This is a genomic window from Bacillus sp. T-10(2022), assembly GCF_056502895.1.
Genome location: NZ_CP113518.1, coordinates 170,001 through 227,671 on the forward strand (window position 1 = coordinate 170,001; position 57,671 = coordinate 227,671).

The 57,671-nt window shown below is 41.6% G+C and carries 50 protein-coding genes, 9 tRNA genes and 2 rRNA genes (2 of these 61 cut by a window edge); 47 read left to right on the forward strand and 14 right to left on the reverse strand.

Annotation, left to right across the window (positions count from 1 at the left end):
- The 12 genes from OSJ91_RS00935 to rocF all read left to right on the forward strand — a co-directional run.
- Positions 1–1,417: ribosomal RNA gene (locus OSJ91_RS00935) — 23S ribosomal RNA — on the forward strand; it begins 1,516 nt to the left of the window's first position.
- A gap of 74 nt (positions 1,418–1,491) precedes the next feature.
- A 5S ribosomal RNA gene (gene rrf / locus OSJ91_RS00940) occupies positions 1,492–1,607 on the forward strand.
- A gap of 45 nt (positions 1,608–1,652) precedes the next feature.
- Positions 1,653–1,727: transfer RNA gene (locus tag OSJ91_RS00945), tRNA-Asn, on the forward strand.
- A gap of 3 nt (positions 1,728–1,730) precedes the next feature.
- Positions 1,731–1,803, forward strand: a tRNA-Thr gene (locus OSJ91_RS00950).
- Between the two features lie 31 nt (positions 1,804–1,834).
- Positions 1,835–1,909, forward strand: a tRNA-Glu gene (locus OSJ91_RS00955).
- Between the two features lie 17 nt (positions 1,910–1,926).
- A tRNA-Val gene (locus OSJ91_RS00960) sits at positions 1,927–2,002 on the forward strand.
- A gap of 15 nt (positions 2,003–2,017) precedes the next feature.
- Positions 2,018–2,093, forward strand: a tRNA-Thr gene (locus OSJ91_RS00965).
- Between the two features lie 18 nt (positions 2,094–2,111).
- Positions 2,112–2,195: transfer RNA gene (locus OSJ91_RS00970), tRNA-Tyr, on the forward strand.
- A gap of 104 nt (positions 2,196–2,299) precedes the next feature.
- Positions 2,300–2,374: transfer RNA gene (locus OSJ91_RS00975), tRNA-Gln, on the forward strand.
- A 3-nt stretch (positions 2,375–2,377) separates the two neighbouring features.
- Positions 2,378–2,449: transfer RNA gene (locus OSJ91_RS00980), tRNA-Gly, on the forward strand.
- Between the two features lie 24 nt (positions 2,450–2,473).
- Positions 2,474–2,549, forward strand: a tRNA-Ala gene (locus OSJ91_RS00985).
- Between the two features lie 208 nt (positions 2,550–2,757).
- Positions 2,758–3,660, forward strand: coding sequence for an arginase (gene rocF / locus OSJ91_RS00990; protein ID WP_485890828.1), 903 nt, complete (start codon positions 2,758–2,760; stop codon positions 3,658–3,660).
- Between the two features lie 138 nt (positions 3,661–3,798).
- Here the strand turns inward: rocF and OSJ91_RS00995 are convergent, their stop codons facing one another.
- Positions 3,799–3,984, reverse strand: a complete 186-nt coding sequence (locus OSJ91_RS00995) for a Spo0E family sporulation regulatory protein-aspartic acid phosphatase (protein ID WP_350300884.1) — start codon at positions 3,982–3,984, stop codon at positions 3,799–3,801.
- Positions 3,985–4,156: 172 nt separating this feature from the next.
- Between OSJ91_RS00995 and sigW the strand changes: the two genes are divergently transcribed.
- The 10 genes from sigW to OSJ91_RS01045 all read left to right on the forward strand — a co-directional run bounded on the left by sigW (position 4,157) and on the right by OSJ91_RS01045 (position 14,699).
- Positions 4,157–4,720, forward strand: coding sequence for an RNA polymerase sigma factor SigW (gene sigW, locus OSJ91_RS01000; protein WP_048685727.1), 564 nt, complete (start codon positions 4,157–4,159; stop codon positions 4,718–4,720).
- A 16-nt stretch (positions 4,721–4,736) separates the two neighbouring features.
- Positions 4,737–5,360 (forward strand): anti-sigma factor family protein, encoded by a 624-nt coding sequence (locus tag OSJ91_RS01005; RefSeq protein WP_350300885.1) that lies wholly within the window; start codon positions 4,737–4,739, stop codon positions 5,358–5,360.
- Positions 5,361–5,579: 219 nt separating this feature from the next.
- Entirely contained in the window at positions 5,580–6,404 is an 825-nt protein-coding gene (gene cdaA, locus OSJ91_RS01010) for a diadenylate cyclase CdaA (RefSeq protein ID WP_137020543.1), read from the forward strand.
- A complete protein-coding gene (locus OSJ91_RS01015; RefSeq protein WP_350300886.1) occupies positions 6,397–7,761 on the forward strand; it encodes a CdaR family protein in 1,365 nt (454 codons plus the stop codon). The genes cdaA and OSJ91_RS01015 overlap by 8 nt, the downstream gene beginning before the upstream one ends.
- A gap of 56 nt (positions 7,762–7,817) precedes the next feature.
- Positions 7,818–9,167, forward strand: a complete 1,350-nt coding sequence (gene glmM / locus OSJ91_RS01020; RefSeq protein ID WP_413243076.1) for a phosphoglucosamine mutase — start codon at positions 7,818–7,820, stop codon at positions 9,165–9,167.
- A gap of 466 nt (positions 9,168–9,633) precedes the next feature.
- Positions 9,634–11,436, forward strand: a complete 1,803-nt coding sequence (gene glmS / locus OSJ91_RS01025) for a glutamine--fructose-6-phosphate transaminase (isomerizing) (RefSeq protein ID WP_350300888.1) — start codon at positions 9,634–9,636, stop codon at positions 11,434–11,436.
- Positions 11,437–12,034: 598 nt separating this feature from the next.
- Positions 12,035–12,484 (forward strand): hypothetical protein, encoded by a 450-nt coding sequence (locus OSJ91_RS01030; RefSeq protein WP_485890829.1) that lies wholly within the window; start codon positions 12,035–12,037, stop codon positions 12,482–12,484.
- A gap of 362 nt (positions 12,485–12,846) precedes the next feature.
- Positions 12,847–13,218, forward strand: a complete 372-nt coding sequence (locus OSJ91_RS01035; protein WP_485890830.1) for an iron chaperone — start codon at positions 12,847–12,849, stop codon at positions 13,216–13,218.
- Between the two features lie 267 nt (positions 13,219–13,485).
- Positions 13,486–14,376, forward strand: a complete 891-nt coding sequence (locus tag OSJ91_RS01040; RefSeq protein WP_485890831.1) for a CPBP family intramembrane glutamic endopeptidase — start codon at positions 13,486–13,488, stop codon at positions 14,374–14,376.
- A gap of 143 nt (positions 14,377–14,519) precedes the next feature.
- Positions 14,520–14,699 (forward strand): hypothetical protein, encoded by a 180-nt coding sequence (locus OSJ91_RS01045; RefSeq protein WP_485890832.1) that lies wholly within the window; start codon positions 14,520–14,522, stop codon positions 14,697–14,699.
- A gap of 206 nt (positions 14,700–14,905) precedes the next feature.
- Here the strand turns inward: OSJ91_RS01045 and OSJ91_RS01050 are convergent, their stop codons facing one another.
- From OSJ91_RS01050 to OSJ91_RS01060, 3 genes are read right to left on the reverse strand one after another with little or no spacing between them, the layout of a single operon-like run.
- Entirely contained in the window at positions 14,906–15,940 is a 1,035-nt protein-coding gene (locus OSJ91_RS01050; RefSeq protein ID WP_485890833.1) for a sensor histidine kinase, read from the reverse strand.
- Complete coding sequence (locus tag OSJ91_RS01055; RefSeq protein WP_485890834.1) at positions 15,937–16,611, reverse strand: response regulator; 675 nt, start codon at positions 16,609–16,611, stop codon at positions 15,937–15,939. Before OSJ91_RS01055 ends, OSJ91_RS01050 begins: the two co-directional genes overlap by 4 nt.
- A gap of 23 nt (positions 16,612–16,634) precedes the next feature.
- Entirely contained in the window at positions 16,635–18,392 is a 1,758-nt protein-coding gene (locus tag OSJ91_RS01060; protein ID WP_485890835.1) for an ABC transporter ATP-binding protein, read from the reverse strand.
- A gap of 365 nt (positions 18,393–18,757) precedes the next feature.
- Between OSJ91_RS01060 and OSJ91_RS01065 the strand changes: the two genes are divergently transcribed.
- The 12 genes from OSJ91_RS01065 (at position 18,758) to OSJ91_RS01120 (ending at position 35,034) form a co-directional block, all read left to right on the forward strand.
- Entirely contained in the window at positions 18,758–19,927 is a 1,170-nt protein-coding gene (locus OSJ91_RS01065) for an ATP-grasp domain-containing protein (RefSeq protein WP_485890836.1), read from the forward strand.
- 13 nt (positions 19,928–19,940) lie between these two features.
- Entirely contained in the window at positions 19,941–21,635 is a 1,695-nt protein-coding gene (locus OSJ91_RS01070) for a methyl-accepting chemotaxis protein (RefSeq protein ID WP_485890837.1), read from the forward strand.
- A gap of 321 nt (positions 21,636–21,956) precedes the next feature.
- Positions 21,957–22,157: a cold-shock protein gene (locus tag OSJ91_RS01075; RefSeq protein WP_034304915.1), complete on the forward strand. Its 201-nt coding sequence runs from the start codon at positions 21,957–21,959 to the stop codon at positions 22,155–22,157.
- 486 nt (positions 22,158–22,643) lie between these two features.
- The gene (locus OSJ91_RS01080; RefSeq protein WP_101225672.1) at positions 22,644–23,015 is read left to right on the forward strand and encodes an ArsR/SmtB family transcription factor; all 372 of its coding nucleotides are present in this window, start codon (positions 22,644–22,646) and stop codon (positions 23,013–23,015) included.
- Entirely contained in the window at positions 23,008–25,131 is a 2,124-nt protein-coding gene (locus OSJ91_RS01085) for a heavy metal translocating P-type ATPase (protein ID WP_485890838.1), read from the forward strand. Before OSJ91_RS01080 ends, OSJ91_RS01085 begins: the two co-directional genes overlap by 8 nt.
- 275 nt (positions 25,132–25,406) lie before the next feature.
- Positions 25,407–26,672 carry a GTPase HflX gene (gene hflX, locus OSJ91_RS01090; RefSeq protein ID WP_350300899.1) on the forward strand — a complete coding sequence of 422 codons (1,266 nt, stop codon included), beginning with the start codon at positions 25,407–25,409 and terminating at the stop codon, positions 26,670–26,672.
- A gap of 700 nt (positions 26,673–27,372) precedes the next feature.
- Complete coding sequence (locus OSJ91_RS01095; RefSeq protein WP_413020443.1) at positions 27,373–28,731, forward strand: NAD(P)-dependent oxidoreductase; 1,359 nt, start codon at positions 27,373–27,375, stop codon at positions 28,729–28,731.
- Positions 28,732–28,757: 26 nt separating this feature from the next.
- The gene (preA, locus tag OSJ91_RS01100) at positions 28,758–30,044 is read left to right on the forward strand and encodes an NAD-dependent dihydropyrimidine dehydrogenase subunit PreA (protein WP_350300901.1); all 1,287 of its coding nucleotides are present in this window, start codon (positions 28,758–28,760) and stop codon (positions 30,042–30,044) included.
- 14 nt (positions 30,045–30,058) lie between these two features.
- Entirely contained in the window at positions 30,059–31,477 is a 1,419-nt protein-coding gene (hydA, locus tag OSJ91_RS01105; RefSeq protein ID WP_485890839.1) for a dihydropyrimidinase, read from the forward strand.
- 41 nt (positions 31,478–31,518) lie between these two features.
- Complete coding sequence (locus OSJ91_RS01110) at positions 31,519–33,006, forward strand: NCS1 family transporter (RefSeq protein WP_485890840.1); 1,488 nt, start codon at positions 31,519–31,521, stop codon at positions 33,004–33,006.
- Between the two features lie 17 nt (positions 33,007–33,023).
- The gene (locus OSJ91_RS01115) at positions 33,024–33,242 is read left to right on the forward strand and encodes a hypothetical protein (RefSeq protein ID WP_034304894.1); all 219 of its coding nucleotides are present in this window, start codon (positions 33,024–33,026) and stop codon (positions 33,240–33,242) included.
- Between the two features lie 157 nt (positions 33,243–33,399).
- Positions 33,400–35,034 (forward strand): PucR family transcriptional regulator, encoded by a 1,635-nt coding sequence (locus tag OSJ91_RS01120; protein WP_413020166.1) that lies wholly within the window; start codon positions 33,400–33,402, stop codon positions 35,032–35,034.
- Between the two features lie 126 nt (positions 35,035–35,160).
- Here the strand turns inward: OSJ91_RS01120 and yhfH (OSJ91_RS01125) are convergent, their stop codons facing one another.
- The 5 genes from yhfH (OSJ91_RS01125) to yhfH (OSJ91_RS01145) are packed head-to-tail and all read right to left on the reverse strand — an operon-like array spanning position 35,161 to position 35,979.
- Positions 35,161–35,301, reverse strand: a complete 141-nt coding sequence (gene yhfH / locus OSJ91_RS01125) for a protein YhfH (RefSeq protein ID WP_072274044.1) — start codon at positions 35,299–35,301, stop codon at positions 35,161–35,163.
- Between the two features lie 28 nt (positions 35,302–35,329).
- Positions 35,330–35,467 carry a protein YhfH gene (yhfH, locus tag OSJ91_RS01130; RefSeq protein WP_101225681.1) on the reverse strand — a complete coding sequence of 46 codons (138 nt, stop codon included), beginning with the start codon at positions 35,465–35,467 and terminating at the stop codon, positions 35,330–35,332.
- 29 nt (positions 35,468–35,496) lie between these two features.
- On the reverse strand, positions 35,497–35,634 hold the full coding sequence (gene yhfH, locus OSJ91_RS01135) for a protein YhfH (protein WP_096340823.1): 138 nt from the start codon (positions 35,632–35,634) through the stop codon (positions 35,497–35,499).
- Between the two features lie 29 nt (positions 35,635–35,663).
- The gene (gene yhfH / locus OSJ91_RS01140; protein ID WP_350300905.1) at positions 35,664–35,801 is read right to left on the reverse strand and encodes a protein YhfH; all 138 of its coding nucleotides are present in this window, start codon (positions 35,799–35,801) and stop codon (positions 35,664–35,666) included.
- 43 nt (positions 35,802–35,844) lie between these two features.
- Positions 35,845–35,979 (reverse strand): protein YhfH, encoded by a 135-nt coding sequence (gene yhfH, locus OSJ91_RS01145; protein WP_137017534.1) that lies wholly within the window; start codon positions 35,977–35,979, stop codon positions 35,845–35,847.
- 481 nt (positions 35,980–36,460) lie between these two features.
- On the opposite strand from yhfH (OSJ91_RS01145), the gene OSJ91_RS01150 reads away from it, so the two are divergent.
- The 10 genes from OSJ91_RS01150 (at position 36,461) to OSJ91_RS01195 (ending at position 47,722) form a co-directional block, all read left to right on the forward strand.
- On the forward strand, positions 36,461–37,351 hold the full coding sequence (locus OSJ91_RS01150; protein ID WP_350300906.1) for a diacylglycerol/lipid kinase family protein: 891 nt from the start codon (positions 36,461–36,463) through the stop codon (positions 37,349–37,351).
- Positions 37,352–37,619: 268 nt separating this feature from the next.
- Complete coding sequence (locus tag OSJ91_RS01155) at positions 37,620–39,653, forward strand: Na+/H+ antiporter (protein WP_485890841.1); 2,034 nt, start codon at positions 37,620–37,622, stop codon at positions 39,651–39,653.
- A gap of 119 nt (positions 39,654–39,772) precedes the next feature.
- Positions 39,773–40,285: a GNAT family N-acetyltransferase gene (locus OSJ91_RS01160; RefSeq protein ID WP_485890842.1), complete on the forward strand. Its 513-nt coding sequence runs from the start codon at positions 39,773–39,775 to the stop codon at positions 40,283–40,285.
- 182 nt (positions 40,286–40,467) lie between these two features.
- A complete protein-coding gene (locus OSJ91_RS01165; RefSeq protein ID WP_485890843.1) occupies positions 40,468–41,853 on the forward strand; it encodes a protoporphyrinogen oxidase in 1,386 nt (461 codons plus the stop codon).
- Positions 41,854–42,023: 170 nt separating this feature from the next.
- Complete coding sequence (locus tag OSJ91_RS01170) at positions 42,024–42,566, forward strand: helix-turn-helix domain-containing protein (protein WP_137017539.1); 543 nt, start codon at positions 42,024–42,026, stop codon at positions 42,564–42,566.
- 66 nt (positions 42,567–42,632) lie between these two features.
- Positions 42,633–43,742 carry an ABC transporter ATP-binding protein gene (locus OSJ91_RS01175; RefSeq protein WP_137017540.1) on the forward strand — a complete coding sequence of 370 codons (1,110 nt, stop codon included), beginning with the start codon at positions 42,633–42,635 and terminating at the stop codon, positions 43,740–43,742.
- Entirely contained in the window at positions 43,732–44,535 is an 804-nt protein-coding gene (locus OSJ91_RS01180; protein ID WP_063236153.1) for an ABC transporter permease, read from the forward strand. Before OSJ91_RS01175 ends, OSJ91_RS01180 begins: the two co-directional genes overlap by 11 nt.
- A gap of 1 nt (position 44,536) precedes the next feature.
- On the forward strand, positions 44,537–45,340 hold the full coding sequence (locus tag OSJ91_RS01185; RefSeq protein WP_350300910.1) for an ABC transporter permease: 804 nt from the start codon (positions 44,537–44,539) through the stop codon (positions 45,338–45,340).
- The gene (locus OSJ91_RS01190) at positions 45,337–46,410 is read left to right on the forward strand and encodes an ABC transporter substrate-binding protein (RefSeq protein ID WP_485890844.1); all 1,074 of its coding nucleotides are present in this window, start codon (positions 45,337–45,339) and stop codon (positions 46,408–46,410) included. Before OSJ91_RS01185 ends, OSJ91_RS01190 begins: the two co-directional genes overlap by 4 nt.
- Positions 46,411–46,831: 421 nt before the next feature.
- A complete protein-coding gene (locus tag OSJ91_RS01195) occupies positions 46,832–47,722 on the forward strand; it encodes a peptidylprolyl isomerase (RefSeq protein ID WP_485890845.1) in 891 nt (296 codons plus the stop codon).
- Between the two features lie 327 nt (positions 47,723–48,049).
- Here the strand turns inward: OSJ91_RS01195 and OSJ91_RS01200 are convergent, their stop codons facing one another.
- A complete protein-coding gene (locus OSJ91_RS01200) occupies positions 48,050–48,574 on the reverse strand; it encodes a YtxH domain-containing protein (protein WP_350300913.1) in 525 nt (174 codons plus the stop codon).
- 169 nt (positions 48,575–48,743) lie between these two features.
- Here OSJ91_RS01200 and OSJ91_RS01205 point away from each other — a divergent pair, with 169 nt between their 5' ends.
- Positions 48,744–49,208 carry a MarR family winged helix-turn-helix transcriptional regulator gene (locus OSJ91_RS01205; protein WP_350300914.1) on the forward strand — a complete coding sequence of 155 codons (465 nt, stop codon included), beginning with the start codon at positions 48,744–48,746 and terminating at the stop codon, positions 49,206–49,208.
- Positions 49,208–52,324, forward strand: coding sequence for an MMPL family transporter (locus OSJ91_RS01210; protein ID WP_485890846.1), 3,117 nt, complete (start codon positions 49,208–49,210; stop codon positions 52,322–52,324). The genes OSJ91_RS01205 and OSJ91_RS01210 overlap by 1 nt, the downstream gene beginning before the upstream one ends.
- 499 nt (positions 52,325–52,823) lie before the next feature.
- Here the strand turns inward: OSJ91_RS01210 and OSJ91_RS01215 are convergent, their stop codons facing one another.
- The 4 genes from OSJ91_RS01215 to nagA are packed head-to-tail and all read right to left on the reverse strand — an operon-like array spanning position 52,824 to position 56,230.
- Entirely contained in the window at positions 52,824–53,546 is a 723-nt protein-coding gene (locus OSJ91_RS01215; protein ID WP_485890847.1) for an SIS domain-containing protein, read from the reverse strand.
- A 34-nt stretch (positions 53,547–53,580) separates the two neighbouring features.
- Positions 53,581–54,303, reverse strand: coding sequence for a GntR family transcriptional regulator (locus OSJ91_RS01220; protein WP_350300917.1), 723 nt, complete (start codon positions 54,301–54,303; stop codon positions 53,581–53,583).
- Between the two features lie 14 nt (positions 54,304–54,317).
- On the reverse strand, positions 54,318–55,052 hold the full coding sequence (gene nagB, locus OSJ91_RS01225) for a glucosamine-6-phosphate deaminase (RefSeq protein ID WP_413020180.1): 735 nt from the start codon (positions 55,050–55,052) through the stop codon (positions 54,318–54,320).
- Positions 55,052–56,230, reverse strand: a complete 1,179-nt coding sequence (gene nagA, locus OSJ91_RS01230) for an N-acetylglucosamine-6-phosphate deacetylase (protein ID WP_350300919.1) — start codon at positions 56,228–56,230, stop codon at positions 55,052–55,054. Before nagA ends, nagB begins: the two co-directional genes overlap by 1 nt.
- Positions 56,231–56,530: 300 nt before the next feature.
- Here nagA and nagE point away from each other — a divergent pair, with 300 nt between their 5' ends.
- Positions 56,531–57,671, forward strand: the 5' portion of a protein-coding gene (nagE, locus tag OSJ91_RS01235) for an N-acetylglucosamine-specific PTS transporter subunit IIBC (RefSeq protein WP_485890848.1). It continues 770 nt past the right edge of the window; 1,141 of the gene's 1,911 nt are visible here — the first part of the coding sequence; its start codon is at positions 56,531–56,533; the stop codon falls past the right edge of the window.

Consider the following 57,671-nt stretch of genomic DNA (forward strand, 5'->3'; position numbering starts at 1 on the left):
TCCAAGCAGTTAGGCCGGAAACGAGGCAAATCCCGTTTCCATTAAGGCGGAGCTGTGATGGCGAGGGAAATATAGTACCGAAGTTCCTGATTCCACGCTGCCAAGAAAAGCCTCTAGTGAGATGTAAGGTGCCCGTACCGCAAACCGACACAGGTAGGCGAGGAGAGAATCCTAAGGTGTGCGAGAGAACTCTCGTTAAGGAACTCGGCAAAATGACCCCGTAACTTCGGGAGAAGGGGTGCTTTTTAGGGTGAATAGCCCAGAAAAGCCGCAGTGAATAGGCCCAGGCGACTGTTTAGCAAAAACACAGGTCTCTGCGAAGCCGCAAGGCGAAGTATAGGGGCTGACACCTGCCCGGTGCTGGAAGGTTAAGGGGAGAGGTTAGCGCAAGCGAAGCTTTGAACCGAAGCCCCAGTAAACGGCGGCCGTAACTATAACGGTCCTAAGGTAGCGAAATTCCTTGTCGGGTAAGTTCCGACCCGCACGAAAGGTGTAACGATCTGGGCACTGTCTCAACGAGAGACTCGGTGAAATTATAGTACCTGTGAAGATGCAGGTTACCCGCGACAGGACGGAAAGACCCCGTGGAGCTTTACTGCAGCCTGATATTGAATTTTGGTACAGCTTGTACAGGATAGGTAGGAGCCTGAGAAGCCGGAGCGCCAGCTTCGGTGGAGGCGTTGGTGGGATACTACCCTGGCTGTATTGAAATTCTAACCCGCGCCCCTTATCGGGGTGGGAGACAGTGTCAGGTGGGCAGTTTGACTGGGGCGGTCGCCTCCTAAAGAGTAACGGAGGCGCCCAAAGGTTCCCTCAGAATGGTTGGAAATCATTCGTAGAGTGTAAAGGCACAAGGGAGCTTGACTGCGAGACCTACAAGTCGAGCAGGGACGAAAGTCGGGCTTAGTGATCCGGTGGTTCCGCATGGAAGGGCCATCGCTCAACGGATAAAAGCTACCCCGGGGATAACAGGCTTATCTCCCCCAAGAGTCCACATCGACGGGGAGGTTTGGCACCTCGATGTCGGCTCATCGCATCCTGGGGCTGTAGTCGGTCCCAAGGGTTGGGCTGTTCGCCCATTAAAGCGGTACGCGAGCTGGGTTCAGAACGTCGTGAGACAGTTCGGTCCCTATCCGTCGCGGGCGCAGGAAATTTGAGAGGAGCTGTCCTTAGTACGAGAGGACCGGGATGGACGCACCGCTGGTGTACCAGTTGTCTTGCCAAAGGCATAGCTGGGTAGCTACGTGCGGACGGGATAAGTGCTGAAAGCATCTAAGCATGAAGCCCCCCTCAAGATGAGATTTCCCATGGCGCAAGCTAGTAAGATCCCTGAAAGATGATCAGGTTGATAGGTCAGAGGTGGAAGCATGGTGACATGTGGAGCTGACTGATACTAATAGATCGAGGACTTAACCAACGCTTTTTAAAAAATGAAATACCTTCTTATTATCTAGTTTTGAAGGAATGAAAATTCTTCAAAAATGAATATAGTCTGGCAATGATGGCGAAGAGGTCACACCCGTACCCATTCCGAACACGGAAGTTAAGTTCTTCAGCGCCGATGGTAGTTGGGGGTTTCCCCCTGTGAGAGTAGGATGTTGCCAGGCTGTTCATTTAAATCTTTAAATGGGTTTTAGGAAACATTATATTATTCCGCAGTAGCTCAGTGGTAGAGCATTCGGCTGTTAACCGAACGGTCGTAGGTTCGAGTCCTACCTGCGGAGCCATATGCTTCCATAGCTCAGTAGGTAGAGCACTTCCATGGTAAGGAAGAGGTCAGCGGTTCGAATCCGCTTGGGAGCTTCCCAATCTATCTATGAACACAAAACAGTTCGGCCCGTTGGTCAAGCGGTTAAGACACCGCCCTTTCACGGCGGTAACACGGGTTCGAATCCCGTACGGGTCACCATTTTAAATCATTAATCCGGAGGATTAGCTCAGCTGGGAGAGCATCTGCCTTACAAGCAGAGGGTCGGCGGTTCGATCCCGTCATCCTCCACCATTTTATTCTTTACTTGCCGGTGTAGCTCAACTGGTAGAGCAACTGACTTGTAATCAGTAGGTTGGGGGTTCAAGTCCTCTTGCCGGCACCATCTACAACCATATATTGCGGAGGGGTAGCGAAGTGGCTAAACGCGGCGGACTGTAAATCCGCTCCTTTGGGTTCGGCAGTTCGAATCTGCCCCCCTCCACCATTTTAATAAAATCCTGTGGATCAGTTATATATTCTCTTTATTGGGGAATTATATGATTACCACCTTTTTATTTTGTTGAATATTAATCATTGCATATCATATATTGGGCTATAGCCAAGCGGTAAGGCAACGGATTTTGATTCCGTCATGCGAAGGTTCGATCCCTTCTAGCCCAGCCATTTGCGGAAGTAGTTCAGTGGTAGAATACAACCTTGCCAAGGTTGGGGTCGCGGGTTCGAATCCCGTCTTCCGCTTAATATATTTCATCATATCCCTTAGGGGCCTTAGCTCAGCTGGGAGAGCGCCTGCCTTGCACGCAGGAGGTCAGCGGTTCGATCCCGCTAGGCTCCACCATCAACTACATACACCAAAACTTACGTCTTAAGCCAAAAATGGTTTAAGACTTTTTTTTGTTTAAGGCATAGTTGGGTATACTATTCGCAAGAAAGATCTTTTTTCACCAAAAACATATGTGATAGGAAAACGTGCATCTTTATACATGGAAATGTCGAGTTGAACCAATCGGCATATACGATATAAAATGGTGGAAAGGGGGAATTGTATGTCTATTCAGAAAATTTCCGTCATCGGGTTGCCTATGGACCTTGGTCAAGCAAGGCGGGGGGTTGATATGGGACCTAGTGCCATTCGCTGCGCAGAGATTGTCGAGCGGCTTGAAAGGTTGAAAATAGAAGTAGAGGATTTAGGGGATATAATTGTGGGGCGTCCTGAAAATGCAGATGAGCCTGGGACAAATCTAAAAAACTTACAGCTTGTAGCAAAGGGTAACACCCTGCTTGCCACAAAGGTTGATGAAATAATAGAAGGAGGCTCCTTTCCACTTATATTGGGAGGAGACCATTCGATAGCCATAGGTACATTGGCAGGAGTCGCAAAGCACTATGAAAAATTAGGTGTGATTTGGTACGACGCACACGGGGATTTAAATACGGAAGATACTTCACCATCCGGGAATATACACGGTATGCCCCTGGCTGTCAGTATCGGGCTTGGACATCCGGACCTAATCAATATCCATGGTTTTGCTCCAAAAGTGAAACCGGAAAACATCGTAATAATTGGGGCAAGGTCATTGGATGAAGGGGAAAAAGAACTTATTCGTGAGAAAGGGATTAAGGTATTCACGATGCATGAGATTGACCGTTTGGGAATGACACGGGTCATGGAAGAATGCATTGATTACCTAAGGGAAAGAACGGATGGCGTCCACCTTTCATTGGATTTGGATGGAGTTGACCCAGCAGATGCACCCGGAGTGGGGACACCGGTGATTGGTGGTATAAGCTATCGGGAAAGTCATTTGGCCATGGAAATGCTTGCGGAATCCAACTTGATTACATCAGCTGAATTCGTAGAGGTGAATCCCATTTTAGATGAGCGAAATAAGACGGCGATCGTTGCCGTGGCCCTAATGGGTTCGCTATTTGGAGAAAAATTATTATAACTGGAAAAATAAAAGAAACAGTAACCGGCTTGTAATGGGTTACTGTTTTTTATATGCTAGAAGACGTAGGTTTATTTTCCAGGGTGTATGTAACAGGAACAGAGTTATAGATAGATGGTTGCAATCGTATATCCGTATTCACTTGAGAGCACGTCTGTCTGTGAGATCTCCATTTTTAGTTAAATGGATGTATTGGATGATTAAAGAATCCAGTTTGCTGCTAACTTCAACAACCTCATTATCCACCATCGAAGAATGGGAAGCCAAAAACATCATCTTCTGTCTGTATTGTTCAATATGGTCTAAAATTTGTTCAGCAGTCATATAGAGAATCACTCCCTTGGATTTTACAATTTCTTACTATATAGCCCTGTTTTTTTTTTCTTAAACATAAAATGTAAAACTTTGTTAAAATTAATGTATTAAATTTTTGAAACCTTTTAGCTTACGATTCGTAGTAATCGTATAGCCGCATGAGCGGGGGTAATACCGGAAAATGGATGCACTCATTAAAGAGAGAATTAATCAAGTATTAAAGGGAGACCATAATGCATTTGGGGAAATTGTCGAAATTTACAAGGACAAAGTTTTCCAAATATGTTTCAGGATGCTCGGAAACAGGCAAGAAGCAGAAGATTTGGCACAAGAGGCCTTTGTAAGGGCCTACGTGAATATTCGGAGTTTCAATATAACTATGAAATTTTCTACATGGTTATATCGGATTGCGACCAATCTTTGTATTGACCGGCTTCGCAAGAAAAAACCGGACTACTATCTGGATGCAGAGGTGGCAGGAACAGAGGGATTGAATATGTATTCCCAAATTGCATCGGATATGGCGAAACCCGAGGAAGAAGTGGAATCTTTAGAACTGCAGGAAACGATTCAAGTGGAAATAATGAAATTGCCCGAGAAATACCGATCGGTAATCGTATTGAAGTATATTGAAGAGTTATCATTAAAGGAAATCAGTGAAATACTCGATTTGCCGGTCGGTACGGTTAAGACGAGGATACATCGCGGTCGGGAAGCCTTGCGTAAACAACTGCGCCATTTATAAAAAGAAGGTGAGAAAAATGAACTGCCATGAGGAAATCATTGAATATATGCATGATTATTTAGATGAGGACATCAAACCGGAGCATAAAGAAGTTTTACGGGAGCACTTGCATGACTGTGCTGAATGCCGGGATTACTTTCATGAAATGAAAAAGGCGGTCGCTCTTGTACAAAGCACTTCCCATATAAAGGCCCCGGATGACTTTACAGCAAAGGTTATGGCTCAATTGCCAAAGGAAACGAAAACAACAGGTGCCAAACGTTGGTTCAAAAGCCATCCTTTCATGACAGCGGCAGCGATGTTCATCATATTGATGACAGGATCTGTTTTTTCCACTTATAATCAGGACGAACATTTTTCAGTATCAAAGCAGCCTAACTTAGTGGTCGATGGTGAAACGGTGATTGTGCCTGAGGGTGAGACAATCAAGGGAAATGTGGTAGTTCAAAATGGTAACATTCAAATAGATGGTGAAGTAGAGGGAGATGTAACAGTCATAAATGGGCATAAATATATGTCTAAAGCAGGGAATGTGACTGGGAGCATCCATGTTATTGACCAAGCTTTTGAGTGGATGTGGTATAAAGTAAAGGACACTGCAACCTCGTTGGTTCCTGCTAAAGAGGAGAAAAAGGAATAAGGAATAGAAGCTGGGAGGGGGCACCGTTTTTCATTTACGGTGACTTCGCTCAGCTTTATTTTTTAAAGAAAAGGGGAACCATTTTTCATGATTCGTTTTTCCTATGTAAATTTCTCACACTAGTTTTTAGATGTATCATTTAAAAGATGGTATACTATTAAGGTTATTGTATAAAGATTGTAATTGGTATTTGGAGTAATACTGACTGGAGGAAACAACATGTCTTTAACCAATTTGACTGTTTGGGACTATGTAGTAAATTTCATTGATATTCTCCTTGTATGGTTTGTGATATATAAATTGTTAACTATTATTCGAGGCACGAAGGCTATTCAGCTGCTAAAAGGAATTTTTGTAATTGTCATTGTAAAAAGCTTAAGCAACCTGTTTGGTTTCAATACACTCGGATGGTTAATGGCACAAGTCATGAATTGGGGAGTATTGGCGATTCTCGTCATTTTTCAACCTGAACTGAGAAGGGCACTTGAACAATTAGGACGCGGGAAGCTCTTTGCAAGGGGCACCGTTCCAGAAGAGAATCAGCAAGAGCGTTTAGTTGAAGAAATCCTAAAGGCGTCCACCTATATGGCAAAAAGGCGTATTGGAGCCTTGATTACGATAGAAAAAGGTACGGAGCTTGGGGATTATGTTGAAACGGGGATACCCCTAAAATCATATATTTCTTCAGAATTGCTCATTAATATCTTCATCCCTAATACGCCGCTCCATGATGGCGCAGTTATTTTACAAAATAACCAGGTGGCGGCTGCAGCATGCTATTTGCCATTATCAGAGAGTCCATTTATTTCAAAGGAGCTTGGCACACGGCATAGGGCAGCCATAGGCATGAGTGAAGTTACGGATAGTCTTACGATTGTCGTTTCAGAAGAAACGGGAGGGATATCCGTCACTAAAAACGGGGAACTTTACCGGGATTTGAATCAAGAATCATTTAAGGCCATGCTTACAAGTGAACTGGTAGTGGAAAACATCAAATCAACTTCCTCAAGCATCTTTAACTGGAGGGGGAAAAAGAATGGATAAATTCACCAATAGCGCTTGGTTTATGAGAATCGTAGCTTTTGCATTGGCAGCACTTTTGTTCATTTCCATTAACTTTGAGATGGAGTCGGATAAAAAATCGCTTGGTTTATCGACAGCGCCTGAAATCAGTACGGAGACCATCGAAAATGTACCGGTTGAAGTTTACTATGACCGTGAAAATCTAGTGGTGAGCGGAGTGCCTGAGACGGTTGATGTTACGCTTAAGGGAGCAAAAAGCCTCTTGATAAATGCGAAAAACCAAAGGGACTTTAAAGTGTATGTAGACCTTTCTGATCCTGCAATCTCAATGGGGGACAGAACTGTCACATTTAAAATAAGTGAGTTGAATGAAAAGTTAGTGGCGACGATCGATCCGGAATATGCCGAAGTCAACGTTCAGGAACGGGTGACGAAGGAATTCTCCGTTGAAGCCGAGTATAATAGCTCATTACTTGAAGAGGGATATACTGCTGGTCAGCCAACAGTCAGCCCGAAAACTGTCAAAATAACGGGTGCTAAAGGTGCGATTGAACAAATTTCGTATGTAAAGGCAAACCTTGAAATAAGTAAGGGACTTAGCGAAACGGTGAACGCCAAGGCAACCGTTAAAGCCCTGGACAGGGACTTGAATAAGCTGGATGTCACGATCGAGCCATCTTCAGTTGCCGTTTCTTTAAAAGTGAGCATTCCTTCCAAGACGGTTTCGATAGAACCGAAGCAAACTGGCAAGGCAAAGGATGGCATCAGGATCACAAGTATGAGTGTCGACCCAGAAGAGGTCACCTTATTCGGTTCGGAATCGGACCTGGAGAAAATAGACGAAATAAATCTTCCTGTAAATATCTCGAAAATCGATGGTGATACAGAACTGGAACTCGATCTTAATAAACCGGAAAGTGTACAAAAAATGTCCTTGGGTAAGGCAAAGGTCAAGATTCGCACCGAGAAAGTTGATGTGGATGAAGAGAGTGCAGAGCCAGTCGTAGAAGAGGAAGAACCTGATACTGAACAAAAACAAGAAGAGCAAGTAGTCGAAGAAGAAGCAGAAAAAGAAAAAGATGAAACGGCTGCCATTGAGTCTAAAACTTTCAACAATATACAAATTGTGCCTGTGGGCATACAGGATGACCAAGATGCCGAATTGGAATCCGATGTAACTAGCATCACTTTGCTTGGTGAGGCGGATGATTTGAAGAAAATAACTAAAGACGACATTAATCTTACAGTAGATGTGAGTAATTTAGATGAAGGTACGCATGATGTGGATTTGGCGGTATCAGTGCCTAAGGGAATGGAATGGGAACTGGATTCTGAAACGATTTCGGTCACCATCACACAAAAAGACGAAGAGACATGACCTTGCTTTAACATCATCATTTAATTCAGTAACGATTTGAAGAAGGAGCGATAAAGATGGGTAAATATTTTGGAACAGACGGAGTAAGGGGTATAGCGAATAGCGAATTAACACCGGAGTTGGCATTTAAACTAGGCCGTTTTGGTGGTTATGTCCTTACTAGAAATACAGAAAAACCCAAAGTGCTGATAGGGCGCGATACTCGTATTTCAGGTGAAATGCTGGAAGGTGCGCTTGTTGCCGGTCTTTTATCCATTGGGGCTGAAGTGATGCGCCTTGGGGTCATTTCGACACCGGGAGTTGCCTATTTAACAAAGGCCTTAAGTGCTGAAGCAGGTGTCATGATTTCCGCTTCGCATAATCCGGTAGCGGATAATGGCATTAAATTCTTTGGACCGGATGGGTTTAAGTTATCCGATGATCAAGAAGCGGAAATTGAAGCACTATTAGATATGGAAAAGGATGAACTTCCACGCCCGGTTGGCGGAGATTTAGGCCATTTGAACGATTATTTCGAAGGAGGGCAAAAGTATCTCCAGTACTTGAAACAATCAGTGGATGAAGACTTTACAGGCATTCATGTTGCTCTTGATTGTGCACATGGGGCGACATCTGCCTTGGCCATGCATCTGTTTGCAGATCTTGATGCAGACATCTCTACAATGGGGGCATCACCCAATGGCTTGAACATTAATGATAAGGTAGGTTCCACCCACCCTGAAGCACTTGCTGAATTCTTAAAAGAAAAAGGTGCGGATGTTGGACTTGCTTTCGATGGTGACGGCGACCGTGTCATTGCCATAGATGAAAAAGGAAATATAGTGGACGGCGACCAAATCATGTATATCTGTGCGAAATACTTGAAGGAAAATAACCGTCTGAAACAGGGAACAGTGGTTTCTACGATCATGAGCAACCTTGGTTTTTATAAAGGTCTTGAAGAGCATGGCATACAAAGCGCCCAGACGGCAGTGGGGGACCGCTATGTGGTCGAGGAGATGCGAAAAGGCGGCTATAACCTTGGCGGTGAACAATCCGGACATATCATCTTCCTGGACTATAACACGACAGGTGATGGCTTATTGACGGGCTTACAGCTTGTGAACATCATGAGCGAAACCCAAAAAACCTTATCGGAGCTTGCTGGCGAGATGAAGAAATATCCACAAACGCTGATCAATGTCAGAGTTACCGATAAACACGCTGTAACCGATAATGAAAAGGTACAGGAAGTCATCAAGGCTGTTGAAGGGGAAATGAACGGAAATGGCCGTATTTTGGTGAGACCATCCGGTACTGAACCGCTAGTCCGTGTTATGGCTGAAGCACCGACAGTTGAGGAATGCACTAATTATGTGGATCGGATCGTCGCAGTTGTAAGAGCGGAAATGGGAATAAACGAATAACCAATCCTATGCATAAAAGGAACGAAATTTCCTTTTATGCATATTTTTATAAAGAAGTTCTTTTTCGCAGGTCTTGGTAATAAAGAATTGACCTATGTCCCTTGTTTAAGGTATGATTATCCTGATTTACAACTCATTTTCTAGAAAATGGTTGTTTTAAAAAGGAGGGTAGGCAAGGAGAAACAGATTCACAAAAGCGCCTGAACTAAGTCTGGACGAGAAATGGCTTAGTTGACGAGGAGGAGGTTTATCGAATGATCGGCGGATACCTCCCGGCTGAAGTGCACAGCCGCAATAATTCCAATCTTAAAACAGTAGGGCAACTTACTGCACAAAGGGTTGGAAATGCACAATGGGAAAAAGTGCTTTAGGGCATTTCCTTTATAAAAATATATATCAGAGATGAGGGGGCAGGGATGCCCCCGTGCATTCCTGTTCCCTCGAATCGGTTGGAGGAACAGAAATTATGTGTGGAATTGTTGGATATATTGGACTTAACGATGCAAAGGAAATTTTATTAAAAGGTCTTGAAAAACTTGAATATCGCGGTTATGACTCTTCAGGGATTGCTGTGAGAAATGAAGCAGGCGTGACAATCTTTAAGGAAAAGGGAAGGATCGCGGACTTACGAGCAGCCGTGGATGAAAATACTCTGGCACATACCGGAATTGGACATACGCGCTGGGCCACCCATGGTGTGCCAAGCCGTGAAAATGCCCATCCTCACCAAAGTAATTCAGGTCGATTGACTTTAGTTCATAATGGGGTCATTGAAAACTATGCGATTCTAAAACGTGAATATTTGAAGGATGTTGCCTTTAAAAGTGAAACGGATACGGAAGTCATCGTTCAACTGATAGAAAAGTTCGTGAACGAGGGCACGGAAGTGGAAGAGGCGTTCCGTCAAACACTCACACTATTAGAGGGTTCATATGCAATTGCCCTATTGGATGCTGAAAATGATGAAACCATCTTAGTCGCAAAAAATAAAAGCCCGCTGCTGATCGGCGTCGGAAAAGACTTTAACGTTGTCGCTTCGGATGCAATGGCTATGCTGCAAGTCACAGATCAATTCCTTGAACTGATGGATAAGGAAATGGTTATCGTGACAAATGAAAAGGTAACGATCAAGAACCTTTCCAACGAAGAAGTCATGCGTGCTCCATACACTGCTGAACTGGATGCAAGTGATATTGAAAAAGGTACGTATCCTCACTATATGCTCAAGGAAGTCGACGAGCAGCCAGCTGTCATACGTAAAATCATTCAAGCTTACCAAAATGAAGAAGGTAAACTTGCAATCGATTATAACATTACTGAAGCCGTAAGTGAGGCTGACCGTATTTATATCATTGCTTGCGGAACCAGCTATCATGCAGGGTTGATTGGTAAGCAATTCATCGAAAAAATGACTGAAATTCCGGTTGAGGTACATGTGGCATCGGAATTCACTTACAATATGCCGTTATTATCGAAAAAACCGTTATTCATCTTCATTTCACAAAGTGGTGAAACTGCAGATAGCCGTGCCGTATTAGTGTCCATCAAAGCGCTTGGTCATAAAGCCCTGACCATCACGAACGTACCTGGCTCTACATTGTCACGTGAAGCGGATTATACGCTCTTGCTGCATGCTGGCCCTGAAATTGCCGTTGCCTCTACAAAGGCCTACACAGCTCAAGTGGCAGTCTTATCAATCTTGGCAAATGTAACTGGCCAATTCCGTAACATGGAGTATGGTTTCGACCTTGTAAAAGAGCTTGGAATCGTAGCGACGGCAATGGAAGCCCTATGTGATTCGAAAGAAGAGATGGAAGAAATCGCCCGTGAATATTTGTCCGTTACGAGAAACTGTTTCTTCATCGGCCGTTCCCTTGACTACTATGTAGTGCTTGAAGGGGCCCTTAAGCTGAAGGAAATTTCATACATCCAGGCTGAAGGCTTTGCTGGCGGAGAGCTTAAACATGGAACGATCGCCTTGATTGAAGAAGGTACTCCTGTCATAGCTCTTGCTACGCAAGCAGGCGTCAACCTAAGCATCCGTGGTAATGTGAAGGAAGTGGTTGCCCGAGGCGCCAACCCTTGCATCATTTCCATGAAGGGGCTTGAAGAAGAGGATGACCGTTTCGTCATCCCGGAAGTGAATGAACTATTAACACCCCTTATCTCTGTTATCCCGCTGCAGCTCATTGCTTACTACGCAGCCTTGCATCGCGAATGTGACGTGGATAAACCGCGTAATCTTGCGAAAAGTGTAACGGTTGAGTAAGTTGGAATGAATGCAATGTATGTTTGTTAAAAGACAACAAAGTCGGGTACTGAACAACAAAGTTGGGTACCCGATATAAAGATTAAGCACTAGAAGCATAGGGTTATATCCTATGCTTCTTTTTTTATATATAATACTTTTTTATTTTAGCGGATAAATAACTAACTCAGCCCGAGGACTCCAACAAATATTGATGTTGTGGATTACCTTACAGAGGATGTTGAAGGTGCAAAAGAGTTACAGTTGGATCTCCCTGAAACAGGAGTGTGCAGTATGAATCTAGCTTCTGGTAGCTGCTATTCTGTTACTTCAGCAACTGTTCTTCCTGTGGTAGTCCTGTTTTAACAAGATTGGTAATTAAAAAAATTCATGTTACGAATAAACCAAAAGACCAGCCTGGATATCAGGCTGGTCTTTTTAAATATATCCTTTTTATTTCGAGATACAGTATTAATTTACTTTTGGATAGGATTGTTAATCTTATTGTTGTTTAAAACAAATAGAAGAGACCACCTATTTGAAGTGAACCCAAATAGTTAGAAGTAAGCATGTAACTTTTATACATAGTTAACGTCTAACAAAAAAAGGTGGGATTAATGTGAAAGTTAAGAAATTATTCGCTATATTGATGCTGCTCTTACTTATAGTAGGAGGTTGTTCAAATGAAACCAAAGAAGAACCACCAGAAGCGAAAGTGAAAATAAACGATGTAAATATCGAAACAGCTAGAGGTACTTATCAGTGGGAAAAAAAGAGTTTCCTCTCCAATAAGACGGTTATCGCCGATGCTGCTGCACCCTTTCAAATTGCTGAAGATATGAAAGCGGAAATAGTTGAACAGAGTTCAGTTGCAAATGTAGAGTTTAATGATGGCTCCCAACCACAATTACAGGCTTATTTATGGGAAGAAGAAAAACGTGGCGAAGAATTACCTTTGAATCAACACAACATAACCTTACCGTCGGAAAAAGGAAAGTATGTAATTGAAATGAACGCTAAATGGTCAAATGGAGACTCCTCTTATACTTTTGTCGTAGAGGTACGATAATACAGGATTTTTTCCTCAACGAACGGATGCCAAATATCCAATCAGTACCCGACTTGTTAAGTAGATCTAAATAAAGATTAACTGTTTATAAAAAGTTGCGAAGCTTTACCCCTTTGGCTATGATTAGCCAAAGGGGTATTTTTATGTCTAAAATAACGAGAACCTCTCAAGTTGATAAGTGGATTAAAGCAGGCTAAGGAATAGGAAACGATGTGCAGTGACAATAAAGTTGTTTAATGCAATCTATTACATCCATCGGTAGGGAATCACGGCATTCATTAGAGCAAAGTTAAAGATCTTCCTATGGTGCATTGTTGAAAATGAAGACTTCATAAAATTTTTTTAATTTAGGAGAGAATGACATGGAAGTTTTTGCAGAATTTTTAGCGAATATTGATAACCTGCAACATAGGCAACGAACGGAAGAAGTCTTGGCTTGGGTAACTAAGAAATTTCCAAATCTAATGCCGAAAATTGCGTGGAACCAGCCTATGTTTACCGATCATGACTCATATATCATTGGCTTTAGCGTAGCCAAACATCATTTGGCTGTTGCCCCTGAAAAGGCAGGGATCGATCATTTCTCTGATGAAATCGTGCAGGCTGGCTATGATCACACCAAGCAGTTGGTACGTATCAAGTGGGATAATCCGGTTGATTACTCATTACTTGAAAAAATGATCGAGTTTAATATTTTTGATAAGGCAGACTGTTCAACTTTTTGGCGGAAATAAAAAAAACTGATTATTAAGGGTGAGTTGACCCTCTATTAAAGTGTCCATTATTCGGGGTTTTTAAATTCAAAAAAAGCACAAGGAGTTCCAAATTTGGAACTCCTTGTGCTTTTTGTTTTTGATAAAATCGAGATATACAAATATCACATCCAAACTACTTTAAGATATTTATTAAAGGGGGATAAAATAAGTTGAAAAAAGTGCAAATACAAACCTTTATTCTAAAAAAGGGCTTCTTTGAAATTATCGTATAACAAAGGGGTAAGAATGGATACTGATATTAAGCAAGCACATCGCTTAATATTATATATAACAATACTAATTATGATTATTTTTCCTTTTGCACAACTTATATTACAAGAACTTTTTTTGCAAATAAACAAACAATTATTTTTCTTTATAAGTAAACTGGTTATTATCTATGTTCTTTTTCTTTTCTTAAAAAAGAAAAAAATAACCTTATCTAGCATTCAGCTTAAAAAGGTACATGTAAAATATATTCTTCTTGGTATTTTAATGGGTAGTATAACTCACATGCTAACTGTGTTTTTTGGTAGGACCCAATATTATCTACTAACGGGCGAATGGCTTACTGCTGATAAAATTGTTGGTACACTTATGGAGAGTAGTAAAAACATAAGTTTTTGCAGCATTATCATGATTGGCTTTTCAGTGGCGATTAGTGAAGAAATTCTTTTTAGGGGTATATTATTAAAACAATATCAGAGAATGAACATAAAATCGGCCATAATTTTAAGTGCTCTTATTTTTAGCATTTATCATATGACGGTGGGAAATTTGGTTTTTGCATTTGTAATGGGTATTTCTCTTGCACTATTAACCATCTATACTGGAAGTATCGTTCCGGCTATCTTTTTTCACTTTTTAGTGAATGAAATAATGAGGATCATCATGCATTTCCCGGAAAAGGTTACTGTAACTTATTTTAAGGTAATGGTGTCTCCAATTACCACCATAACTGGTTTAATACTTTTTCTATCTATATTAACTTTCTTATTTATAAAAGTAAGAAAAAATAATCAATTTCAAAGTGAAAAAGTTAAATTCTTTGATAGATATATTATTTTGTTGTTTTTGATGTATGTTCTTTTCCTGACAATATATATTATAAAGGTTAAATATGCCGCCAATCCCTGAGGACTACTTTCATAAATAAATCTCTTTTATAGCTCAAAAGTAGCACAAGGAGTTCCAAAATTGCTATTGATTTTTGATAAAGTGAAGATATAAAAAATATTGCAACCAAACTACTTTAAGATATTTATTAAAGGGCTTTATTTGTGAACCTTTATACAAAAACATCAAACTCTCCTATCATGCCTGTAAAAACTGCCACCGTCTCAGGAAGTAATTCTAATACGGAGCCTTCATTGGTGATGATCGGTTTTGGCGGACTTTCAGAAGAAGAGATAGAAAAAGGAATTGCCGTACTTCGAAATGCTTGGTTTTCTGAAATGTAAATTAATGGAAGGTTGGCCTCGAACTCATCTTAAAACAAAGTGGAAAGTAACGTTCAAATTTTAATTCCTCAAAAAGCTATCCAGGATAGGTGATTTTATTTAGCTTTCATTTTAATTCTACGGAAGGCCAAAAATGTGGTCGGATATTAATCTGAAGCAACAATAACTACAAACAGATTTAAACCAGCTGACAAGTCAGCTGGTTTTTATGAAATAGGAAGCAGAATCGTAAAAGTAGTTCCCTTTTCAGGTTCGCTTTTCAAGGATATGGTCCCTTCATGCATCTCTATAATCTTTTTAACGATCGATAGACCTAAACCGCTGCCGCTTTTTGAGCGTTCCCTTGCCAGGTCAGCTTTATAGAATCGCTCGAATATATGGAACTGGTCGGTTTCGGAAATGCCAATTCCATTGTCGGATATCGTTATGGATGCCATGCTATCAATCTGTTGTAATCGAATCGTGATCTTTCCGCGATGGCGGGTGAACTTGATACTATTGTGTATTAAATTTGTCCATACTTGGCTCATTAAATCCTGGTCTGCAACTATTGGAACCTTTTCTAACAATATATCCAATTCGAGTTCTTTTTCCAACCAAGCGGGTTCACAAGCCAAAATAATGGTTCGTATTTGCTGATCGAGCCGGAAATCGGTCCTTTCAAAAGGATGATGGTCGGATTCAAGGGATGTAAGCTTTAGAAGGTTATCACTTAATTTAGATAATCTCCGGCTTTCTGTCTCAATTATATTAAGATAATGATTTCGTTCTTCGGTTGTCAGCTTATTAAATTGAAGAGCCTGGGCAAATCCTACAATGGAGGTAAGGGGCGACTGTATTTCGTGTGAGACGTTAGAGATGAATTCTTGCCGCATTTCTTCCATTTGCTTCAATTGCTTGGCCATGTGATTGAAGTGGTTAATGATATCCGTCATTTCGTTTTTCTTGCCCGTTTTAAAATCCAATTGTACATTATAATCGCCATTTGCTATTTTCCTTAAGGCATCTATGATCTCGAGGTAAATATTTACCCGTTTATTGTGATGGATAGCGCGGATAAGATAACCGATGGATATCATGATTGCGATGCTTGTCATGATAGTGGCCAGAAACCGAACATAATCGGTTAATCTTAAGGGCAATAGTTCAATGATATAATAACCGGCGGAAAAACATATGGAAATATATGCAATAAAAAACAGTGTGCCAAGCATTTGTTTGAAAAATCGATTGCTTCTCATCTCGTTATCTCCAAACGGTAGCCCAATCCCCAGATCGTTTTAATCCGGAAAGGGAAATCCGATTCAGGAAACCGTTCCCTCACTCTTTTAATATGAACATCGACAGTTCGTTCATCACCTTCATAATCATAGCCCCAAATGTCTTCGATAAGATTTTCCCTGGAAAAAGTTTTTCCAGGATAGCTTGCTAATTTAAACAACAATTCGAATTCTTTTAAGGGAATCGTATATTCCTGTTCTTTGAATGAAATTTCATGTGTGTTGCGATTCATCTTTAATTCGCCGATATTTAATGTTTGTGAAATAGTAATTTTATAGCGTTTTAGTAATGCCTTTATTCTCAGAACCAATTCGATCGGTTCAAATGGCTTTACAAGATAATCATCTGCCCCAAGCCCGAAACCTTTTACTTTCTGTGTTGTTTCCCCTTTTGCAGTCAGCATTAAAATGGGGATATCACTAAATTCCCGTAACTCCTTGCATAATTGCCATCCATCCATGTTGGGCATCATAATGTCGATGACTGCCAAATCGATTTTCACTTTCTCCATTACTTTCAATGCTTGCAGTCCATCTGAGGCTTCATATAAATCGAATCCTTCTTTTCTTAACAACAGGTTTATAAGTTCGCGAATATGAGCATCATCATCGACTATCAATATTTTTGTCATCCTTCTTCTTTCCTTTCGGTGAATTAGGCCAGTTCAAGTTTGTGCAACTGCTGTTGGGCAAATTCGCGATATAGTGAGTGCGTATTATACAGCTCTTTATGTGTTCCGCTGCCTGTTATTTTCCCTTTTTCAAGGAAGATGATTTGATCTGAACCGATAACGGTCGATAGGCGGTGGGCGATGACTATTGTTGTTCGGCCTTTCATTAAATCATTCAATGCCTGTTGAACCACTTTTTCTGATTTGCTGTCTAGGCTGGAGGTAGCTTCATCAAGCATTAATATTTTGGGGTTTCTTAAAAATGCACGAGCGATCGCGATTCTTTGTCTTTGACCGCCTGATAATTTCATGCCCCTTTCACCAACCTCTGTATCATATCCGTTCGGCAGATCAGAAATGAACTGATCTGCATACGCCATTTTAGCCACTTGATTTAATTCCTCATCCGTTATATCCCGTTCGATGCCATAACAAATATTATCTCGAATTGTACCTGATACAATCGGGCTTTCTTGTGAAACATATCCAATCTGGCTTCTCCATGAAAGCAGTGTGAAATCATTGATGGATTTCCCGCCTATGGATATTGACCCTTGCTGTGGTTTGTAGAAACGCTCGAATAATGAAAAAAGGGTCGTTTTTCCGCTGCCGCTTGGGCCGACAATTGCAGTGACCTTTCCGGCTTCAACGTTAAAGCTTATATCTTTAAGTACCTGTTTTCCATTATTATAAATATAGTTCAGGTTCTCCACGCTGATAGATTGACTCATATTTTGAATGGGCTGCTTCGCATCTTCTTCCTCCACTGAATCCAGAATGGAAATGATGCGCTCTGTTGCACCCGTTGCTTTTTGGAATTGTGTAAAGAAACTGGCTAATTGAGCCATTGGCATGATTATTTGGAAAAGATACATGATGAATGCAACTAGAGCTCCAGCTGTCAGGGCTCCTGAAGAAACGCGCATTCCACCATAACCTAAAATCAGCACGAGTAATGCCATCATCACAAAACTCATTAGCGGCGCAATCAACGCTTGGATTTTAGCCTCTTTTAATCCGAATTGAAATAATTTATGGATGCCTTTTTTTCCATTTTGATATTCCAAAGCTTCTGCATTCGAAGCTTTAACAAGGCGTATTTCCGTTAGCACCTGCTGAAGGACTGCGGTGAAGCTTGCTGTTTCGTCCTGCATCCCTTTTGAAATTTTATGCATTTTTTTCCCTAATGGCATTAATATCAAAACAGAGAGTGGAATTGCAGTGAACATCAATAATGTCATTTTCCAATCCAGTACGAATAACACGATCATGGAGCCTACGATGGAAATGATTCCAGTAACGAAATTTGAGAGGTGTTCAGAGATTAATCCCTTCACTACAGTCGTATCATTTGTCATTCGGCTGACTGTTTCTCCCGATGGATGTTCATCAAAATAACTCACGGGTAATACGAGTAATTTTTTCCATAGTTGATCGCGGATACCCGCCACTACAGATTGACCGATCCGATTTAATAAATAGATGGAAAATCCACTGGCCAACGCTTGAACAATGATGGCAAGAACGAGAAGTGTGATCCGTTCAGTGCTTAGTGAACTGATTGAAAAATCATTAATTAGATTTTTTGTGAATAAAGGGACCAATAAACCTACACCTGTTGTACCTAGGCTTAATGCTAATGCAATCCCTATCATTAGTTTAGAAGGCTTCGTCTGTTGAACCAACCGAATGAACTGGCGCCATCCTTTTTGATTTTTTGCTTCTGACATATGTAAATACATCCTTTCTTGGTTTTCATTACAGAGAAGTATATAAAGAAGTTATGAATTGAATATGAACTAGTCTTAGTTATTCCACGAAAATTCTGGTGAACCTTTTCTGAATGGTAAAGTTGAAAAAATATGGCGGACACTTAAAATAGTGTCGGCTTTTTTTAATGAAAAGAAAAGAAAATTAAATATTCGATGGTTAACGGTAAGGGAGATGTATAAGGATCTCAAGACTAGGTTGGGTAGGTAAAAAGATATAGTGATATTTTGATTTTTAATTCATTTTTAATAATAAATACCTATATAAGCTAAAAACTTACCTGTTTTAACCGATTAAATATGGAGATACAAAAAACAGTATAAGTTAGGTGGAAAAAATGATTATTTTGAATGAGTCCATTGTGTCGCCAATTCTTCTAAAGGTGTTAGAGGAAAAGCAAATTCCAGTGCTGGAACAAGGGCAATGGGGAGACAGATTAACATCAGAAAAGCTAAACATTCAAAAGGATACAGAATTTTTCAAGTCCATGGAAATGGACAAAAGGATTCTTACAAACTCTGAAAATGGCATAACATTATTAGGTCATTTTCAACCGAATAGTAATGAATACATTTGGTCAAAGTTATTGAAGGATAAGAGTCAGGTACGAAATTTGACGAAATCTTTATATCCTGATTTCTATTTCCAAGATATTGATTTATCCATTATAAGTGACTTGGATAAAAATCAAATACCGTTTCCGGTAGTTATCAAACCCAATATTGGCTATTCAAGTGTAGGGGTGCACAAAGTCAAGAATGAGCAGGATTGGGATATTGCCGTGAACCAGCTTAAAGCGGATTTACTTCATTCTGATGGATTATATGATTCAGAGGTGATCGGTTCCCAGACCGTTTTAATAGAAGAGTGGATTCAGGGTGAAGAGTATGCCATTGATGGTTATTACAATCAAGATGGTGAACCGGTCATTTTGAATGTCTTTAAACGACTATTCAAGGATGATTACGATACTTCCGATCGAATTTATTATACTTCGAAGTTGGCCATTAATGAAATCTATCATGATGCACTAAAGTTCATGAGGAATATTCAAACGGTCCTTCCCCTTAGGAATTACCCGGTACACTTTGAAATTCGCAAAAAAGGAAACCGGGTGATACCCATCGAAATCAATCCCTTGCGTTTTGCCGGGGCGGGTACAACGGATCTAGGTTACCATGCCTATGGAATGAATATGTATGAACACTATTTTTCAGGAACGAAACCGGATTGGAATCGGATATTGGAAGAGATGGACGATCATATATATAGTTTTTTCTTTGCAGAGGTTCCACTGGAAATAAATCTGGAAGATGTTGCACGTATTGATCATGAAGGACTTCGTCATGAATTCGAACATGTTTTGGAATATAGGCAGCTTCCTTTCCAAAATGACCGGAGCATGGCCATCATCTTTTATAGAAGTGAGGATTTGAATAAAAATCTCCAATTGCTTCATTTGGATTTAATACCATATTTGACTATAAAACACCTGGTTTTCAACTAAGGGGGGCATGGAAATGAGATTTTCAAAGCTGAATCCTAAAAAATCTCTATTGGCAAAACTATTCTTGTTTTATATTATTCCTTTCGTACTTTTCGCAGGGGCCATGGGCCTTTGCTTTTCCTATATTACTAATAAAATGATCAATGAGAATGTCCTTCCGCAATTCGATGATCGTCTTTCTGAAAATGCTCACAGTTTGGCAGCAAGCCTCAATCCCACTTTGATAAACAAGGCTTCGGATCGGGGAGAAGAGATTAAGCGGGAGTTGGATGCTTTTGTTAAAGATAAAAAGGGAATCGAATATGTTTATGTTTTGAAGCGGGAGAACGATGCCGACATGATTGTAGCCTTGAACGGAAGCGAGGACTACATGGTGGAATCCCCCTTCACGCCGGAACAGGCAAAATCGATAAATGGAAAAGAAGATGTATTAAGTGAAATATATAAAGATAAGTGGGGTACACACAAGTCATACTTTACGCCAATCGATGGAACGGATGCGATTGTCGGAATCGATATGGATGCAAAATTCATTGATGAATTGAAAAGCACAATGATATTCTATAATATCTTATTTCTGGCAAGTGCCATTATATTGGGTGTGTTATGCGCCGTTGTCATCGGGAAAAAGATTTCGGGACCCGTCAATGAACTTGTTGGTTACACGAATGAAATGGCAAAAGGGGACTTAAGTAAATCGATTCCAGTTGGTAGACAGGATGAGATTGGCGATCTGTCAAATGGATTTGAAGATATGAGATTAAGTTTGGCGCATATTATCCAGAATGTCCGTGAACATGCTCAAACGATGAATCAAACGACAGTGTCCATTCAGCAATCTTTTGAAGAGATGGTGGAATCCTATGGCCAGATAGTGACGGGGACAACGGAAGAAGCAAAAGCTTCGGAAGAACGTGCACATCATATTGACCGAATTTCCAATATGATCAGTGACTTATCTGATACAATCCGTTTGATGAACGAGCAAACGAATGAAATGAATGAATTTACGATGCATACGAATACACTTGCTGAACAAGGAAGTAAGCAAGTGCAAGATGTAACGAGCCAGATGGATAAAATCATGGAAAATGGCCAAGCGAACAAAGCCAATTTGGTGAGCCTGGAAGAGGATGTAGTGAAGATAAATGAAGTGATTGGTCTAATTAGAGTGATTGCTTCTCAAACGAACCTGCTATCCCTGAATGCTTCCATTGAAGCGGCACGGGCGGGAGATGCGGGCAGAGGTTTTGCCGTAGTCGCTCAAGAGGTGCAAAAATTGGCTGTGCAAACAGATGAATCCATCGATATCATTTCAGAATCGATTATGCGGATTAATGAACAAACAGCCAAAGTCATCCAAAATAATGATGAGAGTTTTCAGGATATATTAAATGGTGTTTCCTTAGTGGAAAACAATGGCGAGATTTTCAATAAGATATTTGAATCCGTAGAGAAATTGCTGAAAGGAACAGAACAATTAGCCGCCCATTCGAAAAAAATCAATGAGTCTTCGGATGAAAGCCTGGCATCCATTCAGGAAATTGCGGCGATTTCAGAAGAAGGGGTCGCAACGACGGAGCAAATCTCGGCCGCTGCCATTCAACAAAGTACCATAATGACTGGATTGAAGGAACAAAATCAAGATTTAGCAAATGAATCGGCAATTTTAGAAGAAATGGTCGAAAAGTTCATTACCGAAAAATAAATATTTGATGTAAACATCTACAAAAACCTTTCGTTATAACGAGAGGTTTTTGTTTGGAGTAATGCATGTAAGAGTTCATGTGTAATAGATAGAGTCACTTTCATTACAGCTTATTTTTTCATCGAATTGAGAGAGTATTAAAAATTGCTGGAAAAAAGTTTATCCAAACCATTTGCAATCGCTACCATTTAATGTTATGCTTAGTCTTAATTATTTTTGTTCGGTACTAAGGATACTAAAAGTACTACTTTTCGTTTTCGATGATGACTTAGAGCAAGGATAGTAATACATTGTGCTTAGATGCACTAGGAGGCAACAACAATGGAACAAGGTAAAGTAAAATGGTTTAACGCAGAAAAAGGTTTTGGATTCATCGAACGCGAAAACGGAGACGACGTATTCGTACATTTCTCAGCTATCCAAAGCGAAGGTTTCAAATCTTTAGACGAAGGCCAAGAAGTTACTTTTGAAGTAGAACAAGGTCAACGCGGACCTCAAGCTTCTAACGTTCAAAAAGCATAATTTCAATAACAAAAAAAGACGGATCCTTGTTATAGGGTCTGTCTTTTTTTTGCTTTGTGAAAATACATAACAAAAAACCCTGCTAAACGATAAGCAGGGTAAATGGTACAAGTAAAGTAAAACGCTTAAAAAGGTTTGACTAAGTATATCATAGTTTTTCTAAAAAATACTAAATTAAATATATTATACTTTTCATGGTATCGATAGGTAATTACTGAAATCATTGAATTGAAGGGACATGAAGGAATTCATGTCCCTTCTTTTTTTCGCCTGAAGATAGGCAAGAGGACATCTTAGCAAAATTCCAGGGGAGCAACTCCGAAGTGAAACAAAAAAACGATGGCCCACATATAAAGACATATAGGGCACTTTCACTAACTTGGTGGAAGGAGGAAAGATTCCAATACATTCAAATATAGATTTGAATATTCAGGGAATTGTGTTATATTATAATCAAACGAAGATTTGAATGAGAGGTGTGAGAAGATGACGGAACTAAAAGATATATGTGATGTTCATCTGCATGATGAAGTGAAGGTTAATCGCATTCAAGTAGAAATGGGCCAGGTGGATATATCCAGCATGTCGAAGCTGTTTAAAGTTATAGGCGATGAAAATAGGGCGAAGATAGCTTATGCGCTCTGTACGGACGAGGAATTGTGTGTGTGCGATCTGGCCAATATCATTGGTGCTTCGATGGCAACAACGTCACATCATCTTCGGACCCTTTATAAACACGCAATCGTAAAATACCGAAAAGAAGGAAAGTTGGCTTTTTATTCTTTGGATGATCACCATATAAAGCAATTGATTCTCATTGCGTTAGAACATCAGCAGGAGGTAAGGGTCGATGGCTGAGTCCCCGATGAAAACATATCGTATCCAGGGTCTATCCTGCACGAATTGTGCGGCTAAATTTGAGAACAATGTCCGTGAACTAGAGGGTGTGAATGATGCCAAAATCAACTTTGGTGCGTCGAAGATTGCGGTACAGGGCAGCGCGACCATTGAAGAGATTGAAAAGGCGGGAGCCTTTGATAATCTGAAGATCCGCGGTGAACAGGAACAGGTAACGCAAAAGGAACCATTTTGGAAGCAAAAAGAAAATATTAAAGTGGTGTCTTCGGTTATCCTATTGCTGGTCAGCTGGATATTGGATAATCGATATGCTGATGGAAGCATCATGCCGGTAATCGGTTATGCGGCTGCAATTATAGTTGGAGGATATTCATTATTTATCAATGGTTTGAAAAACCTTGTAAGGCTCCGCTTTGATATGCACACCCTTATGACGGTTGCCATCATCGGGGCGGCAGTGCTTGGTGAATGGGGCGAGGGCGCTACCGTCGTCATTCTATTTGCGATAAGTGAAGCATTGGAAAAATATTCGATGGATAAAGCCCGTAATTCCATCGAATCATTAATGAACATCGCACCTAAAGAAGCCTTGATCCTGAGAGGGCATCACGAAATGATGGTTGCTGTTGATGAGATTGAAGTGGGCGACATCATGATCGTTAAACCGGGTCAAAAGCTTGCAATGGATGGCCGGATCATGAAAGGGGCCTCGACACTTAATCAAGCAGCCATTACTGGGGAATCCGAGCCGGTTTTTAAAACGGTTGAGGGTGAAGTGTTTGCCGGAACCTTAAATGGTGAAGGGCTGCTCGAAGTGGAGGTCACGAAGCGGGTCGAGGATACGACGATTGCAAAAATCATCCACCTTGTTGAAGAAGCACAGGCCGAAAAGGCCCCTTCCCAAGCCTTCGTGGATAAATTCGCAAAATTCTATACGCCGGCCATCATGCTCATTGCCTTGGCCATTGCCGTATTACCCCCGATTGTGATGAACGGGGATTGGAGTGATTGGATTTACCGGGGATTGGCTGTACTGGTTGTCGGCTGTCCTTGTGCTTTGGTCATTTCTACGCCCATCGCCATCGTGACAGCTATCGGAAATGCTGCGAAACATGGTGTGCTGATTAAAGGCGGGGTCCATTTGGAGGAAGCGGGAGCCTTAAAGGCGATCGCGTTTGACAAAACGGGTACTTTAACAAAGGGCGTACCTGAAGTGACTGATTTCAAGGTGTTATCTGATGTGTTGAATGAACAGGACGTGCTGGCTATCGCTGCTGCTTTAGAAAGCAGATCACAGCACCCCCTTGCGACGGCCATTCTTCAAAAGGCGGAAAACCACGATGTGGACTATCATTCTTTATTGGTAGAGGATTTTACTGCGATCACCGGTAAAGGCATAAAAGGGAAAATCAATCAAGAAATCTATTACATTGGTAAACCCCATCTTTTTGTAGAAGAGCCAGGTATAGTTTTCTCTGATGATGTGCTTAAATTAATCAGCGGCTTTCAAAATACAGGGAAAACGGTGATGGTGCTTGGTGATCAAGTGAAGCTCCTGGCACTGATCGCAGTGTCAGATGAAATAAGGGAAAGCAGTAAGGAAGCGATTCGGAAACTGCATGAATTGGGCATTGAAAAAACGATCATGCTGACTGGCGATAATATTGGAACGGCAAAAGCAATTGGAGCGGCAGCTGGCGTTCATGAGATTGAGGCGGAGCTATTGCCGCAGGATAAATTGACCATGATCAAACGATGGAAACAAAAATATGATCGAGTGGCCATGGTAGGCGATGGTGTCAATGATGCTCCGGCCTTGGCAGCTTCCACGGTAGGAATCGCAATGGGCGGGGCGGGCACGGATACGGCCCTTGAAACTGCCGATATCGCCTTAATGGGTGATGACTTATCGAAGCTTCCTTATACAATCCGCTTAAGCCGCAAAACATTAAAAATCATAAAGCAGAACATCACGTTTTCATTGGTGATTAAAATCCTGGCCTTATTATTGATAGCCCCGGGGTGGTTAACACTTTGGATGGCGATTTTTGCCGACATGGGTGCGACGTTATTAGTTACATTGAACAGCCTTAGGTTGTTGAGAATGAAAGAATAGAATAATATGGGCTCCCTGGCGCATCTTAAGGTGCACCAGGGAGCTTTTATTTATGAACTTTCCAATTGTTTCATGTGAAACTTTGAAAAAAAGTAGTCGGTCCTCTTATTTTTTTGTTGAAAGTAAAAGGAGGTCCAATGAAAACACTTTGCTAAGGGCAGCAATCGTTATGCAAGCGATGTCGGGTATGCTACAATGTGGCTGGCTTTTAGGCAGCATGAAAGGTTTGTTTAAGTATAATATAGGGAGTAAGGTAAGTACGGAAGGGATTTGAAATGATGGAATTACAGCAAAGGGCAATCTTGGTTGGAGTTAATCTCAACGGTTCAAAGGATTTTGAGTATTCGATGGAGGAATTGGCCAATTTAACGGAAGCATGTGAGGTAGAAGTTGCCGGGACCATCACACAAAATTTGCATCGGGTGAACTCATCACATTTTATCGGTACCGGGAAGATCGAGGAAGTAAAAAATCTCGTTGAGTATAAAGAAGCTAATGTCGTCATTTTTAATGATCAGCTCTCCCCTTCGCAACTTCGTAATCTGGAGAGGGACATGGATTGCAAGGTGATTGACCGGACAATCTTGATTCTGGACATCTTCGCGCATCGGGCGAAAACGAAGGAAGCACAGCTTCAGGTGGAAGTGGCGAAGCTGCAGTATATGCTCCCGCGTCTTGTAGGTTTGAGGGAGTCATTAGGGCGTCAGAGTGGCGGGGTCGGTACAAACAAAGGTGCAGGTGAAAAGCAGTTAGAGCTTGACCGCAGGAGAATCGAGGAAAATATAAGTGTTTTGAATAAGGAACTGGAAGACCTTGTTGCACACCGGCAAACGCAGAGGAAACAGCGGAAAAAGAATGCCATCCCTGTCGTATCCTTAGTCGGTTATACAAATGCAGGTAAATCTTCGATCATGAATGCTTTGATCGAGATGTTCCATCCAACAGCAGAGAAGCAGGTGTTTGAGAGGGATATGCTGTTCGCTACGCTTGAAACATCCGTCCGAAACATTCCGCTGCCGGATAATAAGGAATTTTTATTGACTGATACGGTGGGATTTGTGTCTAAATTGCCCCATCATCTCGTGAAAGCATTCCGATCAACATTAGAAGAAGTGGTAGAAGCGGATCTGTTGATCCATGTTGTCGATTTTTCCAATCCAAATCATGAGCAGCAAATGGAGATAACGGATAAGACTTTAAATGAGATAGGCATTAAAGGGATTCCGACGATTTTTGCCTATAATAAAGCGGACCTTACCGATTTGGAAATCCCTAAGGTGAATCGTGACTCTGTATATATGTCAGCAAAAAACAAAGTCGGCATCGAGGAATTGATCGATCAAATTCGCCAGCATATTTTTGTCGACTATACTCACTGTGAAATGCTGATTCCATATGATCAAGGGCAGCTTGTTTCCTATTTCAATGAAAGTGGTCACATAACGGAAACTGAATATGAGGCAAATGGATATCGAATAAAGCTTGAGTGCAAGAAAACGGATTATGAGAAATATAAACGATACGTTATTCATCCGGAATGAGCCTGCCTGTTGATAAATTGTTAACGGTTTGTTGATAAGTGGAAAAGTTGATTTCTTAATGTGGATAACTTTTGTTAAAATGCTTCTGTTCCGCAAAAACAAAGAGAATATTGCCATATAATATGTGAATAAGTTGTGGATAAAAGTGAAAAGACCCAGGAAACCCTGAATTGAGTTTCTGGGCTTTTTTTTATGTGGACAAAGTGTTGATAAGTAGGTTTTGGAACAAATCATCCAAATAATATCAGTAAGTATGATGAAAAGTAAGTTTGAATGTAGAAAAATGACGATGTTTATCATTTATTGTTAGGAAATATAACATGAATATTACATATTGCATATCTAGCATCTGGGAATACTTTACACTTTGTATAATGTAACTTGCTTTTCAACATTATAAAATAAAGAATACTCAATTCTCTGAGGTTTTGAGTTTTTAAGATTAGTAGGGGGGGCTTTTTGTGTTAGAAGGAAGCAGGGATAGAGGCGTGACCAGTGAGAGAATGATAGAAAATAATAAACAAAACGAGAGAATTTTGGCTGGAAAATCGCCATGACTTGTTAGTTGAATAAATTGACAGAAACCATGTTGGCAATGATTTCAATCGTTTAAATATGAGGACAGTAGAGAGAAATGCATGCAATTCCTCCCTTTTTATTTTTCAAAATAAATGTTTGGAAGGAGAAATAGTGGATGAGTATGACGAGCCCGTTAAAAGGTGGTCTAGAGATTAACTTTCAGGAAGCGGAGAGGGGTTTATCCCCAAGGGAAGCTTTGGAAGAATCGAATCGATGTTTATACTGCTATGATGCCCCATGTATCCAAGCCTGTCCGACCGGAATAGATATTCCAGGTTTTATTAAGAAGATAGCTTCAGGTAATTTTAAAGGGTCGGCCAAGACGATCATGACGGCCAATCCTGTCGGTGCCAGCTGTGCGCGGGTATGTCCGACTGAAGAGTTATGTGAGGGAGCATGTGTCCTGAACCATTCTACAAAGCCAATCATGATTGGCAATCTCCAGCGTTATTCCACAGATTGGGCCATCCAAAATAAACAAGCCCTATTCAAGGCCGGGAAAAAGAATGGCAAAAAAGTTGCCATTGTAGGAAGCGGTCCGGCGGGTTTGTCTGCAGCAAGGGAATTAGCCTTGCTTGGCTACAGTGTAACCATTTTCGAAGCTGAAAAGAATCCAGGCGGATTAAATACTTACGGGATTGTATCGTTCCGTTTGCCTCAGAGCATTTCTTATTGGGAAGTTGAACAAGTAAAGAGTTTGGATGTTGATATTAAAACGAATACACGGGTCGGAGTGGATGTTTCCGCAAATCAGCTGACTGCCGACTATGATGCGGTCATTTTAGCTATCGGCATGTCCGATGTCCCTAAGCTTGGAATTGAAGGGGAGGATTTGGCTGAAGTTTATGATGCAATCGATTTCGTTAAAGCAACGAAAACAGGGGCAATCACTGATAAATTCATTGGGAAGAAGATGGCGGTAATTGGAGCTGGAAACACGGCGATCGATGCCGCGACCTGTTCTGTACGCCTGGGCGCCGAACAGGTGAGCATTATTTATCGTCGTACCCAAAAGGAAATGACAGCCTATGATTTTGAATATGAGTTTGCCAAACAAGAAGGTGTCGGGTTTCACTGGCTGACTGCCCCCTCCAGGATCCTCGCGGATGAAAGCGGTCAGGTTACGGGCATCGAGTGCGTGAAGATGGTGCTTAGCGAGGCAGGGGAAGATGGGCGGCGCCGTCCAGTCCAAATTCCCGGATCGGAGTTCGTCATACCGGTCGATGGGGTCATTCGTGCTATAGGCCAATCCAGGTATGTAGAATTGATTGAACAGTTCGGCATTAAACATGATGATGGTGTCGTTACATTGGATGGTGATTCCTATAAGACATCGCATGAAAAGATCTTTGCGTGCGGTGACGTGATCTTCGGAAAAGGCCAAGGTGAGGCAATGGTTGTTTCAGCTGCCCAGCAAGGGAAAAAGACAGCCTATGAAATTGACTCGATTTTGAATTGCGAAGCGGTGGATATTGCTTAATAACTATGAAAAATAGGAGGCTTATCATGGCTGATTTATCAATTGATCTTGCAGGTATTAAATCTCCCAATCCCTTTTGGCTTGCTTCAGCACCACCTACTAATTCGGGTTATCAAGTCCAGCGCGCATTTGAAGCTGGCTGGGGAGGAGCTGTTTGGAAGACATTGGGTGATCCCATCCTGAATGTCTCATCACGTTTTGCAGCGGTCAGCTTTAATGGACAGAGAGTTGCCGGGTTCAACAATATAGAATTGATTACGGATCGTCCGCTTGAAGTGAATCTTAAAGAAATATATGAAACGAAGAAAAGGTTCCCTGATCATGCAATCATTGCATCGGTGATGGTGGAGCCGCAACAGGAAAAGTGGCATGAGATCATCAAGCGCATAGAAGATGTAGGGGTAGATGGTTACGAATTGAACTTTGGCTGCCCGCACGGTATGGCAGAGCGCGGGATGGGAGCTGCTTCGGGACAGGTTCCCGAACTTGTGGAAAAGCAAACATACTGGGCGAAAGAAGCTGCTTCCAAACCTGTCATCGTCAAGCTTACACCGAATATAACCGACATTACGGTTACGGCTGAAGCGGCGGTGCGCGGCGGTGCGGATGCAATAAGCATGATCAATACGATCAACAGCTTGGCAGGAGTGGATATCCATTCATGGAATACGATTCCCCATGTTGGCGGCAAGGGGGCTCACGGAGGGTATTGCGGTCCCGCTGTGAAGCCGATCGCTTTGAACATGGTGGCAGAGTGTGCAAGGAATAATAGGATCAATGTTCCCATTTCCGGAATAGGAGGCATTTCAAATTGGCAGGATACGGTGGAATTTTTATTGATGGGTTCCACTGGAGTGCAAATTTGTACGGCTGCCATGCATCACGGTTTTAGAATAGTAGAAGACTTGATTGATGGACTTTCCAATTACCTTGATGAAAAAGGGATATCCTCCGTGATGGATATTGTCGGTAAGTCCGTACCGCGCTATTCCGACTGGGGGAATTTAGATCTTAATTATAAGGTCGTTGCGCGCATTAATAATGATGTGTGCATTAACTGCAATAAATGCCATATTGCGTGTGAAGATACTTCTCATCAATGTATAGATATGTTAAAGGACACGTCAGGCGGCTCCTTTTTGAGAGTGCGCGAAGAAGATTGCGTAGGCTGTAATCTATGCTCGATCGTCTGTCCGGCCGATGGGGCGATCGATATGATCGAATTGACAAATGAATTACCGCCAATGACGTGGAATGAACGACAATCGTTCCTTGGGGGCATAAGCAGTGAAAGTGTTGATTTCGTAAAATGATGGAGGGGTCTAATATGAAGAAAATCATTAAAAATGGAACGATTGCAACGGCTGCAGATACGTATCAAGCCGATATATTGATTGAAAATGAGAAGATTGCAATGATTGGCAAGGACCTCCCGGCTGAGGGGGCTGAAATCATTGATGCAAAAGGAGCTTATATTTTTCCGGGGGGCATTGATCCGCATACACATCTCGATATGCCGTTTGGCGGGACAACGACAAAGGATGATTATGAAACGGGAACGATTGCCGCTGCATATGGAGGCACGACAACGATCATCGACTTTTGTTTGACCGAAAAAGGGGTGCCGTTAAAGAAAGCGATAGAAACATGGCATGAAAAGGCCAATGGAAAAGCGGCCATAGATTACGGTTTCCATTTAATGATCAGTGAGATTAATGATGATGTATTGGCTGAGCTGCCGAGTATCATCGATAATGAAGGGATTTCTTCCTTTAAAGTGTTCATGGCTTACAAGAATGTTTTTCAGGCTGATGATGCCACACTATACCGCACTCTGTTGCAAGCAAAGGAACTTGGCGCACTTGTCATGGTTCATGCTGAAAATGGCGATGTCATCGATTATCTTACGAAGCAGGCGCTGGCTGAAGGTAACACGGATCCAATTTATCATGCATTAACAAGGCCTCCGGAGCTTGAAGGGGAAGCAACTGGACGGGCTGCCAAACTGACGGAAATGGCAAATGGCCAGCTCTATGTCGTTCATGTCACCTGTGAAGATGCGGTTGAAAAGATCACTGAGGCAAGAAATAAAGGGGTGGATATTTGGGGGGAGACTTGTCCGCAATATCTGGTTCTTGACCAATCTTATCTTGAAAAGCCCCATTTCGAGGGATCTAAGTATGTATGGTCCCCGCCGTTAAGGGAGAAGAAAAACCAGGAAGTGCTATGGAATGCTTTGAAAATGGGCCAGCTGCAAACGATCGGCTCCGATCAATGCTCTTTTGATTTTAAGGGACAGAAGGAACTTGGACGTAAAGATTTCACGAAAATACCGAACGGCGGGCCAACGATTGAGGATCGCATGAGTATCCTCTTTTCTGAAGGAGTCATGAAAGAGCGCATTACCTTGAATCAATTCGTCGACATGACATCTACGCGTGCCGCCAAGCTATTTGGATTATTCCCGAAGAAAGGGACGATAGCGGTAGGTTCGGATGCTGATATTGTCATTTTTGACCCGAAAGTTGAAAGGGCCATTTCTGCAGAAACCCATCACATGGCGGTGGATTATAATGCGTTTGAAGGTATGGAAATTACAGGTGAACCGGTGTCCGTTTTATCGAGAGGTCAATTCGTCATTAAAGACAAACAATTTGTGGGCGAAGTTGGAAAAGGGCAATTCCTGAAACGGGCAAAATATAATGCGTCGCTGAAGCCGGATACCGGGAAAAAGCTTACAGTCTAACTTTGGTAAGGAATCTTGCAAATTAAATTAGGGGGATTTTTATGAGTGAGAAGAAAGATTATTTAAAGTCTCCCGATTTGCTGCCTATACCTCATAGTGAGAAAAACATAAGTGCAGCCGGATTTGGTTTCATTTGGGTGGGCATGGCTGTAGTATTGGCTGCCTTCGCAATCGGTGGGAACGGTGTCCAAAGTTTATCCTTAGGCTGGGTCGTTCTTGCAACGGTCATTGCCTGTGTGGTTCTCGGCTTTTTGATGACAATGACAGGGGATATTGGTGTTGAACATGGAATATCATTCCCCGTTTATATGAGGGCGCCGTTCGGTACGATTGGCACCCACATCCCTTCGGTTGTACGGGGGTTTGTAGCGTCATGCTGGTTCGGCCTCAATACTTACTTTGGAGCTACTGCAATGAACGCTATTTTCACAACCCTTTTTGATTTTGATAATTGGTTTATCTGCTTCCTCATTTTTGCCGTTTTACAATTAGTGAATACGGCAATGGGAATAAAGTCGATAGAACGATTCGCCGACTTGGCGGCGCCCGTCATCATTTTAATTTCCGGCTGGATGTATTTCACTCTATCCGATCAGGCTATAGCCCAAGGAAGAGATGTATGGTCCTGGATTGAAAGTCCGGTCACTGGCGGGGCCGCCGCAACGGCTTTCATGGTCGTCATTATGGCAAATATGGGATTTTGGGGCACGTTGACTGCAGATATGCCTACGCTTTCCCGCTATATAAAGGCACCAAAAAATGAAAAAAATTGGTTCAAGCGCAATAAGGGGCAAATAATTGGGAATATTATCACCTATCCCATCACCCAGACTTTCATGGTGATTATCGGTGCGGTTTCTTATATGGCCGTTTCCAATTATGATCCTGTAGTTGCCATACAGGAATCAGCAAGTGGAATTGCCCTCGGCGTCCTTTTGATCATGATCGTATTTGCTCAATGGTCGACGAATACTACAGCCAATGTCATTCCCGCAGCTACCATTTTCTCCAATGTCATGGGTCCTAAAATGCCATTTTGGGCAGGGGTCGTTGTAGCGGGGGTTATTGGGATAGTAGTTCAGCCATGGAGCCTGTTCGGCATCATCATAGAAGTTTTATTAATAATAGGTGGAATCCTGGCATCCATTGTCGGCATCCTGGTATCGGATTACTATTTCCTTCGTAAACGGAGAGTGAATGTACAAGAACTCTATGAAAGTGAAGGCCAGTATAAGTACTTGAATGGAGTGAATTGGGCAGGAATCATTTCTTGGGTGATTGGAGGAATTGGTGCCACGATTTTTTCAAATTATTCGTTTATTATTGGCTTTCTTCTCGGCGGTGCAAGTTATTTTATATTAGCCAAGTATTGGTGGTTCAAGCGATATGAACAAGCTGAAATCATTGATCCGAGCGATGAGAAATATTTAGGCATTTCCGTCGGAAGGGATTGGATAATCGGAAATGGCCCAGAACTTGAGGAAGAGATGGTTTTTACGGCTACGACCACCGGCAAGGAGAACGTTTGAAAAAGGGGGGAATGGAAATGTCCGAATATCAAGAGTATCGCTTAGAAAGGGAACAAATCGATTTTTTACTTGAAAGAGGATATCGAATCACCCGGGTTTCCGAAAGTTTAAGTGGAGCCTTTCTCGATTTTGAACTGATTGAAGGAACGAAGCAGGAATGGAAGCAATTGAACATCAAAACCCCGGAAGGAAGGAAATACTTCTCTACATTGCTTTTCAAAAAAAAATTAAATTGAAATCGTTTTGGACCGGGCCTATTCCTCACGAATGGGCCCTTTTTGTTCGAGTTTTTTGTAGAATTTTGACGTTAGATTTTCTGACAAGTGTCTGGAGATTTAAGGTTTGTCCGTTTATAATAGATTTTAAAGCAGTTTTATAAAAGGATGTGGCTGGATGAATACATCGATTACAATCGAGGAAATTCTAACACGCAAGCATTTTAATCTGACGGATATAATTGCAGGTAGAAGTGGGATAAAGCGTCAAGTGAAGTGGGTCCACTGCATGGAAGTCACCCAAATCAGCCATTTGTTAAATGGAAACGAACTGATACTGACTACCGGTTTAGGGTGGAAAGACTGCGATGACACATTTCTATCCTACTTAAGACAGTTAATAGAATGCGATGCAGCTGGACTCTGTATAGAGATTGGCGCCAACACCATGGCAGTGCCGCAATGTGCCATCGATCTCGCAAATGAACGGCAATTCCCTATCATCCTATTTCATGAAGAAGTCCCTTTCGTAGAAATCACGCAGGATATACATTCCCTTATCATCAATAAACAATATGAGATGATCTCCAACTTAGAAAACTACTCACAGCAGTTAAATAAAAATCTCCTCGAAATTGACCATTATGAACCAATTCTAAAATTTCTCCACAGCTATTTAAATGTACAGGTTATTCTTATCTTTAATGAAAATGATATAGCCAGCATTCCAAAAATAAAGAAAAAAACAACCTATCAAATGGTGGCGGACATATACGAAGAGAAGCGGAAATTGGATAAAACCGTTCTTGGACAGCCGATTCAAGTGCTCGGTGAAAATTATGCGGAACTGCTCATCTGCAGCAACGACAGAGAGTTGACTGATTTTGATTCACTGATCTTGGATCGAACGGCTACCGCATTGGCACAGCATCTATTAAGGGAGATATATATAGAAGAAAAGAAAATGTCGGAAGAAAGTAAATGGCTTACAAATTGGATTGAAGGTGAATATAGTGACGAAGCAATCCGGGAGAGGCTATCCTATATTGATCCGAAAATGCAGTTGGATGGGGGTATTGTTTGCATTTGCAAACAACACCCAAAGTATGATAAAAGTTCCGCAAAGTTAGATGGAACCTATTTTAAGATTATGTTTCGAACAATTTTTGAACAGTACGGCTTTCAGATATTTTCCATGGAAGTGCATCAGCATCTTGTTTTTATTTTGGGTGATAATCGTCCATCTGAAGATTGGAAATCAAGGGTTACAAGCGCGGTGGATCGAATCATGAAAATGGATGTAAGCGGGCGAAATCGTATGGGTCTGCTTTCCATTGGTTTTGGAAAGCATGTTCAAAGGTTAAGTGAGATTTATAAAAGTTATGAAACGGCCCGTGAAACTTTGCTGCTTCAGGATACGTTACCAGAGGATAACAGGAGCATCTTTTATCAGGACTTACATATGCATCGCATGATTTCGCTCATAAATAAGCATGGTAATCTGGAGGAAACGGTGTACGAATATTTAGGTCCTGTCATTGAATATGACAAGCAAAACAATGGTGAGTTAATGCCAACATTAAAGACCTACCTTGCCTGTAACGGTTCTAAACAGGAAACATCGAAACAACTATTCATTGTCCGGCAAACGCTATATCATAGGCTTGAAAAATTGGAGAAACTGCTAGGTTCTGATTTTATGCGTTCAGATAAGCGTCTGGGCCTTGAATTCATGATTTTTGCATTGGACTTCTTGCAATACAGCAGCAGGAAAATCAGTGGAAAATATGTAGACAAATATATTGGAAGATAAAAATAAGTAAGACTGAAGGGTGTCCCTGGGACATCCTTTTTTGAATGCAAGGAAAGGGAGGCAGATAACAAGGTTAATGCTGACATCAAAATGGCCTATATAGCTCCTTGATGTCAGCATCTTTTATTAATATTCATCTTTTTTGGAAAGGCAGCGGTCACATTCCAAGAGGTAGGATTCAGCTTGTTCAATGATATGGGTCCCGCATTCCGTACATTGTTTAGGCGGCAGTGTCCTGAAGAATTCCAAAGGGTTTTTAGTTTGCATGATGATTCCTCCTCATGATTTGGTTTAATCAGTCTTCGTGTTTGGAAAGGCAGTGATCACATTCCATCAAGTAGGATTCAGCTTGTTCAGTGATATGGGTTCCGCACTCCGTACATTGTTTAGGCGGCAGTGTCCTGAAGAATTCCAAAGGGTTTTTGGTTTGCATGATGATTCCTCCTTTTTGATTTGGTTTAATCAGTCTTCACGTTTGGAAAGGCAGTAGTCACATTCCATTAAGTAGGATTCAGCTTGTTCAGTGATATGGGTTCCGCATTCCGTACATTGTTTAGGCGGCAGTGTCCTGAAGAATTCCAGTGGATTTATAGTTTGCATGATGGTTCCTCCTTTTTGATTTGGTTTAATCAGTCTTCGCGTCTGGAAAGGCAGCGGTCACATTCCATTAAGTAGGATTCAGCATGCTCGTTAATATGTTCACCGCACTCGGGGCAATGTTTTGCAGGGATATTGTTAAAAAACTCAATGGATTTTTTCATTTGCATGATGATTTCCTCCTTTTAATGTTAGATATATTTTCCGATCGCTTTATTCTTCACGTTTGGAAAGGCAGCGATCGCATTCCATCAGATAGGAATCTGAGTGGTCCACATGTGTTTCACCACATTCCGGGCAATGTTTAAATGAATCGATTATGAGTAAATCTGATTGATTTGCTTGCATGTCTCGCTCCCCCTCTTTATAGTACAGTTTTTGTTGTTTGCTTGTTGTTATAATACAGTATATACCCGAATTTGGAAAATGTATAGGTATTTTACAGAAAATTTGAAATTTTTTTCTCTGATTGTCTAAAAACCCTATAGGTAAGGGAATCATCATCTGTTTATTTTTGGATTTTTCTTCACGGCAAGTAGGAAATGGAAGAAATAACGCTTTTTATAAAACGAAAAAACAAAGAGGGAGCGAAACGGACAGACAATTTTCAATGTGTTGTGATAGGCATTAATGTAACAGATGAGAAACAGGAAGATCAGTGATCAATGAATGCCTGTTTCACAGTCGATGTAACATATAAGAGAGCTCGTTCTAAAATGTCAGCAAAATTCAAGCGGCAGCGATTATGTGTAAGTTCCTGTCTGTGTGGTTTTAATACATCAGTAAAGAGGTAACTTGCTAGTAGAAGTACAATAATGGGGGGTAGCATATGTCGAAAGCAATGATTATCGTCAATCCATCTTCAGGCAAGGAAAAGGCAGGGAAGATTTTACCGAAAGCGGAAAAGGCACTTGGTGAAATTTTTGATGAGGTATGCGTTCGTAAAACGGAAGGAGAGGGGGATGCTACGGGTTTTGCTAAGGAGGCCTGTGCAGAAAGGTTCGATGCTGTCATTTCCATGGGTGGGGATGGAACGGTGAACGAGATAGTGAATGGTTTGGGCGAGCAGCAGCATCGGCCTACTTTCGGAATCATTCCACTAGGAACCATCAATGATTTCGCTAGATCTTTGGGAATACCACTGAATCCCAATGCTGCCATCGAGATATTGAAGGATATGCATATTAAGGAATCGGATATAGGGAAGATCAATGACCGTTACTTCATGAATGTGTTGGCAGTAGGGGCAATCGCCGAAGCCACCTATAATGTTACCGTTGAACAAAAAACCCGTCTTGGGTCTTTTGCATATTTCATTGAAGGAGCAAAAGCGATCATTAAAAAGACTCCGTTTCCTTTAACGGTTGAACATGATCAGGGAAAGTGGATGGGAGAGGCTCATTTACTAATTGCAACAATGACTAACTCTGTCGGCGGTTTCGAACAACTTGCACCAGAGGCGGAAGTGAATGATGGAAAGCTGCACACATTCATCATTAAGGATTTATCTCTTCCTCTCATCGTCAAGATCATTCCCAGTTTGATCAGGGGGGAGATCATGGGGAATGACGAAGTTGAATATATTAAAACTTCCAAGCTCCATTTAACTACACCAGAGGAACTTGCAGTCAATATCGATGGAGATGAAGGCATTCTTCTTCCTTTCCAGGCAAATGTACTGCACAAACATCTTCGTCTCTTTGTCCCGGGAACTAAATAACTTGTTATATGGTTCATTGTCATTCATCATGTGGTAAAGCTGATTATGGGTTAGCCAATCAGCTTTTTTTCTATGCGGTTACCCAAGGTTTAATGATGGATTTGATTTGTGATGTTCATCGTGCACAACGTAAGCTCCTTCGCTTTTATAAAAGGTATTATTATTCAGGAGGATTCCAGGTTAGAATAGTTAATGCATGAATGACTGGGTATAAATATGTTACGCTTATAGTTATGATTATAGATGAGAGAGGAAGTTTGATGTTTGTATGGAGTTTTTTCTTGTTATATTAGCTCTTCTTATATTGATTGGAGTGTCTAATGTAATTAACCATTTTATACCCTTTATACCTGTACCATTAATACAAATAGCACTGGGTGTCATATTGGCACTTTTACCCCTGGGTATGCATGTTGAGATGGAGACGGAATTATTTTTGCTATTATTCATCGCACCCCTATTATTCAATGATGGTAAAAATGTACCACGAACAGCACTTTGGAAGTTGAGAGCACCCATTCTGATGCTTGCACTAGGCCTGGTATTCATAACGGTTTGGGCAGGCGGGTATTTAATTAATTGGATGATCCCTTCGATACCATTGCCGGCAGCGTTCGCTTTAGCGGCCATTTTGTCACCTACGGATGTAGTGGCAGTAAGCGCTTTGGCTAGTCGGGTCAAGTTACCGAAGAGCATCATGCACCTTCTCGAAGGCGAAGGGCTAATGAATGATGCCTCAGGTTTAGTTGCCTTTAAGTTTGCCGTTGCAGCTACAGTCACTGGTGTTTTCTCCTTAGTGGACGCAACCTTCAGTTTCATATGGATTGCAATTGGTGGGTTTGTAGGTGGAGCGATACTAGCTTTCATCATTATCAGGCTTCGTGTATTTCTTCGCCGTTTAGGGATGGAAGATGTCACGATGCATATGCTGATCCAAATCCTAACTCCTTTTATTATTTTCCTCGCTGTGGAACATTTCCACCTTTCTGGGATTTTGGCAGTCGTGGCTGGGGGAATTGTCCATGCCATTGAACGAGATCGGGAAATATCACCAACTGTAGAACTTCAAGTCGTTTCAAAGAGTACATGGTCCGTCATTTTATATGTATTGAATGGTCTTGTATTCGTTTTGCTTGGCTTGCAAATCCCAAGCGTTGCGAAAACTATCTTTCAAGATCCAGCCTTCAATAATGGACAAGTGATCCTTTATATCGTGATCATTACACTTTTCCTCTTCGCTTTACGATTCATTTGGCTTACGGCTGCCTGGTCGATTGGCTGGATGACGAAAAAAGCGGGAGCCCAAAAACCAGACTTAAAAGCTGCTGGAATCATTACCATTTCCGGTGTTCGCGGAGCTGTAACGTTAGCGGGTTCGTTCTCGATTCCATATGTGTTGGCAGATGGAAGTCCTTTTCCTGAGCGTTCGTTAATCATTTTCATTGCAGCGGGTGTAATATTGCTGACACTGATTGTTGCGAGTGTATTTCTGCCAATCGTGGCACGGTCAGAAGAAGAGGAAGTGGTGGACAAGCAGGCTGACAAAACGAAAGCTGCTGCCATTCACTCACATCAAGCCGCTATTCGGGTGATTGAGTCCCAAATGACAGATGAAAACCGGGAAGCGGCTTTATCGATCATTTCCAGGTACTGTACCAAGATCAATGAACTGTCCTATATAGAACAGGAGAAAGAACCGGCTGCATTAAGGGAAGAAGAGAAGGACCTTCGCTTCAAGGCCCTTGAAGCAGAGCAAAGATTCCTGGATAAACTTATTAAGGATGAAAAAGTGGACCGGGAAACGGCGTATATATGCAAGGAATACATCCAGCGTATGGAAGGCGCCGTAACAAATCGACTGAAGTTCCGTTTTTTCAGGTCAGTAACGCTTTTCAGAAGAAGTATGCTAAGGGTTTTAAAATTATTTTTCCCTAATAAAAGTGAAATAAGAAAAATCAATCTTGAGAGATTGGAAAAGGTCAGGGATCTTAAAATCAGGATGTATAAAGCTGCCATCCAAGAGATACAAGCCGGAATTACAGCCGATAATCATAAGACATCCTCGATGATCATAGACGAGTATAAAGTGTTGATTTTAAAATGCAAACGTGAAAATAGAGGCCGTACCCCGAGTAAAATGGTCGAATATGAAAGAGAGCTGTTCTATAAAGCGATCCAGGCAGAACGGGACGAAGTGCAGGATATGTTTGAAAAACGACAAATCTCCCGTGATGTTGCCAACATACTCCGCCAGCAAATCAATTTACGGGAAGCACTGACAATCAATGAAAATACACACTGATTAACAGAAGGAGCACTGCCGATATATTCGGCAGTGCTCCTTCCGGTTTGTGAAGGGAATATCGGACCGGGTATCGAATATTTAATGTATCCAATAATTGATGAAAGAGGCTGTACTTAATGGAAAAGGAAATCGGGACCATCACCTTAACACCTTATTTACCGGAACATCTTCACCAGCTTTCCCAGTTTTATTTACCGGGTACACAAACCCCTTTTTCAGCTTTGCCGGAAGAGTCACTGAAATATTGCCGGGAAGATTGCGACAGGCACCCTATCGTAATATTGGCCGATGGTATCCCTGTTGGCTTTTTCGTTTTACACATTGGCGAAAACATCGCCCCTTTCACCAGCGATAAAAAAGCGATATTACTCCGTGGATTTCTTATTGATCAAAAACATCAGGGCAAAGGGATTGCGAACAAAGCGTTGCAAATCCTTCCGGAATTCGCAAAAGGGATTTTTCCAAACAAGGATTCGATCATTCTGGCAGTGGACGTCATGAACGTGATTGCAAAAATTCTTTATGCAAAATCGGGGTTTCAGGATTCAGGGATTCAGAAGGAAGGCAGAAGCGGGGTGATGGAGATAATGGAATACAGATTAGATACGCTGAACAAGGATATGGAATAAGGGATGAATTACAAATATTGTTGGCATGTAGACTTTTCCAAAAGGGGAGGTCTTTTTTTTTGTCCAATTTGTTACAGGTTTCATTATTAAACCAGTGATTTAGAAGGGCTGCTTTTAATAATGCCGCTGCCTTATGGTACACTTTACTTAATGTAAAATTCGTTAATCGAGGTGTAGTCCTAATGAAAACAGTCGTAGTCGTAGGTGGGGGCATTACCGGTTTATCAACCATGTATTATTTACAAAAAACAGTTAAAGCGAGAAGTCTCTCGGTGCGATTGATATTAATAGAAGGAAATGAGGAACTTGGCGGTAAAATAAGGACTGTACACGAAGGTCCTTTTAAAATTGAAGCGGGTGCCGATTCGATTGTCGCCAGGAAACAAAATATACAACCATTTCTTAAGGAATTGAACCTGGAGGATCAAGTTGTCTATAATGCGACGGGAAAGTCATTCATCCATACAGACGGGATGCTGAAGGGAATCCCCGAAGATGCCCTATTCGGAATACCAATGAGCCTGGAGTCGCTGGCGAAAAGTGATCTGGTTTCTGCCCAAGGGAAGGTCGACGCTTTAAAGGATTTTTATACAAAAAATGAAACCTTTACGAAAAATGACTCTATCGGTTTATTTCTTGAAAGCTTCTTAGGCAAGGAATTGGTGCAAAAGCAGATATCGCCTGTCCTTTCGGGTGTTTACTCAGGAAAATTAAATGAATTGACCATTGCCAAAACACTGCCAGAGATGCTGGATTATAAAAATCAATATGGCAGTATAATACGCGGTCTATCGGAAAATAAGCATAAATACCAAAGCAAGGGAAATAAGAAGTTCCTTTCGTTTAAAAATGGCTTATCAACATTGGTTGAACGAATTGAGGAAAGCCTCGATATGGTCGAGATTTTAAAAGGGGTCCGTGTAGCTGAAATTGGAAGAAATGATGAGGGGTATATCATTTCATTGGCAAACGGTGAAACGCTCGAAACGGACTTTATCGTGTTGAGTACACCGCATACTGTTGCCCAGAAATTATTGGGAGATCGGGAGTTGGATGAGGACTTCGACGGTTTGATCAATAGTTCGATGATTAGCGTTTATCTTGGATTCGATATCCCGGACAGCATGCTTCCTAAAGACGGGACAGGTTTCATTGCAGGTGATAATAGTGATTTGATCTGCAATGCATGTACCTGGACAAGCCGGAAATGGGAGCATACTTCTGAAAACAGTCAGCTTTTGGTAAGGCTTTTTTATAAAAGCTCAAGTCCTGACTATGAACGATTACGGTCACTTACAAACCAGGAATTAATCTCCGTGGCTTTACGCGACATTGAAAACAGTCTAAGTATTTCTGGGAATCCAATTACGAGTGAAGTGACGAAATGGCATGAAAATATGCCAAACTACCATATTAAACATCCTCAAATCGTTCAATCGCTGGAGGCGAAAATCTCCGAGAATTATCCGAATGTTTTACTTGCGGGCTGTTCATACAATGGTGTCGGAATCCCGGACTGTATTGCTGATGGGGAAAAGAAAGCAAAAGAAATATGTCTGAAGTTGTAAAAGGGGGACTGCCAGGTGGCGGTCCTTTTTTTATGCATGCCGGAAATTCCGTTTGAAGTTTCCGGCATTTCATGTATAATGATATTCGTAAAATTAAACTGAAAGTTTACTTATATAAAACTTTATCTACTGTGGGTTTACTATAAGTAAACCGATTGAGGGTAAATGTGATGCAAATTGGAAAAAAAATAAAGAACCTTCGCTTGAAAAAAGGATTGACCCAGGAAGAATTGGGGGAAAGAACGGATTTAAGCAAAGGATATATTTCACAGTTGGAAAGGGACCTTAGTTCCCCTTCAATTGAAACTCTTTTCAATATTTTAGAAGTACTTGGCTGCACACCGAAGCAATTCTTCGATGAAGAGGATCAGGTCCAAAAGGTAGTGTATGAAGAAGAGGCACAAACGTTTTTCATCGATGAAGAACGCGGGTATCAAATCCAGTGGCTCGTGCCTGAGTCGAATGAGAAGGAAATGGAACCTATTCGACTGACTCTCCAAGAAAAGGGGGAGTTCAAACAATTTGAACCATCCTTGTCGGAAACATTCGGCTATGTATTAAGCGGAAGAGTCATTGTAAAGCTTGGTAAACATACGTATTTCGTCAAGGCAGGGGAATCGATTTATTTTCATGCTTCAGATGAACATCAAATCATCAATGATTTTGAAGGTCCTTCCGAGTTATTACTCGTGGTGACGGAATCATACTTATAGAATTCAAAACAAATGCAATCACTGAAGGTTGATTGATGAGTAAGGTAATGGAGAGAGGGAAGAGCTATGGCAAACGGGAATATAATACGCTTCGATCAGGTTACGAAGCAATTCGATGATGATACGGTAGTTCTCGATAATGTTAGTTTTGAAATCGAGAGAGGGAAGTTCTATACGCTATTGGGTCCTTCAGGATGCGGGAAGACTACGATCCTTCGTTTGATTGCCGGATTTACGGAAGCCTCCAAAGGTGATATTTACTTTGAAGGAAAAAAGATCAATGATGTGCCAGCCAATAAAAGGCAAGTGAATACGGTATTTCAAGATTATGCACTTTTTCCGCATTTAAATGTGTTTGAAAATGTAGCATTTGGTCTTCGGATCAAAAAAATGAAAAACTCGGAAGTGGAAATAAAGGTGAAGGAAGCCCTCAGCTTTGTTAATTTGGAGGGTTATGAAAAACGGGAGATCAGGGAAATGTCCGGCGGTCAGCGGCAACGGGTGGCGATTGCCAGGGCGATCGTTAATGAACCGGAAGTCATCCTTCTTGATGAACCGCTATCTGCCCTCGATTTGAAATTGCGTACAGAAATGCAATATGAATTGCGGGAGCTGCAACAAAGGCTTGGAATCACGTTTATCTTCGTCACTCATGACCAAGAGGAAGCATTAGCGATGTCAGATGAGATTTTTGTCCTTAACAAAGGGAAAATTCAGCAAAGCGGGACCCCTACGGATATTTATGATGAACCGCTGAATCGATTCGTTGCCGATTTCATCGGCGAGTCCAATATTGTAAAAGGAAAAATGATTGAAGATTACCTCGTGGAATTCGTCGGCAGACAGTTCGAATGTGTCGACCAAGGATTGAACAGTAATGAGGCTGTCGATATTGTCATCCGCCCGGAAGATTTAGAGATTACTTCCGTCAATCGCGGGAAACTGCAAGTTCGTGTGGACTCCCAGCTATTTCGCGGAGTTCATTATGAAATCAGCTGCTATGACCATGATGGGAATGAATGGCTTGTCCAATCAACGAGAAAAGTGGCAGTTGGAGATGAAATAGGTCTGTATTTCGATCCGGAATCTATCCATGTCATGCGATTGGGTGAAACTGAAGAGGAATTCGATAAGCGTCTGGAAGCGTATCATGATGGGGAAAGTCATGAAGAATAAAATATCCCGGAATATTTACTTCATACCCTATGTCTTATGGATTGCTTTATTCGTGATCGCGCCCATTTTGTTGATCCTTTACTATTCCTTCTTTGATATTGAAGGCAATCTATCTTTGATTAACTATCAAAAGTTCTTTACGCCAGTATATTTAAAAATGACTTTAAGCTCATTTTGGTATGCGTTCCTGATTACGGGGATATCCCTTTTAGTTGCTTATCCGACAGCATATTTGTTAACGAAAACCAAGCATAAGCAGTTGTGGCTTTTGCTGATTATCGTACCTTCATGGATCAATTTACTTTTGAAGGCATATGCCTTCATTGGTATCTTTGGCACGTATGGTGTGGCGAATGGTTTTCTGGAGGCGGTAGGAATCGGAAAGCAGCAGATTCTCTTTACCGATTTCAGCTTCATATTCGTTTCGGTTTATATTTTCATCCCGTTCATGATCTTACCTATATTCAATGCGCTTGATAAAATGAATCCAACTCTTCTGGATGCGGCCAATGACTTGGGGGCGTCCAGATGGATGACATTCCGCCGAGTCATTTTTCCATTGACGTTAGATGGTGTAAAGACGGGATGCCAGGTAGTCTTCATTCCTGCACTTTCATTGTTCATGCTTACAAGACTGATTGCCGGTAACCGCGTCATTACGCTAGGTACGGCTATCGAGCAGCACTTCCTTGTGACACAGGATTGGGGAATGGGTTCCACAATTGCGGTATTTTTGATTATTATAATGTTCCTGATTATGTTTGTAACGGGTAACCGAAAGCAGGGTGTGTAAATTGGGCTATAAATTATCACCAATATCAAAAGCGTTTCTCGTTTTGATTTTTCTCATACTCTATGCACCGATTTTCTTTTTAGTCTTTTACTCTTTTAACAGCGGTGGAACGATGTATGACTTTAAAGGGTTCACGATGGAGTGGTACAAGGAGCTGTTCCAAGATACGAGACTGTTGATCATTGTATTGAATACACTTGTGATTGCTTTATTATCTGCATTGATCGCAACGATCATCGGGGTGATAGGGGCAATTGGAATACGCTCCTTTACGAGCAGTAAAGCTAAAAATACGGTATTGTCATTGAATAATGTATTGATTGTCAGTCCCGATGTGATCATCGGTGCTTCCTTCCTGATTTTATTCACAATGGCCGGGATCAAGCTAGGATTCTACTCGGTACTGTTGTCGCATATCGCCTTCAGTATCCCGATCGTTGTGCTGCTGGTCCTTCCGAAACTTCAGGAAATGAGCCCTACTTTAATTGATGCGGCAAGGGATTTAGGGGCAAGCCGGTGGGATGTATTGACGAAGGTCATCCTTCCATACATCCTACCAGGTATCTTTGCTGGTTTTTTTATGGCATTGACTTATTCACTTGATGATTTTGCGGTTACGTTCTTTGTGACCGGTAATGGCTTCTCCACTCTTTCTGTGGAAATCTATTCATTGGCACGCCGTGGAATTTCATTGAATATCAATGCACTGTCGACACTGCTGTTCGTCGTGACACTGCTGTTGGTTGTCGTTTATTACTTTATAACTCAACGTGTAAGGCAAACGGGAATGGGGGGTAAACGATGAAAAGGCTTGTCCAAATGTTTTTGATCATCTCCCTCGTATCGGCTTTGCTTCTATATGCGATTTCAAGATTGAATTCATCACAGGGGTTTACGAGCAGCAATACGCTTACCATCTATAATTGGGGCGATTACATCGATACCGATCTAATCGAACGTTTTGAAGAAGAGACGGGCATAAAGGTCATTTATGAGACATTTGATTCGAATGAGGCCATGATGACAAAGATCGAACAGGGCGGTACGACTTATGATATTGCCATTCCGTCTGAGTATATGATCGATAAGATGAGGCAAGAAGACTTGCTTGTCCCTTTGGATCATTCCAAGCTTCCGAATTTGAAAAATATTGATGAGCGATTCATCGATCTGCCATTCGATCCGGAGAATAAATATTCCGTGCCGTATTTCTGGGGAACGGTTGGAATTGTATACAATTCCAAGATGCTCGGTGGAAAGGAAATAACGGCCTGGGCGGATTTATGGGATACAGGTTTAAAAAATGAAATCCTTTTGACGGATGGAGCTAGAGAAGTGATGGGCATGGGCCTGAACTCTTTGAATTATTCATTGAATGATATAGATGAAGAACACCTTCAAGAGGCAAAATCAAAGCTTGATGCCCTCACCCCGAATATTAAAGCGATCGTCGGAGATGAAAGCCGCATGCTATTGGAAGCCCAGGAAGCGGCGATTGGCCTGGTTTGGTCGGGAGTTGCTTCTGAAATCATGGCTGAAAACGAAGATCTCGAATACGTTGTTCCAAAAGAGGGGTCCAATTTATGGTTTGATAATATGGTCATCCCGAAAACAACCAAAAATGTCGATGCGGCTCACCAGTTCATCAACTACATGCTGGACCCGAAAGTTGCGGCACAGAACGCTGAATATGTAAGTTACTCGACACCTAATAAAGAAGCACTGAAATATATGCCTGAAGAAGTGGTGAAGGATGAACGTTTCTATCCATCGCCGGAACTGACGAAGAAACTGGAAGTGTACGAAAACCTGGGGAAGAAAAACTTAGCCCATTACAACGAACTCTTCCTTGAATTCAAGATGCATCGTAAATAACACACAAAAAAAAGCATGGTGTAGGAATTCCCTCCGTACACCATGCTTTTTCGTTTCTGTGTTTCACGAGTATTTGCTCCAAATTCACGAGAAAAAGCCCGAAACTCACGAGTATATCTCCAAACTTACGAGTAAAAGCCCGAAACTCACGGGTATAGTTCCAAACTCACGAGTAAAAGCCGAATTGCACTCTGTTACCTATATAAAAAGTTGATATAAAGGTATAATATCGTTTTTTGAAATGATTAACCAAAATTTTAATGTAAATCTGTAGCAGAATGAAATACTCTAAAATATCTGTAGGGATATAAGTATGTTAGTATAATGATTGAGTTAGTGCATATTGAAGGTGGAACTAAAATCTTAAGGATTAATTAATATTTCCAAGCTATCATAATAGAAAACTTAAGGGAGAGTATTCATGAAACTATTAAGAAGCACGAAGGCATATATTTGGGCAGGGAGCATTTTAATCATTGCCGGGATCATGGCATTTGCGATGATTTCGTCCATGGATAAGACAATTGCGAGTATCGATGGCGAGAAAATCAATGAGGATGAGCTGTATGACGCGCTTGTTGCGGGATACGGAGCAGATACTTTAGACCTGTTAATTACGAATAAATTGGTTGAATTGGAAGCGGATAAAGCAGGAATTAAAATTAAGGATGAAGAAATCCAGAAAGAAATCGATGTTATGGTAGAGTCCTATGGTGATGAAAAGTCGCTAAAAGAGCAATTGGAAGCAAGCGGTTCTTCAATGGAAGCCTTAAAAAAGGACATCGTGGTTTATCTGCAAACGAAAAAACTGGTAGAACCGAGAATTACCGTGACGGACGAAGAAATCAGTACGTATTTTGAAGATAACAAAGATACATTTGCTCAAGCGGAACAAGTGGAAGCCAGTCATATTTTAGTCGAAGACGAAAAAACGGCTAAAAAGGTTGCGAAAGAAATCGAAGATGGCGGTGATTTCGCTAAATTGGCAGCTGAATATTCCACTGATACCGAAACGGCGGATAACGGTGGAAGCCTAGGGTATTTTGGGAAAGGTGATATGGTGGAGGAGTTTGAAAATGTTGCCTTTGATCTTGATATAAATAAAGTCAGTGATCCAGTTAAATCCGAATATGGGTACCATATCATAAAAGTAACCGGTAAGAAGGAAGCAAAAAAAGCTAATTTAGAAGACAGTAAAGATGTAATTAAAGAAACGCTTCTTTCTGAAAGATTACAAGAGGAATATCCCGTTTGGTTAGCTGAAGTGAAAAAAGACCATGAGATAACGAATAAATTGGAGGGCTCTAACTAAGGTTATCAAGTGAAGGATATAACGAACAAAGAAGCTGAGGCAAAATGCCTCAGCTTTTATTATGGCTTCTACGATTTGGATGTTGATTTCCGCTTCAGGCACTCGCTTTCCGCGGGCGGTCGTGGAGCCTCCTCGGCTTGCGCCTGCGGGGTCTCCCCTAGACGCGCTTTTCCCGCAGGAGTCTCGTACCTTTCACTCCAATCAACTCTGTTATTAAACTTAAATCGAACCATACCTATGGAGTAGAGGTGTTGCTTTGGGTCATATGTTGGGCCCATTTTCTCTACAAAAAAAAGCTGAGGCATAACGCTTCAGCTTTTTTATATATTAGAAGTTGGATGAAATTGATTTTTGATTGGATAATCCAGATTTTTTAACGATTTCATCACTCTCTTTTTCACCTTTATCATTATCGGATTTCAATGATTGTGATGGCGTTTCTTTCAGCTGTTTACCGGCAACGACCACCTTTGAACTGATGTCTTTTAATTCACTTGTTGCTTCCTTCGCTGTACCAAGGGCATCAGTGGAGATATCCTTTACTTCCGATACTTTACCAACCACGTCTTCATTGACGGTTTCATATAATGTTTCGACGTCACTGATTGCTTCTTTAATCGTTTCGGTTGCCCCTTTGACTCCTGATACCATCTGTTCCTTCATTTCGCCAGGGTTTTCCTTGACCTGTTCAAACATATTCATGGAGTTGTCTTTTAAAAGGACGGCTGAACGCTTTACTTTATTTCTTGTGTTGGAGTCAAGTAAGGTCAACGCACCACCAACAAGCCCCCCGATTAGAATCCCTTTTAAAAGTTTGCTATTCGTTTGAGTTTCGATAGTTGATTGAGTCATTTATATTTCCTCCTTTAGAATAGTAGATTATTTGCTTACTTTGGGTTTTCCCTTATTTACCATAAGTTAAACTGGAAATAATAAACTGTCATGGGATTGACATAATAAATAAAACAATAGTAATCTACATATAGTTAAATGACTGAACTACTTTTTGGGAGGTGCAACGATGACTAATGAAAAAGTTACTGGATTGATTGATCGATATATGAAGGTGTCTTTCAATGTCAATAAGATGGGGGAGCTTCTAATAAAAGATCAGATTTGTGATGTGCTGACGAACGAACAATACTATACTTTACGGTTCATTCAACAACAGCGGTTGTGTACATCGACGGAAATCAGTGATGCCTTTTATATTAATAAGAGTGCCGTCACATCCAACATCAATAGGCTGGAAGGCAAAGGATTGATAGAACGGGAACAGGACCTGGTTGACCGAAGGGTCTTTCACTTGAAGCTTTCAAAAGTGGGGGAAGCATTGTTACAGGAAACGGAAAATAAGATTCATAAGTTGGTAGAGAGCATCATGACGAAATTCGATTATGAAGAGATCGTAGGATTCCTTGATACATATGAGAAGCTTTCACAAATTTTCATTCAAATGAAGAATGAGGAATGGGAGGGAATATAATGAGGGGGATCATAAAGGGAAGATGGCTGGTCATTATCGCTTGGGTTGCAATTACGGCAGGTTTATTGTTTGCTGCACCGAATATGGCGGACCTTGTCCGGAATAAGGGACAGCTGGATGTACCGGCAGAGTACTCCTCTGGGATGGCCAATGAGCTAATGAAAGAGATCCAGGATAAGGATGAGTCACAAGTGGCCCTCGTATTTCATGGTGATAAGAAGCTGTCTTCCTCGGAATTGAAAGAGATTGAGATAGCGATCCAAAACCTTGAAAAGAATAAAGCAGAGCTTGGCATCAAAGAGGTCATGACCCATTTTAAAGAGCCCTCGCTAAAAGGTCAGTTGGTCTCGGAGAATGAAACAACGGTTTTGACATCCATCACGATGGTCAAGGGGGACCGAGAAGCTAAGGAAGTGATAGATGCCCTTTATAAAGAACTGGAGCAAGTGGATGTCGATCATTATTACACAAGCAGCTGGATGATCGATGAAGATCTTAATGCCAATTCCCAAGAAGGGCTGAAGAAAACTGAAGGCATCACGGTTGTCTTCATTCTGGCTGTATTGCTGATAGTCTTCCGTTCAGTGGTGGCCCCGATCATTCCGTTGGTAACGGTAGGTTTCACTTATTTATGTTCACAATCCATCGTCTCATTCCTGGTGGATAAATGGGACTTTCCGATTTCGTCTTACACCCAAATATTCCTGGTAGGTATTTTATTTGGAATCGGGACTGATTATTGCATCCTGCTGCTTAGCCGTTTCAAGGAAGAGCTATCGTCACAGGAGTCCTTGCCTGAAGCGATCGTCGAGACATACCGAACTGCGGGTAAGACGGTCTTCTTCAGTGGGCTGACTGTAATGATTGGTTTTGCGGCAATCGGTTTTTCAACTTTTAAGCTCTATCAATCTGCGGCGGCCGTTGCCATAGGGGTTTTCATTTTAATGATCGCCCTTTATACGATCGTTCCATTTTTCATGGCGGTTCTTGGCAAAAAGCTATTCTGGCCGGCAAAAGGGAAACTTGCGCATAGTGAAAGTAAACTATGGGGAATTCTCGGTAACTTCTCCATGAACCGCCCATTGTTGGCGTTGATGATCGTTGCAATCGTCTGTGTTCCCTTTTTGTTTATGTATGATGGGAAGATTTCATATAACTCCCTTGAAGAAGCGGGTGATGATGTTCCTTCCATCATGGCATTTAATATCATTTCCGATGAATTCGGACCGGGACAATCCATGCCAACACAGATTGTCATAAAGAATGACGAACGCATGGATTCGGAAGAATACGTCGCGCTTGCTGAAAAAATCAGCCAGGAAGTCGTCAAGGTGGATGAAGTCGATGTAGTTCGATCCATGACCCGCCCGACAGGTGAACCGGTTAAGGACTTATTTGTAGCGAACCAGGCCGAAACTTTGGAAAAGGGAATCGGGGAAGGAAATGAAGGCATTAAACAAATCAGTGATGGATTAAAAACGGCAGGCAGTGAGCTTTCAGATTCAGGACCGCGGTTGAAGCAAGCGACGGACGGAATAGGTGGTCTCATTACCGGGACCAATGAATTAAAGAGCGGCGTAGGCCAGGTGGAGAAGGCGTTAACAAGCATTGAAGCAGGCATTCGCGATGGTTCTTCAGGTACTGGGGATATAAAAAACGGACTGAATGAGGTCAAGGCAAACTTGGAGAAGCTCGCCACCGGAAGCGGACAGCTCCTCGAAGGCTATAAACAATCAGCTGATGGGTTAAGTGAGCTAACAGGTGGATACAAAGAGATTCAAACTAATCTTACGGGCGTATCACAAAGCCTTGCTGGTTTAAATCCTTCCTTTGAGCAAATGGAAGCCACTCATCCAGAATTACAGGCGGATCAGTCCTATCAAACGATCAAGCAAACAGTGCAAGGGGCACAGGGTGGCTTGGAGCCCATGGCAGCAGGCCTTTCCGAGCTCAATAGGAATCTTGGTTCAGTGTCCGGCGGTTTGAATACGGCGAACGAAAATATGGCCCAAATCGTAAATGGTCAAACCTCTCTCGGAGAGGGCCTGAACCAATTGATTTCAGGTGTTGACACTTTAAAAAAAGGTCTAAGCACGATGGCCAATGGTCAGGGGGAAGTCATAAATAATCTGTCAGGATTTAAAGGAGGGCTTACCAGCTTAAGTAATGGGCAGCAAGAACTCCTAAATGGTTTTTCAAGCCTCGGCGGACAACTTACTGATTTGACGGATGGCTTAAATGAAAGTGCGAATGGTCTGAATGAAGTCCATGATGGACTATCGTCCGCACAGGGTTATTTATCAGGGCTGGCAAAAACTGATAAAACGGTAACAGGCATGTACATTTCCAAAGAAGTAGTCGAAAGCGAAGAATTCGGGGAAGTATTGAATGCGTATTTATCTGAAGACGGTAAAACCATGACCATGGATGTGGTGTTCAAGGCGAATCCATATTCCAATGAAGCGATCGAGCAAATCGATTCGATTGAGGCAACCGTTGAAAGAGTAACGAAAGATACAAAGCTAGAAAATGCGCAAGTGGCGATAGGGGGAATCACAAGTACACATCATGACTTGGGCATGATGTCTGGGGAGGATTTCTCACGGACGGTTGTTTTGATGCTGTCGGGTATCGCAATCATTCTCTTTTTCATGCTGCGATCCCTGGTCATGCCGGTCTATTTGATTGTGTCGCTCGTTTTGACTTATTATACAGCGGCAGCCATTACCGAGTTGATTTTTGTTAATATTCTCGGTTACGCCGGCATCGGCTGGGCAGTTCCTTTCTTTGCTTTCGTCATCTTGATTGCTCTTGGCATTGACTATAGCATTTTCTTGATGGATCGCTTTAACGAATGGAAAGATAAACCGGTCAAGGAAGCGATGTTACTGTCCATGAGAAAAATGGGAACGGTGATCATCTCGGCGGCTGTCATTCTGGGCGGAACCTTTGCTGCCATGATGCCAGCAGGAGTTTTATCGCTCTTGGAGATAGCCACTTTAATATTGGTGGGGCTTGCTTTATATGCGTTTGTCATATTGCCATTGTTTATCCCGGTTATGGTTGCGACGTTCGGAAACGCGAATTGGTGGCCGTTTTTGAAAAATAAGGAATAAACTTAGATTAAAGAAGGCATCCGCATGGATGCCTTCAGTTTTTCGACTGAATGGGGGTTCTTGAATGGATGGAACCTCCCTAGATCGAATAAAGTGCGTGGCAGGTCGAATAAAATCGTGAACGGTCGAATAAAGTGCGTGGTAGGTCGAATAAAACCGTGAACGGTCGAATAAAGTGCGTGGTAGGTCGAATAAAACCGTGAACGGTCGAATAAAGTGCGTGGCAGGTCGAATAAAATCGTGAACGGTCGAATAAAGTGCGGGATAGGTCGAATAAAATCGTGAACGGTCGAATAAAGTGCGTGGTAGGTCGAATAAAATCGTGAACGGTCGAAAAAAAGCTCCGATGACGAATAACTGGGCTCCGGCTGAAATCAACTAAACATATTCAAATAAAAAAACTGCAGACAAACTCGCTTTTCCTCGAGTTTGTCTGCAGTAAGAAGGCATCCGAATGGATGCCTTCTTTAATTATGTATTCCTTTTTGGCTAAATCGATTCATAATTGGGGGATTCTTGTTTTATATTTCGCGATGATCTTTTGATTGTGTTCATCTGCCCCTTCGATATTACTGCTTAGGAATACGGGAGGGGTCTCTCCTGATTCAATAATCGTTTGGATGACTTGCGTGAAAATCATATTGAGGAGAACGGACCCGACCACAGTCGATCCAGAACCAAAAGGTATATTATTTGATTTCAGTAATGTGTCACCTTTGGCAATATGATTGTCTATGACCAAATCAACGACATCGTGGAGATAATGCTTCTGTTTATGCCGTGAAGAACAACTTTTTGCATACTCCGGTGATGTTAGTCCAATGACGAAGGCCCCTTTTTCTTTGGCGATAGTGGCGACATCTATGGGAACGGGATTTACGCCGGATGATGAAATGACGATACAGACATCACCAGGACGGATATCCTCCGCATGCATGAATTTTTCTGATAGGTCATTTTGCCGTTCAAGTTGGGATGATCTTGATGCACCCTTAAAAAGCATCAAATCTTCAACGAAAATAGGACGAATTGCGGCTAACCCACCTGCCCGGTAGAATACCTCTTCGGTCAAAATATGAGAGTGTCCGCTTCCGAATAGATGGATGATTCCATCTGACATCACTGCTTTTGTGATATGTTCCACAGATTCCTTAATTGATTGCTTTTCCTGTTCTTCCACAATTGTGAGTAAAGCCTGTACTTCTTCAAAGTATGAGTTCATATATGTGACACCCTCCGGTTGAAAATATTCAATTTTATCTGCTTATATTAATACTGAACTTGTACCTGTCCGCACGATAAGCCGATTTAACATATTCAAGGGGAGTTCCATCTATTAGGAACGTATGCCTTTGAATGAATAATATGGGTGAGTGCTTTGGAATCGCTAAATGGGTGACTTCTAATTCAGAAGCAATCGATGATTCCAACGTTTGTGTAGCATAGTCTATTTTAAGTTTAACGTAGTTCTCCACATATTGGTAAAGAGAAAGGTTAATGATTTCTTCCGTTAATCCTTTAATTAAATTGGCAGACATGTACACGGTCTCGAGCGCCATTGGAACATCATCAGCCAACCGAATGCGTTTTATTTCATAAACGGGAGCATAAAGGGAAATGTGCAATTCACTGGCAATCTTCTTATCAGCCGGAATGATTTCAAAGCTCAGCAGCTTACTGCTTGGATTCAATCCCCTGGCTTTCATGTCCTCGGTAAAACTGGTCAACCCATTGAGCTGCTGCTCCAACTTCTTATCGGCGACAAAGGTTCCCCTTCCTTTTTGACGGTATAAGTATCCGTCATTCACCAAATTATTTATGGCTTGCCGGACTGTCATCCGGCTAATTCCGAATTGCTCGGCATATTCACGTTCAGATGGAAGGGCATCGTGCGCTTGGAACTCACCGTTTTCTATTTGTTTTTTTATTTGTTCTTCGATTTGAAAATAAATCGGAAGAGGTGAGTTTTTATCAATCATCGACTTTCGCTCCTTTAGGGTATTATCACACCGGATAATGCTTTTTGGTCTGCGATAATTGTAACATTATTATGTTTTTTTAGGATAGAAGCAGGGAATTCCTCTGAAATGTCACCGTGTATCAATTTCTTCAGTGTTTCGGCTTTTTCTTCACCAGATATCAGCAACAGAATTTCTTTGCTTTTCATGATTGTTGAAATGCCCATCGTAACGGCATGTGTAGGAACTTCGTCTATGGAATCGAAATAACGTGCATTCGCTTGACGCGTGGATTCTTCGAGTGTCACGACATGTGTACCGGATGTGAAGGAAGTTCCGGGTTCATTAAAACCAATATGGCCATTTTGCCCAATGCCAAGTATCTGAAGATCAATCCCTCCCGCGGAATCAATCATTTCATCATATCGTTTACATTCTCCGTTGGTGTCATCTGCTGTGCCGTTTGGCAGGTGAGTGCTCTCTTTATTTATATTGATGTGATTGAATAAGGAGTCATCCATATAATAATGGTAGCTGTTTGGATCATTTGGTTTTAAGCCGATATACTCGTCAAGATTAAAAGACGTTACATTTTCGTAAGAAGTATGATTACGCACGTGATCTTCAATCAAATTATCGTACATTCCTTTAGGGGTACCGCCTGTTGCAAGGCCCAATTTGATATTTGGATTTCCTTTCACTTTTCCGATCACTATTTCTGCGGCTGTCCGGCTCATTTCCATGTAGTCCTGCACTTGTATGATATTCATTATACATTCTCCTTTTTAAAAGCTAAATTTCCTCTGCAGAACGTCATTTCAACGTCCAAGCGGTCATTCAATATTACAAGATCGGCGTCTTTGCCGACCTGGATGCTTCCTTTTCTGTCAAAAATCCGAAGCTGTTTGGCAGGGTTTTCCGCCGTCATTTTTATAATGTCAGTCATGGAACAATCGGTATATTCCATTGTGTTCTTGATGGCATCGTTCATTTTCAAGATACTGCCGGCTAGTGTACCATCTGAAAGCGTTGCTCTCGTTTCGTCAACATTAACAGGCTGACCACCTAAATCATAGGTTCCCTTTTCAAGCCATTTGGCACGAAGTGAGTCCGTTATCAAGATCATGCGTTCGCTGGTAATTTGGTTATATGCCAGTTTGATCATTTCCGGCCTGCAGTGAATGCCGTCAGCGATAAGTTCAACATATAGCTCGTCTCGAAGATAAGCAGCTCCCAAAACACCAGGTTCACGGTGATGGAGTCCCCGCATCCCATTATAAAGATGTGTAACGTGGGTAGTCCCTGCTTGGATTGCTTCATCGATTTGGTCATATGTTGCATCTGAGTGTCCAATGGAAGCGACGACGCCAGTTGCCTTTAAGTGAGCGGCAAGATCTAATCCGTTTGGTTGTTCAGGAGCAAGCGTTACAAGCTTGATTTGATTTTCTGCCATTTTCTGCCACCTTTTAAATAGAGTGACATCAGGGTCAACGATATGCTCTTCAGGCTGTGCTCCTTTACGGACCGGTGAAATGAAAGGACCTTCTAAATGGATTCCAATTATTTCAGCGTGTTCTTGAGATTGATTTTCGATATATTTACCAGCATTAAGAAGTGCTGATTCAATGGCTTCGGTAGATTGAGTCATTGTAGTGGCCAGAAAGCTGGTGGTTCCTTCTTTGGGAAGAGTCTCTGCCATTGTGGATAATGCTTCATGTGTGGCATCCATTGCATCAGAATTGGATGCTCCGTGAATGTGGATGTCGATTGCACCGGGAATTACCTGATAATCCGGTGAAAGAGTAATTACCTTGGCATCATCGTCCTGTTTGTATTGGCTGACTGGACCAACTTCGGTAATTTTTCCATCCACGACTTTAATATACCCATTTTTGTATGTTTCCTTTTCGCTATGAACTATTAGATTATTAATAATGAATGTTTTCATACATAATCTCCTTTATGAAAGTAAAACTTAATGAATGAGTCTCATATATTTTGCCCTCATTTTATCGTTTTTATTAAAAGTTGTCTAGACCAGTTAGGGTGTATCAGGAATAAAAAAGCATTTTTCGCTTTATTTTCGAAGAATATAGTATATTTTTAAGTGAATTGGTATAGACATCTATATATTTTCTGTGCTAGTATAAGCCAAAGAAAAGTTATTATATTGATAAAATGAAAACGCTTTATACGTCTTTTCGTTCTGCTGAATCAAAAGAAGTTAGGAACAAGGGAGATGAGTTCGATGTTAAATTTTTTACAAAAGATAGGTAAGGCTTTAATGTTACCGATTGCTGTTTTGCCAGCAGCGGCTTTATTGCTTCGTTTAGGGCAACCGGATTTACTTAATATTCCTTTTATGGCTGCCTCGGGACAAGCTATTTTTGATAATCTTGCCATATTGTTCGCTTTAGGTATAGCGATTGGATTATCCAAAGATGGAAGCGGTGCAGCGGCATTGGCAGGTCTTGTTGGTTACTTTGTTTTAACGAATGGTACACAAGCGATTAATAAAGATATCAACATGGCTGTTTTAGGCGGTATTATATCCGGTATAGTTGCCGCTCTTCTATATAATAGATACTCCGACATAAGACTCCCTGAATGGCTTGGATTCTTTTCAGGGAAACGATTCGTCCCGATCATCACTTCGCTTGCGATGATTATACTTGCGGCAATATTCGGTTTTGTTTGGCCGCCGATTCAAGACGTAATCAATAGTGTTGGAGACTGGATTACAGGTGCAGGGGCATTGGGTGCCGGCGTATTCGGCGTATTGAATCGCTTATTGCTTCCAGTAGGACTGCATCATGTCTTGAATAGTATGGTTTGGTTCGTCTTTGGTGAGTACAATGGAGCGACAGGTGATATAAATCGTTTCTTCGCAGGGGACCCGACTGCTGGGCCCTTCATGACCGGCTTTTTCCCGATCATGATGTTCGGTCTTCCAGCTGCGGCATTAGCGATGATAGCAGCTGCTAAGAAAGAGAAACGTAAATTGGTGACGGGGATGCTTGTTGGGTTAGCTTTCACTTCTTTCCTTACAGGAATCACTGAACCGATTGAATTTCTGTTCATGTTCATCGCACCGGTGCTATATGTAATACATGCCCTTTTAACAGGGGTCTCGCTGGCACTTGCTGTTATATTGGATATCCATCATGGTTTTGGATTCTCCGCAGGAGCGATTGATTATTTCTTGAACTTTGGTATTGCGCAAAAACCGCTATGGTTAATACCGATTGGATTGGTATACGCGGCAGTTTACTTCGTGATTTTCTATTTTGTCATCAAGATCATGGATTTAAAAACACCTGGCCGTGAAGACGATGAGGAAGAAGTGGAAGAAGAAACTATTGTGAAAACAGGGGATAAATATACCGATA

Bases quoted from the DNA above. Each gene is read 5' to 3' on its own strand.
- OSJ91_RS01215 (WP_485890847.1), bottom strand. From the start codon at position 53,546: ATGAACTCATACTTTGAAGAAGTACAGGCTTTACTCACAATTGTGGAA.
- OSJ91_RS00995 (WP_350300884.1), bottom strand. From the start codon at position 3,984: ATGACTGCTGAACAAATTTTAGACCATATTGAACAATACAGACAGAAG.
- nagB (WP_413020180.1), bottom strand. From the start codon at position 55,052: ATGAATATCATACAAGTGCAGGACTACATGGAAATGAGCCGGACAGCC.
- OSJ91_RS01120 (WP_413020166.1), top strand. From the start codon at position 33,400: ATGAATACATCGATTACAATCGAGGAAATTCTAACACGCAAGCATTTT.
- OSJ91_RS01220 (WP_350300917.1), bottom strand. From the start codon at position 54,303: ATGATTGATAAAAACTCACCTCTTCCGATTTATTTTCAAATCGAAGAA.
- sigW (WP_048685727.1), top strand. From the start codon at position 4,157: ATGGATGCACTCATTAAAGAGAGAATTAATCAAGTATTAAAGGGAGAC.
- OSJ91_RS01170 (WP_137017539.1), top strand. From the start codon at position 42,024: ATGCAAATTGGAAAAAAAATAAAGAACCTTCGCTTGAAAAAAGGATTG.
- OSJ91_RS01085 (WP_485890838.1), top strand. From the start codon at position 23,008: ATGGCTGAGTCCCCGATGAAAACATATCGTATCCAGGGTCTATCCTGC.
- OSJ91_RS01155 (WP_485890841.1), top strand. From the start codon at position 37,620: ATGGAGTTTTTTCTTGTTATATTAGCTCTTCTTATATTGATTGGAGTG.
- OSJ91_RS01080 (WP_101225672.1), top strand. From the start codon at position 22,644: ATGACGGAACTAAAAGATATATGTGATGTTCATCTGCATGATGAAGTG.
- OSJ91_RS01165 (WP_485890843.1), top strand. From the start codon at position 40,468: ATGAAAACAGTCGTAGTCGTAGGTGGGGGCATTACCGGTTTATCAACC.
- OSJ91_RS01205 (WP_350300914.1), top strand. From the start codon at position 48,744: ATGACTAATGAAAAAGTTACTGGATTGATTGATCGATATATGAAGGTG.
- OSJ91_RS01075 (WP_034304915.1), top strand. From the start codon at position 21,957: ATGGAACAAGGTAAAGTAAAATGGTTTAACGCAGAAAAAGGTTTTGGA.
- yhfH (WP_137017534.1), bottom strand. From the start codon at position 35,979: ATGCAAGCAAATCAATCAGATTTACTCATAATCGATTCATTTAAACAT.
- OSJ91_RS01190 (WP_485890844.1), top strand. From the start codon at position 45,337: ATGAAAAGGCTTGTCCAAATGTTTTTGATCATCTCCCTCGTATCGGCT.
- OSJ91_RS01050 (WP_485890833.1), bottom strand. From the start codon at position 15,940: ATGAGAAGCAATCGATTTTTCAAACAAATGCTTGGCACACTGTTTTTT.
- hflX (WP_350300899.1), top strand. From the start codon at position 25,407: ATGATGGAATTACAGCAAAGGGCAATCTTGGTTGGAGTTAATCTCAAC.
- hydA (WP_485890839.1), top strand. From the start codon at position 30,059: ATGAAGAAAATCATTAAAAATGGAACGATTGCAACGGCTGCAGATACG.
- yhfH (WP_350300905.1), bottom strand. From the start codon at position 35,801: ATGCAAATGAAAAAATCCATTGAGTTTTTTAACAATATCCCTGCAAAA.
- OSJ91_RS01070 (WP_485890837.1), top strand. From the start codon at position 19,941: ATGAGATTTTCAAAGCTGAATCCTAAAAAATCTCTATTGGCAAAACTA.
- OSJ91_RS01210 (WP_485890846.1), top strand. From the start codon at position 49,208: ATGAGGGGGATCATAAAGGGAAGATGGCTGGTCATTATCGCTTGGGTT.
- OSJ91_RS01180 (WP_063236153.1), top strand. From the start codon at position 43,732: ATGAAGAATAAAATATCCCGGAATATTTACTTCATACCCTATGTCTTA.
- glmM (WP_413243076.1), top strand. From the start codon at position 7,818: ATGGGTAAATATTTTGGAACAGACGGAGTAAGGGGTATAGCGAATAGC.
- OSJ91_RS01035 (WP_485890830.1), top strand. From the start codon at position 12,847: ATGGAAGTTTTTGCAGAATTTTTAGCGAATATTGATAACCTGCAACAT.
- OSJ91_RS01065 (WP_485890836.1), top strand. From the start codon at position 18,758: ATGATTATTTTGAATGAGTCCATTGTGTCGCCAATTCTTCTAAAGGTG.
- OSJ91_RS01005 (WP_350300885.1), top strand. From the start codon at position 4,737: ATGAACTGCCATGAGGAAATCATTGAATATATGCATGATTATTTAGAT.
- preA (WP_350300901.1), top strand. From the start codon at position 28,758: ATGGCTGATTTATCAATTGATCTTGCAGGTATTAAATCTCCCAATCCC.
- yhfH (WP_101225681.1), bottom strand. From the start codon at position 35,467: ATGCAAACCAAAAACCCTTTGGAATTCTTCAGGACACTGCCGCCTAAA.
- OSJ91_RS01150 (WP_350300906.1), top strand. From the start codon at position 36,461: ATGTCGAAAGCAATGATTATCGTCAATCCATCTTCAGGCAAGGAAAAG.
- OSJ91_RS01095 (WP_413020443.1), top strand. From the start codon at position 27,373: ATGACGAGCCCGTTAAAAGGTGGTCTAGAGATTAACTTTCAGGAAGCG.
- OSJ91_RS01160 (WP_485890842.1), top strand. From the start codon at position 39,773: ATGGAAAAGGAAATCGGGACCATCACCTTAACACCTTATTTACCGGAA.
- OSJ91_RS01040 (WP_485890831.1), top strand. From the start codon at position 13,486: ATGGATACTGATATTAAGCAAGCACATCGCTTAATATTATATATAACA.
- OSJ91_RS01060 (WP_485890835.1), bottom strand. From the start codon at position 18,392: ATGTATTTACATATGTCAGAAGCAAAAAATCAAAAAGGATGGCGCCAG.
- rocF (WP_485890828.1), top strand. From the start codon at position 2,758: ATGTCTATTCAGAAAATTTCCGTCATCGGGTTGCCTATGGACCTTGGT.
- OSJ91_RS01055 (WP_485890834.1), bottom strand. From the start codon at position 16,611: ATGACAAAAATATTGATAGTCGATGATGATGCTCATATTCGCGAACTT.
- yhfH (WP_096340823.1), bottom strand. From the start codon at position 35,634: ATGCAAACTATAAATCCACTGGAATTCTTCAGGACACTGCCGCCTAAA.
- nagA (WP_350300919.1), bottom strand. From the start codon at position 56,230: ATGAAAACATTCATTATTAATAATCTAATAGTTCATAGCGAAAAGGAA.
- cdaA (WP_137020543.1), top strand. From the start codon at position 5,580: ATGTCTTTAACCAATTTGACTGTTTGGGACTATGTAGTAAATTTCATT.
- OSJ91_RS01175 (WP_137017540.1), top strand. From the start codon at position 42,633: ATGGCAAACGGGAATATAATACGCTTCGATCAGGTTACGAAGCAATTC.
- glmS (WP_350300888.1), top strand. From the start codon at position 9,634: ATGTGTGGAATTGTTGGATATATTGGACTTAACGATGCAAAGGAAATT.
- OSJ91_RS01195 (WP_485890845.1), top strand. From the start codon at position 46,832: ATGAAACTATTAAGAAGCACGAAGGCATATATTTGGGCAGGGAGCATT.
- OSJ91_RS01200 (WP_350300913.1), bottom strand. From the start codon at position 48,574: ATGACTCAATCAACTATCGAAACTCAAACGAATAGCAAACTTTTAAAA.
- OSJ91_RS01115 (WP_034304894.1), top strand. From the start codon at position 33,024: ATGTCCGAATATCAAGAGTATCGCTTAGAAAGGGAACAAATCGATTTT.
- OSJ91_RS01110 (WP_485890840.1), top strand. From the start codon at position 31,519: ATGAGTGAGAAGAAAGATTATTTAAAGTCTCCCGATTTGCTGCCTATA.
- yhfH (WP_072274044.1), bottom strand. From the start codon at position 35,301: ATGCAAACTAAAAACCCTTTGGAATTCTTCAGGACACTGCCGCCTAAA.
- OSJ91_RS01015 (WP_350300886.1), top strand. From the start codon at position 6,397: ATGGATAAATTCACCAATAGCGCTTGGTTTATGAGAATCGTAGCTTTT.